This window comes from Caenibius sp. WL (assembly GCF_019803445.1).
Lineage (GTDB): Bacteria > Pseudomonadota > Alphaproteobacteria > Sphingomonadales > Sphingomonadaceae > Caenibius.
The window spans coordinates 222,294-279,964 of sequence record NZ_CP081844.1; the positions used below are offsets into that span (position 1 = coordinate 222,294).

The following is a 57,671-nucleotide window of genomic DNA, read 5'->3' on the forward strand; positions in this document are numbered from 1 at the left end:
ACGGTGAAAGCGGTCAGGTTGATGCCGCTGGTCCAGTATTTCTCGTCGGTGATGTTCTTGCCCCAGACGGAGAATTCCAGTTCCGCATCGCCGGTCAGCCTGACCCCGGCCAGCGTGATCCGCGCATCGACCAGGCCATAGGCCTTGCGGCGGCTGAGCACGTCGGGCGTGATCGTGCCCCATTGCGAACTGCGCCAGGAATAGTTGACGCTGGAGATCAACTGGAGATCGCCGCCGAGCGCGAGGCGATGCTCCGCCCCCAACAGCACGTTGTGCTTGGGCGCCAGCGGGATCTGGTAGGTGTGCGTCACATCGTCCCCGTTGGGGAGGACGAAGTCCTTGTACCGGGCGTGGAGATAGCCGTAGCCGAAATTCAGCGTCAGCCCATCGACCGGGCGCAGCTGTCCTTCCAGCTCGAACCCGGTGAATTCGGCCTTGCCCGCGTTGATGATGTTGGTCGTCACGAATTCGGGCACGAACACGCCCGCCTGAAAGTCCTTGTAAATGCTGTGATAAACAGCCATGTTCAGGCTCAGGCGGCGGTCGAAGAAAGTGCCTTTGGTGCCCAGTTCGAACGACAGCAGCTTTTCCGGATCATACGGTGTGTTGAACGCGGCGTTGTTTGCCGCCGTGTCGTTGAAACCGCCGCTCTTGTAGCCGGTGGCGACGCGGCCGTAGATGTTCCAGCTCGGATTGACTTTGAAGGTGATGTTCAGTTCGGGGTTGAACTGCGACCACGATTTCTTGTTCCGCAGCGGGATGAGATCGGTCGGCCCGATGCCCCCGTTGCCCGGAATCACGCCCGAAACCGGCCCGCCGCTGGCGGTGATCGGCACCCCGCCCGGCCCGCGTTCGAACACCCCGCTGTTCAGATTCGAAGGATTGGCGGCGAACGTGGAATAGGCGAAGAAGCGTTCCCACACATCGCGCGTGTCCTTGGTCCAGCGCAGGCCCACCGCGATATCCAGCTTGTCGTCCGCGACCGGCGGGGTCCAGGTGAACTGGCCATAGCCGGCGATCGAATGGTTGTTCGCCCCGCGCTGGCTGAGATCGTACTTGTTGCCGCCCAACTGGAAATTCCAGCGCGGGTTGTGCACGTTGTAGCGGTCGCGCATGTAGAACGCGCCGATGGTGTATTTCACCCGCCCGGCATCGCCGATAACCTGGAATTCCTGGCTGAACTGGTTGTAATTGTTATCCAGCCGGAAACGCAGCAGATCGAGCGGCGTGCCATCGAAATCGCTGTGGCTGCGGGTCTGCATCTTGCGCCAGGCGGTGATCGATTTCAGCGTCACATCGCCCAGAGCGCCCGATCCCGCATCGTATTCCAGCGTCACCGCATGGCCCGACACCCGGAAATTGTTTTCGTGGACATTGTCCGCGCTGATCGATTTGGGCCGCTTGGTATGCAGATTGGGAAGGATCGCGTTGTACAGCGCGCTGCCCGGCGGGAACAGCGAACCCATCGCGCTGATCGCCAGCATTGAGCCGGTGCCCTTGCTGTTGGTGATGTCATAGACATAGCGGGCGCTGAAGCGGTCGTTCAGTTCCCACAGTACATCCGCCCGCGCCGAATGGAGCCGCTGGCGGCCGAAATCGCGCGAAGGGCCGGTGTTCTTGTAGAACCCGTCAAACTGGCGGCCGGAATAGGAAAACTTGGTCTTGATCGCGCCGAAACCTTCGTTTTCCGTGCCCATGGTCGGCAGGTCGAGCGTGATCCGTTCGTTGTAGAGATCGTGTTCGCCGATGCCGAACATGATCGAACCGCCGAATTCGCCCGAAGGCTTGCGGGTGACGAGGTTGACCGCCCCGCCGATGGTGTTCTTGCCATAGAGCGTGCCCTGCGGCCCGCGCAGCACTTCCACCCGTTCCAGATCGGCGATTTCGAACGCCGCCCCGGTCGATTTGGCGATCGGCACCCCATCGACATAGAGGCCGACAGGCTGATCGCGGCCGAGGCTGGTGTCGGCCGACGGGGCGAGACCGCGAATGGAGATCAGCGGGCCGAAGGTGTTGCCCACCGTCTGGTTGATCTGCACGTTGGGCATGTAAGTGCCGATATTGGAAACGTTGGTCGCCCCGGCGCGCTCCAGCGCCTCGCTCCCCATGGCGGAAACCGAAATCGGCACGTCGATCAGGCGTTCTGCGCGCCGCTGCGCGGTGACCACGATATCCTCGTTGCCCACGGCACTGGTGCCCGCAGGCTCCTGGGCATGGGCGCCTACGCCCCACGTGGCCGTGGCCGCAACAGTCGTCAGCAAGATAAAGCGCGCGCGATTCATCACAATCCTCCTCCCGATCGGCGGGGATCACGACAAGCCAAGCCTGCGCGAGTGTTGCTCCCCTGCCCGGTGCTGCGGTTTCCGCAGTCGTTTGAATATCTCTTGTCCCCGGGCCGAACGGCGTGCCTGCCGCCTCCAGAGGTGATGCGCCAATCCTTGCCGAACGGACTGGCTTCATCAAGGGCACAACAAAGATCAGACTGTTTCCGTGGAGCAACAAAAGGCCGCCACTCCCGGCGCCGATCCGCCTCTTCGCGGGATGGCCTGTTCATTCAACAAGACGAAAGCTTGAACCGTGTAGCGGGGCGGATAAAATAACCGGCACCATATCCGGCGGGCTTTGCCATGCCGCCGTCCAGGAAGGCCAGATTGCGGAAACTTTTCGGTCGGAACCACGAAACCGACATCCCCACCCCCGCGCCGGACGCCGCCCTGCCCGACAGCGCGGCGCCGCTGGAAGCGCCTGCCCGCACCGGGCGCAACTGGCGCAAGCGGGCGGTGCGCATCACCACCGTTGTCCTGTTCCTGTTCATTCTGCTGGTCGGGTGGCTGGCGGTTACCGCGCCGCTGTCCAAATCGTTGAAGCCGGTATCTCCGCCGCAAATCACGCTGCTCGCCGCCGACGGCACGCCGATCGCGCGCAACGGGGCGATTGTCGAACAGCCGGTGCATGTCGCCACGCTGCCGCCGCATGTCGTCCGCGCGTTCCTGGCGATCGAGGACCGGCGGTTCTATTCCCACTGGGGGATCGATCCGCGCGGCATGGCCCGCGCAACATGGAACAACATGACCCGCGGCAGCACCCAAGGCGGCAGCACGATCACCCAGCAGCTCGCCAAATTCACGTTCCTGACTCCGGAGCGCAGCCTGACCCGCAAAGCGCGCGAAGTGCTGATCGCCTTCTGGCTCGAAGCCTGGCTGTCCAAGGACGAGATTCTCGAACGCTATCTCTCGAACGCCTATTTCGGCGACAACACCTATGGCCTGCGCGCCGCTTCGCTGCATTACTTCCATCGCCAGCCCGAAAAGCTGACCGAAGGGCAGGCCGCGATGCTGGCCGGGCTGATGCAGGCGCCTTCGCGCTATGCCCCGTCCCGGCATTTCGAACGCGCCAGCAAGCGGATGCGGGTGGTGCTGCAGGCGATGGTCGATGCCGGTTACATGACTTCGGCCCAGGCCAAGGCGGTGGCGACCCCGCGCCTTGACGTGCGCAGCAGGAACGATCTCCCCACCGGCACCTATTTCGCCGACTGGGCGCTGCCCGAAGCGCGCAAGCTGGGCGATGGCGGCTATGCCCGCGAAACTCTGACCACCACGCTGGATTCCCGCCTGCAGGCGATTGCCCGGCGTGTCACCAGCCGGGCGCAGGTGCACGGCGCGCAAGTGGCGCTGGTGGCCATGCGGCCCAACGGTGAAGTGGTCGCCATGATCGGCGGCAAGGATTATGCCGCGTCCCCGTTCAACCGCGCCACCCAATCGCGGCGCCAGCCGGGATCGACCTTCAAGCTGTTCACCTATGTCGCTGCGCTGAAGCAGGGCTGGACGCCGGATGACATCATCGCCAACACCGCGATCGAGAGCGGCACTTACCGGCCGCAGAATGCCGGCGGCCGCTATTCGCCGTCGATCACGCTGGAAGACGCGTTCGCCACGTCGAGCAACGTCGCCGCATTGCGCCTGTTCAACGAAGTGGGTGACAAGGCGGTGATCGATACCGCGCGCGATTTCGGCGTTACGGCCGCGCTGCCGCGCGGGGATTCCAGCCTCGCGCTGGGCACGGCGAGCATGAGCCTGCTGGAGCTGACCGCCGCCTATGCCGGTATCGCCAGCAATCGCTATCCGGTGGTGCCACGTGCGTTCAAGGCCGAAGAAGCGGGCTGGTTCGATTGGCTGTTCAACGGGCCGCGCAGTCTGTCCGCCAACAATCACGACGCGATCCAGCGGATGTTGCGCCGGGTGGTGACCGACGGCACCGGGCGCGCAGCGCGCCTCGGCGTGCCCAGCTATGGCAAGACCGGCACCAGCCAAGACAATCGCGACGCGCTGTTTGTCGGCTATACGAAGGATCTGGTCGTCGGCGTGTGGGTGGGCAATGACGACAACACGCCCCTGCGCGGTATTTCCGGCGGCGGCGCACCGGCGCGCATCTGGCGCGATTTCATGCAGCAGGCCACGGGCAAAAGCGCGCCGCCAGCCAGGAAGCGGGTCGATCCGGAAGGGCCGGTCCAGCCGCTCGACCTGCCCGGCGCAGCGGAAATCCCCCTGGGCCAGAGCAGCAGCATCCGCCTGGAGGATGGGCAGGCGGTCATTTCCACCGACATCAGCGGCATTCCCATCGATGTGCATGTCGACCGCGATACCATCCGCGTCAACACCGACGCCCTGCCCGGTGGGGGCGGTTCCATCCGCACGCCGCGTGTCGAGGATATACCGCGCCCCGGCGGTGCTCCGCCGCCGCCCGCCGAGACGCCCGCCACCCGTGGCAGCGGCGCCGGCGGCCCGTGATCGCACCCTATCCGGGGTGGCGCAGCAGCCCCCCTTCGGCGCGCAGGGCCGCGCCATTCGTGGCGGAGGCCTGCGGCGAACAGGCATAGACGATCATGCTGGCCACCTCATCCACCGTGGCGAAACGGCGCAGCAGCGATGTCGGCCGGATCGCCTGCAACAGGTGGCTTTCCGCCTCTTCCACCGGCAGTCCGTTCTGCGCGGCATAATCGGCGAAGAAGGCATCGGCATTGCTGGATGCGGTGGGCCCGGGCAACACGCTGTTGACGGTCACCCCGGTGCCCGCCGTCAGTTCGGCAAGGCCCCGGGCCAGCGCGATCTGCGCCGCTTTGCTGACGCCGTAATGAATCATGTCGGCCGGAATGTTCAGCCCCGATTCCGACGCCACCAGCACGATCCGGCCCCAGTTACGCTCCAGCATGCCCTGCATGAACTGGCGCGCCAGGCGCACGCCCGACATCACGTTGATTTCGAAATGGCGCTGCCAGTCGGCATCCTGCGTATCGAAGAACGCCGTCCAGTCGAACGTCGCCGCGTTGCAGACGAGGATATCGAGCGCACGTTCCCGCCGCGCCGCCTGCGCCGCCCCGTCCGCGCTGGCGATATCGGCGACGAGGCCGCGAAACGCGCCCGCCGGAACATCGCGCCGCAGCGTAGCCAGCGCATCGTCCACCGCTTCCTGCGTGCGGCCGTTGACGATCACTTCCGCCCCCGCATCGCCCAACATCCTCGCGGTGGCATAACCGATCCCCCGGGTCGATCCCGTGATCAATGCGGTGCGGCCGTCCAGCCTGATATGCATCCTCATATCCCGTCAGTGTATGTGTGTGTGACTGTTCTCCCGCCACGCTCGCACATGTCGCGGCGGGCCGCAATTCCCGGCCGGTCCACCTAACGGACGTTGAGCCCCAGTTCGCGCAGCAATTGCCCGGCCTGCCCGGCGGAGATGGTGGCCCCGCGAAACAGTGTGGCATCGGCCAGCTGGAAGCCGCCGAGATCGGCGCCTCTAAGATCGGCCGCTTCGAACCGCGCGCCCGCGACCAGCGCATCGCGCAAGCTGCAATCGTCGAACACCGTTTCGCGGAAATCGCATTTGCGCACATCGGCCAGCGCGAAATCCACTTTCACCAGCCGCTGCCTGCGGAACGACAGGCCCGCCAGGCGGGCATTCACCAGCAGCGTTTCCTCGAACCGCAGGTCGAACGTCTTGGCGTCGGAAAAATCGGCCCCGGTCAGCTTGGATTGCGCGAAGACCGCCGATGACAGCACGGCATAGCGGAAGTTGCCGTTGTTGAAATCGCAGGCCGTGACGGTCGCTTCCGCCAGATCGCAACGGCTGAAATTGGCGAACGGGCCGCGGCAGGATTGCCAGCGGCTGCCTTCCAGTTTGGCGGCGGTGAAATCGGCGCGGCGGAACTGGCACCGTTCGAACACCCAGCCGCTCAGCACCAGATGGCTGCAATCCACCCCGTCCAGATCGCAATCGGCAAGGCGCGCCGGGCCTGGGCCTGCCGCAAGCCGTTCGATATCGGCGCGCGTCAAAGTCTGCCCGCTGAGCGTGCGGTCGGGGGAAGGATCGGTTTGTACCATCCCCGCGCTCTACCCCGCCCTGCCGGACAGGCCAAGCCACGGTATCGTTCAGGCGGCCATCAGCACGCGGCCGAACGGGTGCGCCTGTTCGGCATAACGGTGCGCGGCGGCGGCTTCGGACAGGGGAAACACCCGGTCGATCGGCATGCGGATTGCGCCCGCCGCCATCTGCCGCAGCAGATCTTCGACAATCGCCTGCCCACGCGGCGTGCCCATTTCACGGCCGAACAGCGTGCCATGGCAGGTGAGGCTCTTGGTCACCATGTCGGTGAAATCGAGACAGGTGCTTTCGCCGCTGGCGATCCCGACCATGAGATAGCGCCCCCGGTAACGGATCGCGCGCATCAGTTCGGCCATGGCCCGCCCGCCGGCGATATCCATCACCATGTCGACGCCCTTGCCATCGGTCAGCGCCAGACAGCGTTCGGCGATGCTTTCCGCCGCATGATCGATCGTTTCCGCCGCGCCATATTCGGCCAGCCGCGCGCTGCGCCCGGCCCCCGAAGCGGTGGCGATCACCCGCGCCCCAGCCTGCGCGGCCAGCTGCACGGCGGCAATCCCCACGCCGCCCGCCGCGCCCTGCACCAGCACGGTTTCCCCCGGTTGCAGCCCGGCGAATTCGAACAGCGCATCATGCGCGGTGCCGAATGTCGTCGGCACGGTGGAGGCCATGGCCATATCGATCCCGTCGGGCAGCGGGAAAGCATGGCGCTGGTCCACCGCGAACAGTTCCGCATGGCTGCCGAACCAATGGAAAGCGCAGACTTTCTGGCCAACGGCCACGCGCGTGACCTGTTCGCCAATCGCAACCACCGTGCCCGCGGCCTGATAGCCCACCACATGCGGGCCGTTCGCGGGCGGGGTCATCCGGCGGCTGATCAGATCGCCGCCTTCGATCGAAACATACGCAACTTTGACCAGCACCCCGGTGGGGCCGATGGCCGGATCGGACACTGTGCCCCAGGTCAGAACGTCGGGATCGCCGTTCCGGGTGTAGATGGCGGCTTGCACGGATCATTTCCCCCAAAGACAGCCGCACAGGCGGCATTCGGCCCCATTCAATCGAACAGCCCCGGATTTGGCAAGCTGCCCATTCGCGCAGGTGGTGGCGACTATCCGCCACGCATGCCTATTCCCGCAGCAGGCCGATGGCGTGATCGACCAGTTGCGCGATCTGCGCATCGCCCGGCGCCGCGCGACGGACGGCGACATGAAAGACGATGCTGCCGACCAGCGTGTGGAACGCGAAATCGCGCTTTTCAGAGGCGATCCCTTCGGGAAACAGGCGGTCGAATTCGCGGAAGTAATAAGCCTGTTCCCGCTGCTGATGGCGCTGCAACGCGGCGGCCAGTTCCGGATGGTGCGGCATGCTCACCATGATGCTCAGCATCGCGGGCCCGCGCGGCGCGGCCATATAGGCGCGCAGCGCCGTGGCATGGGCGATCAGCGCATCGCGCGGGGCCATGCCTTCGCCCGTCACCGGTTCGAACAGGCGGGCCGTCGCGCCCAGCGCCGCTTCGACCAGCTCCGCCTTGTTGGCAAAGCGGCGATACAGCGTCGACCGGCTGCACCCGGCACAATCGGCGACCGCTTCGAATGTGAAAGCTTCGTAGCCCTTTTCCGCCAGAATCCGCCACGCCGCCTCGCGGATGGCTGCGTCCTTTTCCGCATCGCGCGGGCGCCCGCGCCCCCGCGCCTGTTGCTCTGCGTTCACCCCGGTCATCGCCTCTCGCCGCTTGCCGCACGGTCACATAAATCTGTCACATAATATCGATACACGCCCGTCCCGTAAATCACCATCGTATTGAGGGACTCACTCGTGAACAAGAATCTCCTGCTGCTTTCCAGCGCGCTGTCGTTCGTCTCCGTTCCCGCTTTCGCGGCGCAGGACACGGCAAGCGACACCGCAGCCGATGCCAGCGGTAACGCGGCCGATATCGTCGTGACCGCGCAAAAACGCGAACAGCGCATCACCGATGTGCCGATTTCGATCAGCGCCTACAACGGCGCGTTCCTGGAACAGATCGGCGGCACCGAGCTGAACAAGGTTTCGGCGATCACGCCGGGCTTCGTGATCCAGTTGCAGGACAAGTTCGCCCCCGGCTTTTCGGTGCGCGGCATCACGTCGAACGACTTTTCGCCCCAGTCCGAACAGCGCGTCGCCGTGTTTCAGGATGGCGTGGCGGTGACGCAGACCGCATCGGCCTATGGCGAACTGTTCGATATCGACCGGATCGAAGTGGAAAAGGGCCCGCAATCGACCTTGCACGGCCGCTCCGCGCTGAACGGCGGGGTGTCGATCTTCCAGAAGCGGCCGACCGACGATTTCTCGGTCGAGGTAAAAGGCGGGATCGGCAATTACGATTACTTCAGCGCGCAGGGCGTGGTGAACCTGCCGATCGGCGACACGCTGGGCATCCGTTTCGGCGCGCTGAAGCGCAAGCGCGACGGATTCGTGAAAGACAGCGACGGCAGCGGCACGTACAACGCGGTCAATGCCGAGGCCTATCGTTTCGCGGGCAAGTGGGAACCGTCGGAGGCGTTCAGCTTCAATCTGATCGCCACTTACGATGTCGATCACACGAAGGGCGGCGTGCCGTTCAAGTCGCGTACGTTCCTGCCGCTCGACCAGAAAACCGGGACGGTGGCCGGCGACATGAAATTCTGGACGCCGACCCATCTCGACACGTTCGGCACGCTGCCCGATCCCTACTTCAAGCGGAAAATCCTCGGGATCAGCGGCACGGCCGACTGGCGCCTGAACGACACGCTGAGCCTGACCTCGATCACCGGCTATCGCTGGTACGACGCCTGCCAGTCGGGCGACAACGACGGCACGCCGACCAATCTCATCGCCTATCACCAGTGCAACGACGGCAAGCAGATTTCCGAGGAACTGCGGCTCAATTTCTCCGATCTGGGCATTTTCGAAGGCTTCGTCGGCGGCAGCGTGTTCCACGCCAGCAACGGCATGAGCATGGAAATGGGCTATGACGAACGCGCCATGGCCCTGTTGCTGAGCGGGACGCTGCAACAATTCGCGCCCAAGGGCCTGACCAACGCCCAGATCAACGCTCTGCTCGGCCCGGCCGCCGGCACGTTCAAGGCCTTCCATCTCGATCAGCAACTGACCGGCGCGAAAATCACCACGTTCGATCTCTTCGCCGATGTCACCGCGCATCTGACCGACCGGCTCGAACTGTTCGCGGGCGGGCGGGTGACCTGGGACAGAAAGAAGCTCACCCTGCAAGGGCTCACCCCGCTCGGCCCGTCCTCGCTGACCGGCGGCGGGCTGTTGCTCAAGCCCACACCCGATGGCGCGGTGCTGCGCGGCAGCAATTCCTCCAGCATCGTCACCGGCCGCGCGGGCCTGCGGTTCACACTTTCGCCCAACGTCAATCTCTACGCCGTCTATGGCATCGGCAAGCGGCCGGAAGTGCTGCAGCTCAACCCCACCACCCCGTCGCAACTGATCCCGGCCGAAACGCTGAAATCGGGCGAAGCGGGGATCAAGTTCCGCCTGCTGGGCGGCAGGCTCGTGGGCGATGCCTCGGTGTTCTACTACAAGTACAGCAATTTCCAGACGCTGGGCCTGAGGAACGGCATCGTCGCCACTGTCAACGCGGGCAAGGCCGATGCCTATGGTTTCGAAACACAGCTCAGTTATGAAATCACGCCGGGCATTTCGATCTTCGGCAGCTACGGCTTCAATCACGGCCGCTTCCGTGCCGGGCTGTATGACGGCAACCGGTTCCGCAACAGCCCGGATCACAAGTTCGCCATCGGCGGCAATTTCGAAGCTCCGCTGGCGGGCGGCACGATCGGTTTCGCCCCGACGTATAGCTGGCAATCGAAGATGTTCTTCTTCGAAGACAACGACCGGCTCGATCTCCAGCAGCGCGTGCCCGCCGCCTATTCCGACCGCGTGGTGGACGAATATCAGAACGGATTCGGCCAGCTGAGCGCCCGGATCACGTTCGCGCCCGAAAACAAACGCTGGTCAGTTGCGCTGATTGGCGACAATCTGACCGACAAGAAGCATCTGGTCGATGCGGGCAACACGGGGGACTATTTCGGCATTCCGACTTTCATTGCCGGCTCGCGGCGCACCGTGCGCGCCGAATTCGGGCTCGCATTCTGACACAACACAACACGACAAGGAGAGATTTGATGAGTTCGTTTATGCAGTTCACGCGCCGCGCGATGATGGCCTGCGCGCTGTCCGCCGTCGCGATCGCCGCGATCCCGCTGCCGGCCTTCGCCGCGGATGACAGCTTTACCATTGCCGTGATTCCCGACACGCAGAATTACATGGATTACATGCATCAGAAGGCGGAAGGCTTCCCCTTCGATGCCAACGAACAGTTCTTCGCCCAGATGGCCTATATCGCCGCCAACGTGGAAAGCGCGGGCGGCGATATCGCCTTCGTCACTTCGCTGGGCGACGTGTGGCAGCACCAGACGCTGCTGATCGATCCGGCCCATGAAAAACGCGGGTTCAAGCGGGCGGTCAATCCCTTCCTGGACAATCATTTCGCCCCCACCGAAAAGGTCAAGACGGTGGAAATGCCCGCCGCGCGCAAGGGCTTCGAAATGATCGCGGGCAAAGTGCCGTTCTCGGTCGTGCCGGGCAATCACGATTATGACGCGATGTGGACCGATTCCAACCATCCGCCCGCCAAGGAACTGAAAAGCATGAACGATATCGGCATGCTGCACGCGGGCGGGCTCAACAATTTCAAATCGGTCTTTTCCAACAAGTCGGACTTCTTCAAAGGCAAGAGCTGGTACGTCGCCAGCCATGACGACGGCGCCGACAGCGCGCAGATCTTCACCGCGGGCGGCTATCGCTTCCTCCACATCGGGCTCCAGTTCGATGCGCCCAACGCCTCGCTCGCCTGGGCGGCGGAAGTGATCAAGAAGTATCCCGGCCTGCCGACGATCGTATCGACGCACGATTATCTCGACACCAGCGGGCAGCGCCTCGCCAATCCGATTATCGACAACGCCGCGATCGATCCGGAAGACAACAACCCGCAGATGGTGTGGGACAAGTTCATCAGCCAGCACGACCAGATTTTCATGGTGCTGTGCGGCCACGAACATGCGCAGGCTTTCCGCGTGGACGACAACCGCTTCGGCAACAAGGTCTATCAGATCCTTTCGGACTATCAGGCGCGCGGGCAGACCGCCAAGGACGCCGGGGTCAAGCTGCAATATGGCGAAGGGATCGGCGATGGCTGGCTGCGGCTGATGACGTTCGACATGGCGCCCGCCACGCCTTCGGTGCAGATTCGCACCTATTCCAGCCATTACAAGCAGCTCAGCAGCGAAACGCCGCAATACGTTTCGTGGTACAAGGCGGAAGAAAAGCCGCACCTGAGCGACGAGGACTATCTCAAGGGCGACGAGTTCAAGATCGATCTCACCGATTTCCGCGCCCGTTTCGACAAGACGGCACGCGTGGCGAAAGCGGCGCAATAAACCCCACCGCTTAGAACAGGGTGCGATCATCGGCCATGATCGCACCCTTTTTGTTGGGGTACGGAATTATTTATCGGGCGGCAGACGGCAAAGCCTGCACGCAGCCACACACGCCCCTCTTGTACTTGGCCGCCAGTCGCGTAGTCCTTGCCGCCAAACCATAAACAACGCCGACGCACCGATGGCGGCGAACGACAGGAGAGTGCAAGCACATGGAAGGCATCAAGGACAAGGCGGTTATCGTCACCGGCGGCGGCTCGGGGATCGGCGCGGCGATCGCCGAACATTTCCACGCGGCGGGCGCGCAGGTGGTGATCGCCGGGCGCGACGTGGCCAGGCTGGAAGCGCAAGCCGCGAAAATGGCCGATCCCGCGCGGGTGCGCCACACCCAGGCCGATGTCGGCCGGATCGAGGATATGGAAGCGCTGATCGCCTTCTGCCTGGAACAGTTCGGGCGGCTGGATGTGCTGGTCAACAATGCCGGTTCGGGGATGCTCGGGCCGATTGCCGATATCGATCCCGCGGTGTGGCGCCATGTCATCGCCACCGATCTCGATTCCGTGTTCTACGGCGCAAAATTCGCGATTCCCCATCTGCTGAAAACGGGCGGATCGATCGTCAACATCTCCTCCATCTGCGGCGTGGCGGGCGATCCGGGGTTTGCCGCCTACAACGCGGCCAAGGCGGGCGTGATCAATTTCACCCGCTCGCTGGCGCTGGAAATGGCCGACAAGGGCGTGCGCGCCAACACCATCAGCCCCGGCCTGATCCGCACCCCGTCGACCGAACAGGTGCCGCCGCCCTCTTTCGCCGGGTGGGAATCGCTGATCCCGATGGGCCGCGCGGGCACGGTGGACGAAATCGCGAGCATGGCGGTGTTCCTCGCCAGCGATGGGGCGAGCTATATCACCGGGCAGAATTTCGTGGTCGACGGCGGCATCACCGCCCACACCGGCCAGCCGCATTTCCTGCGCTATCACGCGATGGGATAAGCCCGCCGCGCGCCATCGGCCCCCTGCCCGCTCTTGACACCGCCCCCATGCGGAATCACGGTTCGCAGGGCAGGCCGCATGGCGCCAGCCGGGCAAGAGGCCAACCGTGAAAGGGGATAATCCATGACAGGCCAGTTTGGCGCGAAATCGACAACCGACGAGGTGCTGGATGGCATCGCCCTGGGCGGCAAGCGCGCTCTGATCACCGGCGTTTCGGCCGGGCTGGGCGTGGAAACCGCGCGGGCCCTGGCGGCGCGCGGCGCCGCCGTGGTGGGCGCGGCGCGCGATCTCGCCAAAGCGGAAGAGGCGACCGGCGGAGTCCGCGCGGCGGCGGCGGCCGGTGGCGGCACCTTCACGCTCGTCGAACTCGATCTCGCTTCGCTCGCCAGTGTGCGGGCCTGCTCCGACCGGCTGCAGGCCGATGGCCGCCCGTTCGATATCGTGATCGCCAACGCCGGGGTCATGGCGACGCCGTTCGGCCACACGCAAGACGGGTTCGAAACCCAGTTCGGCACCAACCATCTCGGCCATTTCCTGCTGATCAACCGGATCGCCCCGCTGATCGCCGATGGCGGGCGGGTGGTGATCCTGTCGTCGGGCGGCCACCAGATCAGCGATGTCGATCTGGCCGATCCCCATTTCGCCAGCACGCCTTACGATCCGTGGGTCGCCTATGGCCGGGCGAAAACGGCCAACGCGCTGTTCGCGGTGGGGCTGGACAAGCGGCTGCGCCAGCGCGGCATTCGCGCCTGCTCTGTGATGCCAGGCGCGATCCACACCGATCTGGGCCGCTACATGACGCCGGAAACGGTCGCCGCGCTGCTGGAAAGCGTCAAGACATCGGGTTCGGGCAAGCTGGAATACAAGACCGTGCCGCAAGGCGCGGCGACATCCGTCTGGGCCGCCGCAGTGGCCGATGGCGATGCGGTCGGCGGGCGCTATTGCGAGGATTGCCAGATCGCGGAAACGGCCTCGGCCAGCATCACCGGCGGCGGTGTGCAGCCCTATGCGCTCGATCCCGAAAACGCCGAACAACTCTGGGCAAAGAGCGAGGAACTGGTCGGCGAACGGTTCTGACCACGCCTGCCGTTTCATCCAATCTTACCGTGCGGCGGCGCATGCGAGTTGACGCAGAACAGCCCGAAAGTGCGCCGCCCCTACCCCTTGGCGGGGAGGCCGCAAACGGCGCGGCCCATAACATAGCATCCTGAAAAACAAGGGTATCTTACCGAGACCAAGGCAGTGACGGAATATCCCGCACACACACGCGCCATACATGGTGTGTGACTTTTCGCGCCGGTATCCTGATACCGTCCGGGTGGCACATGGCGGCTTGGAGCATAGTCTGCTCCGCCTCGTAATCACGCCGGGGGAATCGGAATGAGCGGGATGTCTGCGCTGGGTCATCGCACAGGATAAGCCACGTTTCGCGCGTGTAGGAAAGGTCAGTCTATCGCGGCCCCCGCGAAGGGCCGATAGACCTGCCCCGCTTCCGAAGTTGCGCAGGCATTCCGCCCGTTGAGCGCATATTTGCACACGACACGATCGCCCAAAGAAAAAGGGGCGCAGCCCGCGCCCCTTTCCCCAGTCCTGACAGGCCGGATCAGATCGCGGTCTGGCCGCCGTCGATCGTCAGGATCGTGCCGGTGGCATTGACCGCCGCATCCGATGCGAGGAACGCGATCGCCGCCGCCATTTCGGAGGGATCGGAACCCTTCTGCGTCAACGGCGAGAGGCGGCTCATCAGTTCGAGATCGACATCCGGCCCGAAATTGCCACCATCCTTGGTCATCGGGGTCAGCACATGGCCGGGGCAGATCGCGTTCACGCGCACGCCGCGCCGCGAATATTCCGCCGCCATCGATTTGGTCAGCCCGACAACGCCGGATTTGGACGCGCTGTAGGCCGCGCCATAAGGGATACCCACGAGGCCCGCCGTCGAAGCGACATTGACGATGCAGCCGCCGGTTTCCAGCAGGTGCGGAATGGCGCGCTTGCTGATGAAGAACGGCCCGTTGAGATTGACTGACAGGACTTTCAGCCACAGTTCGTCAGGAAACTGTTCGGTCGGCCCGTTGCCGAGCACGCCCGCGATGTTGCACACCACATCCAGCTTGCCCAACGCTTTCACGCTCTCATCGATAAGGCGGGTGCAGCTATCCGGGTCCGAGGTATCGCAGGCCACGGGCACGACTTTGCCCTTGGCCCCGCCGGCCAGCTTCTGTGCCGCGGCGTTCAGACCCTGTTCGTTGAGATCGGCGATCACGATATCCGCGCCCGAACGGGAAAACAGCTCTGCCGTGGCATAGCCGATGCCCGATGCGCCGCCCGTGATCAAAACGGCCTTACCAGTAAAATCCATCCACAATTCCCATCTTCTTGGTTGTTATCCGCGCGGGTGACCGGCACCCCGCAACCCGTTCCGGCATATCCTATCAGCCCGGCATGTAAAGCTGCACGGCCTTTCCGCCGTCCACCGGCAAAGCGGCGCCGGTGATATAGCTGGCCGCGTTCGACAACATGAAAACGATCGCTTCGGCCAGTTCCTCCGGCTCCCCGCCACGCCCCATCGGGATGGCATCGGCCGTGCGTTCCGCCATGTCCGGGGCGCGGCTGGCGAATTCCTCCGTCGCCGCCGTCTGCACCTGCCCGGGAATGATGGCGTTGACGCGAATGGCATCGCGCGCACCCTCCATCGCGGCGGCGGCGGTGAAATGGATCAGCGCCGCCTTGGACGCGGAATAGCTGGCCATGTTGGCCGCGGCGCGAATGCCGCAGGTGGAGGAGATGTTGACGATGGCCCCGCGCTGGCGATCATGCAGCGGCTGCCCGGCCATCACTTTCATCGCGGCCTTGGTGCCGACGAACACCGCATCGGCGTTGACGGCGAAATCCTTGCGCCAGTGATCCAGCTTGAGCTGGGCGATCGGCGCATAGTGCACCGACATCGCATTGTTCACCATCATGTCCAACCGGCCGTATTTCGCCGCCACATCCTCCACCAGCGCGATGAAGGCATCGGTGTCCGACACGTCGAGCTGGCGCGCTTCCACTTCGCCGACAGCGGCGATTTCCGCGCGGGCGCTTTCCAGCTTTTCGGGGCGGCGGGCGCAGATCACCACCCGCGCGCCGCGCCGGGCGAGCAATTTGGCGGTGGCGAGACCGATCCCGTCGCTCCCCCCGGTGACAATGGCAACCTGCCCGACAAGATCCTGAGACACGCTTTCCCCTCTTCCTGACCAAAAGCCCGCCTCTTGCAAGGCGTGGCCTGACAATCCGGCACCCGTTTTCAGCACCAGAAGTATTGGACTACAGTCCACGAATAGCGGCAAGATTGTCGTTCCGCCATGGAAAATGTCAGCCCCATGGCGCGCGGCTGTGCTAGACACGCCGCCCCGGCACACGAAGGAGAGCGCTGCCATGCCTATCACCCGCATCATCGACAAACGCGCCCGCGATCTGGGCGGCGGCTTCATCGTCGGGCGCGTATTGCCTTTCCATGCCCGGCGCATGGTCGGCCCGTTCATCTTCTTCGATCATCTGGGGCCGCTCGATCTGGCGCCCGGAATCCCGCGCGAACTCGATGTCCGCCCCCACCCGCATATCGGGCTGTCCACCGTGACCTACCTCTATTCCGGCGCAATCACCCACCGGGACAGCCTCGGCTTCCATCAGGATATCCGCCCCGGCGAAGTCAACTGGATGACGGCGGGCAGCGGCATCACGCACAGCGAACGGCTGGAATACGCGCGCGCAAACGGGGCTCATATGCACGGTATCCAGGCATGGGTCGCGCTGCCCGAAGCCGACGAGGAAAGCACCCCCACTTTCCATCATCACGAAGGCGCGGATCTGCCCGAATGGGATGAAGACGGGGTCAGGGGCCGCCTGATCGCCGGCGCGGCGGATGGGATGAAAGCCGCCGTGCGCACGCATTCCCCGCTGTTCTATCAACATTGGGAAATGGCGGCGGGCGCGCGCCGCAGCATCACCAACGCTTTTCCCGAACGCGCGGTCTATTGCGCCGTGGGCGAGATCGAACTGGCCGGAACCGTGCTGCGCGAAGGGCAGATGGCGGTGCTCGACGGGGGCGGTGCGGTGGATATCGTGGCCCGCCGGCCTTCCACGATCATGGTTCTGGGCGGCGAACCGATCGGGGAGCGGTTCCTGCTGTGGAACTTCGTCTCCTCCTCCCAGGAACGGCTGGAGCAGGCGGCGGAAGACTGGCGTCAGGGGCGGATGACGCTGCCGGTGGGCGACGATCAGGAATATATCCCCTTCCCCGAAAAACAGGCCTGACGCTGCCCGCAAGAGTGCCGCAACGGCAGAAGGAGAACACGGCATGGCCGAAATCACGATCACCAAGGAAGACGGGGCCGAAAGCGGCGGCAGCGCACGCCGCGGTCGCTATGTCGCCCGTGTCGCGGGCCACGATGGCGAGGCGGAACTGACTTACACCCATCGCGGGCCCGGCCTGATCAGCGCCGACCACACCGGCGCGCCCGACAGTCTCAAAGGCACCGGAGCCGCCGCCGCATTGGTGGATTACCTGATCGCCGATGCGCGCGGCAACGGCTTCCGGATCATCCCGCTGTGCCCCTATGTCCGCGCCCGGTATGAAAAACACCCCGACTGGCGCGATGTCATGACTGTCGGCCCCGGCGAGAAACCGCGCATCGCCGGCCACTGACCGGAAGCCCTCGGCGGCGGCGCTTGGTTATCCCTCCGCCTCACCCGCTGCCTGTTCCAGCCCGAAAGCGGCGGCAAGCCGGGTGTAGGAACGGTTGCGGTCCTCGGGGTTGGCGATCATGCTCTGGACGATCAGTTCGTCGGCCCCGCTTTGGGCGATCATTTCCGCGCACGTCGCCCGCACCGCTTCGGGGCTGCCCGCCACGAAGCGCGGCCAGCGGGTGCCGACGATGGCGGTGGGCTCGGCGCGTTCGGTTTCGCCCAGTTCCTGCTCCGCCTCCGCAATCGTGGGAACGAAGGACTTGAATTTCCCCTGCCGCAGGCGGTTGTAATAGCCTTTCACCGACAGCACCAGCCGCGCGGCTTCCTCCGCCGTCTCGCCGACGCTGGCATTGATGCCCAGCATCGCGCGCGGGTGGCCGGGGCCGAACGGCGTGGGCACGAATTGGGCGCGATATGTGCGCAGCGCCGCCGCCGCGCCCTGCGGATTGATGAACCCCGCGAAAGTGTAGCCGATCCCCAGGCGCGCGGCGATATAGGCGCTGCTTTCGCCCGACCCCAGCAGCCATATGTCCGGGGTGGAGGCGACTGTGGGAATCAGCGGATTGCCGGCGAACGGATGGCCATCGGGAAAGGCGTGATGCAGCCAGGCCACGGTTTCGGGCACTTGCGCGGCGTGATCGTCCACCGGGCGCGCCTGCCGGTCGCGGCGCAGCGCCATGTCGATCACCGGCCCCGCCGTCGCCCGGCCCAGCCCCAGATCGATACGGCCGGGAAACATCGCTTCCAGCTGCTTGAACATCTCGGCCACTTTGAACGGGCTGTAGTGGTTCAGCAGCACCGCCCCCGATCCCAGCCGGATGCGCCGCGTGGCCATGCCCGCCGCCGCGATCAGCAGCTCGGGATGATGGGATGCCTGTGCCGGGGCCATGTGATGTTCGGCAAACCATATCCGGTGATAGCCCAGCCGGTCGGCCAGCCGGGCCGTGTCCAGCGATTGGGCCAGCGCATCGGTCGCCGTTTCGCCGGGCTGGATGGTCGCAAGATCGACGATCGAAAGCTTCATCGAGGTCTGCCTGTTTCCCGCGCGCTTATTGGGGCCCATTCCCGTCGCTGCGGGCGTAGATATCCTGGTAACGGATGATATCGTCTTCCCCGAGATAGGTGCCCGTCTGCACTTCGATCAGCACGACGGGCAGCTTGCCGGGGTTTTCCAGCCGGTGAACCGCGCCGACGGGGATATAGACCGACTGGTTTTCCGTCACCAGCCGAACGGTTTCGTCGATCGTCACCCGCGCGGTGCCTTCCACCACGATCCAGTGTTCGGCGCGGTGATGGTGGCTTTGCAGGCTGAGCGAGGCGCCGGGGCGGACCACGATCCGCTTCACCTGGAAACGTTCCCCCGCGACCAGCCGTTCGAACCAGCCCCACGGCCGGTGATCCAGCGGGAAGGTCTCCGCCTGCGGGATATCCTGCGCCTTGAGCCGCTCCACCGCCAGTTTCACATCCTGCGCGCGGCTCTTGTCGGCGATCAGCACCGCATCGGGCATCGCCACCGCCACCAGATTGTCGAGCCCGATGCCCACCAGTTGCAGGCCCGGCGCTTCCGAACGCATCAGCGTGTCCCGGCAATCGATCGCCGTCACCGCCCCTTGGGCCACCACCCCCGCGCCATCGGGCTGCCCGTCGCGCCAGACGGCTTCCCAGCCGCCGAGATCGGACCACACCCCGCCATACGGCACCACGGCGAGATTGGCGGCCTTTTCCATGACCGCATAATCGATGGAAATATCGCGCAGGCCGGCCCACGGTTCCGCCGCGAGCCGGGTGAAGCTGAGATCGGTTTCCGCCCCGGCCAAGGCCGCCTGCACCCCTGTGAGAATATCGGGCGCATGGGCGGCGAAAGCCTGCACCAGCGTCTCGGCCGAAAAGAGGAAAATGCCCGCGTTCCACAGATGCCGCCCATCCGCCAGCATCGCGGCGGCGGCGGCGCTGTCGGGCTTTTCGACGAAGCGTTGCAGCTTTTGCGGCACCGGGGAAAAGTCCGCATCGGCCGCTTCGCTCAGTTGGAGCCAGCCATACCCCGTTTCCGCCCGGTCCGGCCGGATACCGAATGTGACCAATTGCCCATCGCGCGCCGCGCGTTCGCCCGCCAGCACCGCATCGCGGAACCGCGCATCATCGGGAATGACGTGATCCGAGGGCATCACCAGCATCAGCGCGTTCGGATCGCGCGCGTGGAGGACCAGCGCCGCCGCCAGCACGGCCGGGGCGGTGTTGCGGGCGGACGGTTCGATCAGGATCGCCGAAGGCGCGATTTCGATCGCGGCCAGTTGCTCGGTCACCACGAAGCGGAAATCCGCCCCGGTGACGATCATCGGCGCGGCAAAGCCGCTGCCGGACACACGGCCCGCCGTGGCCTGGAACAGGCTGCTGTCTCCGGTCAGTTCGGTGAACTGCTTGGGATAGCTCTTGCGTGACAGGGGCCACAAGCGGGTGCCCGATCCGCCGCAGAGTAGAACAGGCGTAATCATCCAATCATTCTCCATAGGGCGGACAGGCGCGGCCCGGCGGAACGGCCCGATGCCATCAGGCCAGTTCCCCACGCAGCAGATCCAGCCCGGTGGCCAGCAGCGACCCCGCCATATCGGCGGATGGCGCCTCCGCATAGATGCGCAGTTCAGGCGCATTGCCCGAAGGGCGCAAATGCACGATGCGCCCGCGATCGAGATGCAGCCGCACGCCATCCGTCGTGTCGGCCCGGTCCAGCCGCGCATCGAACGCCGCCAGGAAGGCATCGCGCGCGGCGGCCTCCCCTTGCAAGCGGGCGATCAGGGCCAGCGCACGGGCGGGCGCGATATCCTGCAACCGGTCGGATGCGGTGAACCGGGGCGGCTGGGCCGCCACCAGCGCCGCCAGCCCCGCACCGCCCGCCTGCACCAGCGGCGCGATCAGGGGCAGCAGGCTGTCCCGCGTCATCAGGGCATCCAGCGTGCCGCCGGGCGTCATCGCATCGAAACCGAGCAGGAACCCGCCGTTCGCCTCGTATCCCGCGATCCGGGGCGGCGCGGCGCCGCCCGCGTCCCGTGCGTCCTCCATCGCGGCGATCACGAAGGGCGAACCGATCCGGGTGCGGATCACTTGCGCGAAACGGCCCGATGCCTCGACCCCGGTGTTCGACGAAACCGGCGTGACGACGATCTGCGCCCCCAATGCCGCGGCGGTGATCTGGCCCAGGATATCGCCGGGGATTATCCGCCCCGTCTCGTCCGTCATCAATGGCCGGTCGCCGTCGCCATCGGTCGAAACGATGGCGTCGAGCCCGCCATCGGCCGCCCATCCGCGCAACAGCGCGCGCGTTTGTTCCGAAACGGCTTCGGTATCGACCGGGACAAACTGGGCGGACCTGCCGAATTCGACCGTTTCGGCGCCCAATCCGGCCAAAATCCCGGCCAGCAGATCGCGCGCGACCGAACTGTGGGCATAGATTCCGATCCGGCGGCCGGAAAGCGCGGCAGGGCCCCAGGCCCTGTGATACCGCTCGCGATAGGGCGTGCCGGCATCATGGGTTGCGATCGTTCCCGATGGCCCCCGGCTGGCTGCCACCCCGCCCGAAAGCGCGCCGAGAATCGCGGCTTCGCCCGCTTTGGTCAGTTCCCCTTGCGGAGTGTAGAATTTGAGCCCGTTGCGATCCGCGGGAATATGGCTGCCTGTCACCATGATTGCCGCCGCCCCGGCGCGCATCGCGGCAAGCGCGAGGGCCGGTGTCGGCACCGCACCGCAATCGGTCACCGAAACGCCGCGCTCCGCGGCGGCGGACGCCACGATCCGGGCCAACGCGGGCGACGATTCCCTGAGATCGCGGCCGATGAAGATGCCGTTCCCGATCGGGCAGACGGCGATGAACGCGTGGACATGGGCGGATACCAGATCCGGTGTCATCTCCGCGACCAGACCGCGCAACCCGCTTGTGCCGAAACTTGGTGCCATGCCGCACTCTAGCTAGCCCGGCCTCTCTTTAGAATAGGTTATGACAGCGTCCGCTTAACCATCGCTGGGCATCGGGCGTCACAGCCCGCCCAGCGCGTTGATGGTGAATGCCAGAATGCCCATGTTGAACAGAAACGCGGCCAGCGACTGGCCCAGCACCACGCGGCGGATATGCCCGGCGGTGATCGCCACGTCGGAAGTCTGGAATGTCATCCCCAGCGTGAAGCTGAAATAGAGGAAATCCCAGTAATCTGGGACGTTGGCATGGGGAATGTCGAGCCCGCCGCGATCCCCGCCGCCGTGGGGCAGATAGTAGAGATGGGCATAGTGCAACGCATAGACGGTGTTGCCGAACAGCCATGTCAGCCCCAGCGTCGCCACGATCAGGCCGATGCTTGTGGGCGGCAAGGTCTGCCTGTCCGCGATCAGCGTGCCGATGGCGAACAGGATGACGGTGGACAGCAGGACCGTGATCGCCAGCAGCGCGGCCCGGTTGGCGTCGTTGGCCCGGGCCGTGGCGCGCATCGTGGCCGTGTCGTGCCGCAGGATCGGGATCACCCCGGCGAAGAACACCAGCGCCGCCACATCGAAAGCGACCAGCAGCACGATCCGCCGGTCATCCAGGCTCAACCCCGCGACCATTGCCGCCAGCACGAACGCCGCCGCGAACAGGAGGAAGATCGGCGGGGCGATACGGCGGCCGAGCAGGGCCCGCATGCGGCCCGTCACGCGGGCCATTCCCTGTTGGCGCTTTTGCTTCGTTCCATCAGCGGTTGCCCCCTTCCGCTTTACGTCAGCCCCAGCATGGCCGGTGTTTCCAGCAGTTGCCTGATCGCGGCGACGAACTGCGCCGCCACCTGGCCATCGATGATCCGGTGATCGCAACTGATCGAAAGGTTCATCATCTTGCGCGGTTCGGCCGCGCCGTCGATCCACCGGCAGCGCTCGATGATCCGGTGCGGGGCGAGAATGGCGACTTCGGGCCGGTTGATGATCGGGGTCGCCGCGATCCCGCCCAGCTTGCCCAGCGAAGTGACGGTGATCGTCGATCCCGCCAGTTCGTCGCGGGTGATCGTGCCCGATCGCGCCCGCGCCGCCAGATCGGCGATGGCCCGGCCGATCTGCCAGATATCCAGCCGGTCTGCGTCGCGCAGCACCGGCACCATCAGCCCCTTGTCCGTCTGCGTCGCGATGCCCGCATGCACAGCTCCGAACTGCGTGATCATATCCCGCCGGTCATCGAAATGCGCGTTGAGTTGCGGGACATCCTCCAGCGCGCGGCACATCGCGAAAACCAGCAGGGGCAGCGGATGGAGCTGTTCATCCCGCCCGCGCCCCGCATTGAGCGTTTCGCGCAGCAGTTCCAGCTCGGTCACATCCAGTTCCTCCACATAGGTGAAGTGCGGGATATGCCGGGCGGCTTCTTCCATGCGGCGGGCGATCTGGCGGCGCAGGCCGGTCAGCGGAATCGCGGTGCCGCCCGCCGCGCCGCTGGCCCCGCCCGTGCGCGGGCCCCGCTGGGCCAGGAGATAGCGGTCGAGATCTTCGTGGCGCACCCTGTCCGCGCTGGTGGGCACGGCGGCAAGATCGATGCCCAGATCGGCGGCCCGGCGTCTGACGGCGGGCGCGGCCAAGACCGGATGGCCCGCTGCGCGCGGCGTTGCCGGGGCCGCCGGTTCCGGCGCAGCGGCAGAGGACATTTCCGGCGCAGCAACGGCCAGCCCACTGCCGGCGGCGGAATCGGCCGGGGCCGCCACGCTTTCGCCCGGTGCAACCTCGCCTGCGGTTTCCATCACGAACAGGACAGCGCCGATAGGCAGCATCGCCCCGGCCTGCGCCCCGCGTTCGACGATCCGGCCATCGGCCGGCGCCTCGATCTCGACTGTGGCCTTGTCGGTCATCACCGAGGCGACGACTTGCCCTTCGGCCACCGCCTCACCGACAGCGGCGTGCCATTCGACCACTTCCGCTTCGGCGATCCCTTCGCCGATATCGGGCAGTTTGAATTCGAGCCGCGCCATCGCCTCAATCCCGCATCAACCGGTCCAGCGCCTCTCCGATACGGATCGGGCCGGGGAAATAGGACCATTCGAGCGAATGGGGATAAGGCGTATCGAAGCCGGTGACCCGCTCGATCGGCGCTTCCAGATGATAGAAGCACCGTTCCTGCACCAACGCGGACAGTTCGGCGCCGAACCCGCTGGTCCGGGTGGCTTCATGCACGATCAGGCAGCGCCCGGTCTTGCGCACGGAGGCCTCGATGGTTTCGATGTCGAGCGGGACCAGCGTGCGCAGGTCGATCAGTTCGCCATCCACGCCGTGTTCCGCCATCACCTGCCGCGCCACGTGGACCATGGTGCCATAGGCCAGCACGGTAAGATCGCCCCCTTCCTCCACCACCCGCGCCTGCCCCAGGGGGATGCGATAGTATCCTTCATCCACTTCCGCGTCGGGATGGTTGGCCCAGCTCTTGGCGGGCCGGTCGTAATACCCGTCGAACGGGCCGTTATAACAGCGCTTGGGCTCCATGAAGATCACCGGGTCGTTGTCTTCCATCGCGGCGATCAGCAGCCCCTTGGCATCGCGGGGGTTCGAAGGAACCACCGTCTTGATCCCGCTGATATGGGTGAACAGGCTTTCGGGCGACTGGCTGTGCGTCTGCCCGCCGAATATCCCGCCGCCGAACGGCACTCGGATCGTGATCGGGCAGGTGAAATCCGCCGCCGAGCGATAGCGGATACGCGCCGCCTCGCTGATGATCTGATCCAGCCCCGGATAGATGTAATCGGCAAACTGGATTTCCGGCACCGGCCGCAGGCCATAGGCCGCCATGCCGATGGACGCACCGATGATCCCGCATTCCGAAATCGGCGTGTCGAAGCAGCGCTCTTTGCCGAACTTTTCCTGCAAGCCCGCCGTCACCCGGAAAACCCCGCCGAAATAGCCGACATCCTCGCCCAGCACGACCACGCTCCCGTCGCGCGCCATCATCACGTCCAGCGCGCTGTTGATCGCCTGTATCATGCTCATTCGGGCCATTTGATTTTCCTTTCCCGAATGGCCTGGGCGCACTGTTCCCTGAGATGCCACGGCATGTCCTCGTACACGTCCTGGAACATCGTCTGATCGGGCTGATGCAGACCATGGCCGAGAATGCCGTTCTTCTCCGCTTCCTTCTGCGCCGCCTGCACTTCCTGCGCCACTTCCAGATCCATCGCGGCGTGCCGTTCCATATCCCAGATACCGCGCGCGATGCAGTGGCGTTTCAGCCGGGTGATCGGATCGCCCAGCGGCCATTCCTGCCGTTCCTGCGCGCTGCGATAGACGGAGGGATCGTCCGACGTGCTGTGCGCTTCGGCGCGATAGGTGAACAGTTCGATCAGGGTCGGGCCGAGATTGAGCCGCGCCCGGTTCGCCGCCCACTGCGTCGCCGCATAGACCGCCAGGATATCGTTCCCGTCCACCCGCAATCCGGGAATGCCGTATCCGATGGCGCGGGCGGCAAAGGTGGTCCGCTCGCTCCCGGCGAAGCCGGAATAGCTGGAAATCGCGTACTGGTTGTTCACCACGTTGAAAATGCACGGCGCGTTGTACACCGCGCCGAACGTCAGCCCGTTGTGGAAATCGCCTTCCGAAGTCGACCCTTCGCCGCACCACACCGCGGCGATCCGGCTGTCGCCTTTCGATGCGCTGGCCATCGCCCAGCCCACCGCTTGCGGATACTGGGTCGTCAGATTGCCCGACAGCGTGAAGAAGCCATAATCGCGCGCCGAATACATCACCGGCAACTGGCGGCCGAACAGCGGATCGAGCCGGTTCGAATAGATCTGGTTGATCATCTGCAGCAGCGGATACTGCCGCGCGAACAGGATGCCCTGCTGGCGATAGCTGGGAAAGCACATGTCTTCCCGATCGAGCGCGAAAGCCGCGCCGATGGCCACCGCTTCCTCACCCGTGGCTTTCATGTAGAAGCTGGTCTTGCCCTGCCGCTGCGCGCGGAACATCCGGTCGTCGAACGCGCGCTGCAACGCCATTGTGCGCAGCATGCGCAGCAGATGCGCATCGTCCAGACGCGGCGCCCAGCTTCCCACCGCCTGATTCCCGTCATCGAGCACCCGCACCAGCCCGTAGGCAAGCCCATGCAGATCCGCCGCTGGGGCCGTCTCGTCCGGGCGGGGGATCATGTCGGGTGGGGGCACATCGAGATAGCTGTAATCGACCGCATCGCCCGGACGGAAAGGCGGTTCGGGCACATGCAGCGTCAAACCCGGCCGATTGCGGCCGCCGCCCGTCTCGATCTCGCGCTCGTCGCTCATGGCACACCGCCCTTCCGCCACTGCTTCATAACGCAAACGGCTGAAAGAGGGAAAATTTCCTGCCGCGCGGCTTCGGACCGGGGTGGCGAACACAGGATACCCGCACGCGCCACCGTTGCCGCCGCGCAACAGATTCCCGCCCTCCGGCGATAGCGCGCACGGCCATCGTTCGTTAAGGCGCTATCGTTGCTACAACAGCGGCATGATATTCTGCCCGAACCGCACGGCCGCGCCCCGGCCCGCCACCCGCCGCGCCTGACTAAGGAACCTGCTGTGTCCCGTCTCCTGCTCGCGGAAGATGATCCGGTGCTCGGCCAGGCGATCAAGCGCGCGCTGGGGCTGGAAGGCCACACCATCGATCTGGTGACGCGGGGCGACGACGTGCTGGCGGCGGTGAGCGTGCAGGATTATTCGGTCATCCTGCTCGATCTCGGCCTGCCGCAGATGGCCGGGCTCGACGCCTTGCGCCAGCTCCGCGCCGAAGGGCATTCCACGCCGGTCATCATCATCACCGCGCTCGACCGGACGAAGCATCGCGTGGCCGGGCTCGATGCCGGGGCGGACGACTATGTGGTGAAACCTCTCGATATCGAGGAACTGGCCGCGCGCATCCGGGCGCAGGTGCGGCGCAAGGACAAGCTCGCCAGCAATCTCATCACGGTGGGCGAAGTGACGCTCGACCTGTCGGGCAATGTGGTCAGCAAGCAGGACATGCCGGTGAGCCTGACACCGAAGGAACTCAAAGTCGTCACGCTGCTGATGCGCCGGTCCGGGCGGTTCGTCAGCAAATCCGATCTGGAAACCGCGCTCTACGATCAGGAACAATGGGTGGAAAGCAACACGGTCGAAGTGGCGATTTCGGCGCTGCGGCGCAAGCTGGGCCGCGATTTCATCGTCACCGCCCGCGGGCTCGGCTACATGGTCGGGGCGCGCACCGCGTGAAACGGCGCTCTCTCGCCGCCGCGCTCTATCGCCGGATTCTCCTCCTGCTGGCGATTGCCGGGCTCGCCATGGCCGGAATCCTCTATGTCGTGGCGGTGCGCGAAGTGCGCCTGGCGGCCGATCACCAGCTTATCAACGCATCCCGCATGCTGTTCGTCCTGATGCGCGAGGAACTGGACGAGGAACGCCGCGAACCGGACAGCAGCACACCGCCCGACACCACGCCCCCGCTGCTCAGCGCGGAAGACCGGGAAGCGTTCCGCACCAATCCCGATTGGGGCATGTTCGTGGTGTTCCGCCGGGGCGTTCCGATCGCGCAATCGCAGGACCATGGCGAAACGCGGCTCATCCCGATGCGCGCGGGTTTCCAGAATTTCGAGGCGGGCGGCACATCCTGGCGCAGCTATGGGCTGCCGGTGCCCGAATACGATGTGCTGGTCGTCGTGGCCGAACGCAGCGCCGCGCACGATCTCGCGTTCATGCCCATCGCGCGCAGGCTGGCGCTGCCGCTGGTGGTGCTGGTGATCGGCAGCGCCGGGCTGCTGTGGCTGGCGCTGCGCCGCAGCCTGTCGGAAATCCGCCGCCTGGGGGCCGATCTGCGGGCGCGGGGCTTTGCCGATCTCGCGCCGCTCAAGCGCGAGGAATGGCCGGACGACCTCGCCCCGGTGGTGCTGTCGCTGAACCGGCTGTTCGCGCGCCTCGACCATGCGTTCGAACTCGAACAGGCGTTTACCGACGATGTCGCGCACCAGCTCCGCACGCCGCTGGCCGCCATTCGCGTGCAGGCGCAGCTTCTGCGCAAGATGGCGGCGCCGGACCTGCGCCCCGAAGCCGAACAGCTCATGGCGGCGGTGGATCGGGCGAACGATCTGGTCAGCGGCATGCTGACGCTGGCCCGGCTGGATGCCACCGCGATCGAGCGCGTGCCCACCGATGTCTGCGCGCTGGTGGCCGATCTGGTGGCCGAACAGGTGCTGCAACTGCCCGCGCAGTCCGTGGCCTTTTCGGTTTCCCCCGATGGCCCGGTGGTGTTCGAGACCGATCCGGCGCTGCTCAAGATCATCCTCTCCGCGCTGATCGAGAACGCGGTGCGCCATGCCGGCGGCGGCGGGCAGATCGCCATCGCCATCACCGATCACGGCACCGATCTGCACATCGCGGTGGCCGACCGGGGGCCGGGCATCCCGCCGGAAGATCGCGAACGGTTGCTGCGCCGGTTCGAACGCGGATCGCCCCATGCGCCGGGCAGCGGGCTGGGCCTGTCCATCGCCGCGCGGGCGGCCACGATCCTGGGCGGGGCGATGGGGCTGGACGGGCGCGGCGATGGGCCCGGTCTGGTGGCGGCAGTCAGGATTCCGGCAAAAGCCTGAACCGTCATCAGCTTGGCATCAGCTTCGCGTAGTACAGCCCCGTTTCCGACGAGTGAGAATGGTGCCCGCGCCGTGGCCGATGCGCATCGGCGCGAGCGCGTGGCAGCATTTCGGCGTCGGCCATGCGCAGGGCCCCATGCGCGGGTTTTCGCGCAGGTTCCAGGCGGGCCCGGCGCCATGGCGCACCGGATAGCCGGCGCCCGGAACCGTATTTGCAGGACCGCGACGCAGCGGCGGCACAGCACGACAGGAACAGCAGCCGCAACGATGACCACCGAAACCACCATCAGCTTTCCCGATTTCGCCACCGGCCCCTGGCGCGGTGAAGAGGCCGCCCCGCAGCCCGATCCCGCCCCCGCCCCGCCGCGCGTGGCCCCGCGGCCGCTGCGGGTGGCGCTGTTTTCGGGCAATTACAACTGCATCCGCGATGGCGCCAACCAGGCGCTCAACCGCCTGGTCGCGTTTCTGCTGCAAAAGCCGCAGGTCGACGTGCGCATCTATTCCCCCACTGTGCGCAGCCCCGCTTTCCCCCCGGTCGGCACATTGGTCTCGGTGCCTTCGCTGCCGATTCCGGGGCGGGGCGAATATCGCGTGGCGCTCGGCCTGCTGCCCTCGGTGCGCAGGGATCTGGCGCATTTCCGGCCCGATATCATCCACCTTTCGGCGCCCGATCTGCTCGGCCGCATGGCGCAGAAATACGCCCGCAGGCGCGGCATACCGGTGATCGCCAGCCTCCACACCCGCTTCGAAACCTATTTCGACTACTACGGGCTCGGCTTTCTGAAACACACGATCGAGCGCTATCTCGACCGGTTCTACCGCGATTGCCAGCATGTGCTGGTGCCCAACCGGGCGATTGCGGGCGAATTCGCGGAACGGGGAATGCGCCGGTCGGTGGGCATCTGGGGGCGCGGGGTGGACCGGGACATTTTCACCCCGGCCCGCCGGGATGCGCACTGGCGCGCCTCGCTCGGCTATCGCCCGGATGAAACCGTGGTGCTGTTCTTCGGCCGGCTGGTGCGGGAAAAGGGCACCGGGATGTTCTGCCGGGTGATCGAGGAAGCGCAGGCCCGGGGCCATGCCCTGCGCCCGCTGATCGTGGGCGACGGCCCCGAACGCAAAGCGATGGAACAACGCCTGCCGCAGGCCCGGTTCACCGGGCATCTGGCCGGGGCCGATCTCGGCCGGGCGGTGGCCAGCGCGGATATCTTCCTCAACCCCAGCCTGACGGAGGCGTTCGGCAATGTCACGCTGGAAGCGATGGCGGCGGGCGTGCCGATCGTTTCGGCGGCGGCGGCGAGCGCGCAGGCGCTGGTGGACGATGGCCGTTCCGCCCTGCTCGTCCCGCCCACCGATCCGCGGGCCTATGCCGATGCGCTGGAACGGCTGATCGCCGACCGCGCCCTGCGCCAGCGCCTGGCCCAGGCGGCGCAGGCCGACGCGCAGGCGCACAGTTGGGAAGCGACGCTGGAACCGGTGTTCGCGCTCTATCAGGCCTGCCTGCAACCGGCCGCGACACCGCTCCCCGCCGCCCGCCCCGGCGGACAGGCCCCCGCACCGCTGCGCTCGCTCAATTCGGCGCGGCAGTAAGCGGCCTTCGGCGCGTCGGGCCTAGGGTCGCTCGCAAGGCACGAAAGTGTAATCGCGGACTATCTTTTCTCTGGCAGGCAGTCGCGATTGAGCGAAACAAGCTGGACTGGCGAAACGCCTTCCCGCTGCATTTTCGTTCTTATAGGGGACGAGACGGATACGGTGCAGTTAGGGGTTAAGTAAACTGTCACCGTAATTCCAACCTAAAATCGACATCAAGCCGCCTTGCTCAACTCGAACAGCCTGTCATTGCTTTCGCCCGGGTATCGGCTTTCCACCCTACGGATCGCACCATTGGACAGACATTCTGCCAGCGCAGCTTCTACGGCATCTCGCGCTTGGTATGCTGGATATCGCTCGGGATATTGCTCAGCATAGAGCCACAAGCGCCACGCGTCGAAGCCCACTTCATGCTGGTTCGCAAAATCAAAATCGACGTCATGATCCGCATATTCAACCGCACAGCCAACACCGTGCATCTGATATTCGACGCCACCGGGGAGTTCACCTTGTTGAGGAATCGCTCCCTCCCGCCACGCTCGGATTAAGTCTCTGCGACCAAATTTCTGATCAAAAAGGTCAAGACATTCCTCAACCGCTGTCAGGTAGTCCGTTATGAGATTCAACATCAACGTCACCACTTTCTACCGGGCTTGTTAAGACGGTTTGACCCCGCTGTTTGCGCCGATTGGATCACTTCTTCAATCGATTGCCAACCGCCCGAACCCATCGGGAAGGCCTCCGGACCAACAACCTCCACATTGACAGGCGTATTCGTCATTCTCGCAGCAGCAGTTCTATGATGACCATCAACGATGATCATGCGTCCATCGCTTTGAATTACGCGAATTGGGTCACCAATGTAACCATCGACGCGCATACTGTCGGCTATTTTTCCGACCCGCTTGATTGAACTGCTGCCGCCAATCGAATGCCCTCTGACGAGAGTGCTCGCATCGACGCCTTCGATGATCCGAGGAGCAGCACTTTCTGCAGCAGCTATTCCACGCAAGCCTCCAGCAGGCCCTGTAGCAAGCAACTCAATCGCAAGGCCTCTTGCCCCATTCAGTTGAGAATGTGTCGGTGTCCGCTGCAAGAAGGGTGTGGAGGCGTTCTGCCGAGCAATATAGGCCTGCGTTCCCAGAGTGGAATTATCCGGGTACAGGTAATCGACACCACCTCTGATAAAGCCAGAAAGTGCCGCTCCAGCTTTCAAGATATCGCGGCTTCCCAAAACATTCAGGGGAAGATCTACCGCCATGTTGTTCTTGAACCCGTACTGCGCGCTTCTCCAAGCATGCCCAAGGAAGTTATCCGGCGCAGCGGCGGACAGCGCGAACCCATGAGAAATGTTCGTGCCCATCTTCAGCGACTGGATAAGCGGGGTATCGTAGGATTGGATGCCTCCGACATAGACCGAAGGGGGGGAGTAGCTCAGCGCTTTCCAGGCCGAGACCTCGTTATAAACGGTATCACCCGCCAAGCTCCGGTAATATTGGTACTGGCCACCGTTCATGGCCCACAGCATGTCGCGCTGATGCGGATCGGCATTGACGATGATCGGGGCATCGATCGCCATGGGCGCGTAAGATGCCGCGCCCGAGCCCGAGGCGGCGATATGCGCCGCATGTTGGCCCACCGACACCCCGCTGCGCGCAACCGGGCTGGCGGCAATCGCATCGTTCAACGCCATGATATTGGCGACCGCTGCCGAACCATCGAGTTGCCGCGTGATTTCGGCGGTCACTCCGGGATCGATGCGGATGCCGCCGCCCATGCTGCCGCCACTGCCGCCGCCAATTGCCCCTGTCAGGGCCCGGCCCAGTGTCTGGCCGATAGCATCCGGGAGCGCCTGCGCCAGATTGGCGCCAAAGCTGGACCCTTCGATGGCGGAGCGTGTCGCCGCACTGCCTATGGCCGAGGCCGTGGTGGAGGCGAAGTCGTTGCCGAATCGCGTGCCCAGGAAGCCGATATTCGGCAGGCCACGCGCAACGGCCCCGCCAACGCCCGCTCCGACCGCGGCGGCGGCCACACCGGCAAAGTCGAACTTGGACTGCAATCCAGTGGCGACCCCGATGCCCTGAGTGACTATACTTCCCAGCGCCCCACGGGCTATATCACCAAGACCAGGCACATCGATACCGGCATTAACGCCTGCCGAAATAGCCGACATGGCGACACCCTTCCAGCTGGGAATTACGGTGACAGTTTACTTAACCCCTAAATATCTTTCGGTTTTGGCCCACGTTTTTTCGGCCTGAGAGTCAGGCCAGTTCGCGTTTCCATATCTTCCAGCCATTCGGGCGATCCAACGGGTCGGCCGATGCTTTCCGCCTTGCGCAAGGCGGCATAGGTGAAGGCTTCATCGAACGCCTCATCCAGAAAGGTGGTGAAATCGCCCGTGCGCTCCAGCACGGGCGCGACTGTGACCACGTTATCGTCACAAGCGCCGCATAGGGCTCGGCTGCTCGACCATCGCCAATCGGCAGCCCGGTTCACGAGCCGGGCCCGCACCGGATTGAGCGCGACATAGCGAAAGGCCGCCATCAGATGCGCCTCGTCCATCGCGACCGAACTGAATCGCCCCTGCCAGAGGTGGCCGGTGGTGCGCATGCGGGCATTGATATAGCCCGTGTAGCGCCGATGCAGATCGCCGAACGTCCGCCGCAAGCCGTCCTCGTCCTGCGGCACCAGGACGACGTGAACGTGATTGGGCATCAGGCAATAGGACCAGATTTCGGTGTGCGCCCGCTTCGCGGCATCGGCGAGCAAGTCGAGATACAGCGCGTAATCCCCGTCTTCGAAGAAGGTTCTCTCACGCCGATTGCCGCGCTGCGTCACATGGTGCGGAATACCGGGCAGAACAAAGCGCGGAAGACGAGCCATAATCCGCGTTTATGAGAGTTTAGGGGTTAAGTAAACTGTCACCGTAATTGAGTAAACTGTCACCGTAATTGCGTAATTGCGTAATTGCGTAATTGTAATTCTATCTTTATCTTGGCTTCGCAAAATCGGCCCGAAGCTTCAGCAAACGATCCGCAAATCTCTCGACACCTTCCCGGTCTCCTGGCATCCCGATCTGTTCGGTTTCAAGCCACCAAAGGTAATCGACTATTTCATCGCGATGCTTATCCCCTACCACCAGATTGTAGATCGATGGAGCGTAAGTATCGTATTCGCCGTGAGCTTCGGGCACATGACCTACACCAATTGGGTCCCACTCACTCCAAAGAGCCTCACGAATAATACGCTGCCTTTCAGCCACAAGGTCGGAGGTCTGCATCACGGTTTCCATTTATGATCATTATTGTGGCTCTGACTGGTATTTCTCACGATATTGATTCAGGCTAAGATCATTAGCTCCTCCTGAATAATCAGGATTATCGCGCTGCACTGGATCATCTTCCCATCCGCAGACATCACATATCTCATATACTCCGATTTCAGCCAGAACCTTGGATGCACAACAGGGGCATGGGAAAAGAGATTCATTGGAATTTTCGATCATTGTTTGCTCCAATAGTCGGGGCCATTCCTGGGCTTGAACATTGTCCTTGGTGCACCGTCCGGAGCCTGTACGCCGAACGTGTTTGTATTCGGGTTATAGAAAATTCGATCACCATTTGGACGGGTCTTTGTCAATGTTCCCACCGGAGGGGTGTCGAAGAATCTCTTAGCTCCCTCCACATATTGTTTTGAGTTAACAAATTCCGGAAACTCGCTGCCGTGCTTTTGCCAATGCCCGAATGCGTTTTCCACCGAGGATTTCTTGGCTGTCTGCGACCAGATTGGCGTGCTCTTTGCAGCCCTTCCGATAGCCCCCAAGGCCTTGCCAACAGGCACAATGCCGCCAACCGCGAGATAATCACGAAGACCACCGTTGCCGGTGAGAATGTTATAGCCGCCCGCTGCGATATCAAACGGAGCCAGGCCCGCCCGGAGAAGTTCAGTGTCGAACTCGGCAAGGGCGGTTTGCGACCGCTCCATCACAGCCGTGTTCTCGACCCACTTGGCCGCCGTCATATTTTGATCGGTGAATTCCAAATGGCCAAAGCTTGTCATTCCGCGGTTCCAGTGGTCGCCGGTTCCGATGACAGCATCGCTGATCCCGCCATACCCGCCACCACTCAACGCCACATTCTTCACCAATTCTCCAAGCCGCGAGGCGCTTGCAGATGCCTGTTCAAGCGTTGGCCCGAACCCCTCCATCAACATCACGCGCGCGCGCTGGATATCTCCGCCCGCCGCAGTCAGCATGACCTGAGCATCCAACCGCGATTGCAGATCGATAGTGATGTCATTGATACCCAGACCGCTTCCGACGGAATAACCACTTTCGCCGTTAATCGGCTGATCGGCTCCGGCATCGCCTATCGCAGCGATCCGGCCATGCCCGTCCCCTGCGATAGCTCCAGCCAGAGCATTCCCAACGGTGTTCCCGATGGCATCGGGAAGCGCGCGCATAAGGTTATTGCCGAAGCTTTCGCCATTGATCGCGCTGCGTGTAGCGGCGTTGGCAATGGCGTTCGCCGTTCCGGTAAGTGTGTGACCCGCAATATTGCTGAATGACAGGTCGGCACCTCCACCATTCAACGGTTGCAGGTTCAGCTTGCTGCCGAGCGTGTGCCTGAGCCCGGCACCCACTCCCGCCGCCGCGACGCCAGCGAAATCGAACTTGCTCTGCAAGCCTGTCGCGACCGCGATTCCTTGCGTGGCGGCACTGCCTGCCAGCCCGCGAAGCCCGGCCTGCAACGCACCGTTCTTGATGCCCCCGAACAGGCCGCTGGAACCGATGCCTCCGCTGACACCGCCGGAGAGGGCCGACAGGGCAACGCCCTTGAAGCTGAACTTATCCTGCAACCCGGTCGCCAGCCCGACCATCTGGGAAGCAACCGATCCAGCGGCAGCGGCAAGCCCGCCACCGACAATCGCGGCACCGGTGCTACCCAAAGCTGCGGTCAAGCCGGTTGCTGCCGTCCCCGTAGTCAGGTTTGCCGCAACGCCGATGAGTTCTGGCGCCACGATTGCCGTCACCGCAATCGCCACCACCGAGAGCAGGATAGCCCCCAGCCCGCCGCAGCCCTTGGCCTTCTTCGGCGGGGCGGCCATGGTCGGCGAAAGGTCGCCGATGGCCTCCGCCGGGTTGTAGGGGTTCGGCGAACACGATCGTGGTCGTGCCGCCATGCACATCGCTGGACGCCACCAGGCGGCCGAGCCCGTCATAGACGAACGTTTCGGCCTGCTCGCCATCCCTGTGGCGGGAAAGCAGCTGGCCCGACTGGTCATAGGTGTAGAAAATCCGGCTGACGCCTTCGGCGCTCGACACCCCGCCCGTGCTGGTCGCGGTGCCATAGCGGGCTTCCTGCGTCAGATTGCCACGCGCATCATACGTGTATTCGACGATTTGCAAGCTGCTCAGATCGGGCAGGCTGTCGCGCAACGCCACGATATCGGCATAGACGATCGCCGCCGCCGTGATCGGGTAGGTATATTCGGGATAAACGCGCTTGTGCGTCAGTCGCCCGGCCGCATCGTAAAGGTATTCCGTCATCTGCCCGGCGGCATTCACCGCATAGGACAGATGCCCTTCCGCATCGTAGGCGTATTGGGTGTAGTGGGCCGCGCTCGCCCCCGACTTGTCCGAACCATAGGCCAGTTCCGTAATCAGCCGGTTGGCGCTGTCGTACGTGCGTTCCGTCACATTGCCGTTGGCATCGGTGACTTTCGTCACATTGCCGTTGGCATCGTGTTCGTAAGCCGTGACTTTGCCGCGCGGATCGGTCACGCTGATGAGATTGCCCGCCGTATCGTATGCGAACTGCGTGAGTTGCGGCGTCGCCCCGGCAGTCGCGGGCGGCGCTGTGATCGCGGTCAATTGCCCGGCCGCGTCATAGGTCAACCGGGTCACCTGCCCATCGGGCCCGGTCACTTCGGTATAGCCCGTGGCATAGGCAAGGCTCGTCACGCGCGTCACGCCCGTGGCGACAGCCTGTGTCAGCGTCTGCACGCGCCCTTGCGCATCATAGGCGATCGTCAGCAACGAACCGTCGCTCTGCGCGATCGAGGCGATGCGGTTGCTCGCCCCATCATAAGTATATGTGACGACATAGGTCTTGCCGTCGACCACGCTGTTGTCTTCCGGCGAAAGGTCGGTGGTGACCGAAGAAAGCCGGTCCGCCGCATCATAGGCATAGAGCGTGCGTGTCAGGGTCTTGGCGCTCGATGTCGCCAGGTCGGTGTAGCCTGTTTCGATGGCAGTGATATGGCTGCCCGACCAGATATAGCGGGTCCATGCTCCATCGGCCGTGGTCACCGTATCCAACTTGTCGCCGGTGTAGCTCCAGGTCAGGCTGTTGCCGTCCACGTCGCTTGCCGAAACGATCCGCCAGCTGTCCGCGCCATGGGCGGCATAGTTTTCGGTGGCCTGCGTATCGCCATCGCGCCAGGTCCACACCCCGCCGGCGAAAGTCAGCGTGTCGAACGCACCGCTGCCCGCGCTGGTGACATAGGCGCTGCGCCCCGCATCCCAACTGTAGACGATCACCGAACCATCCGCGCCCAGCCGGCTGATCGTGCTGCCCGCCGTGTTCGCCGTGCCCGTCAGGCCGAAGACCTGCCGCGTCGTGCTCTGCTGCCAGTTGTCCGCGTTGTCGCCGTCGCCCGCATCGGCAAGGCTGTTGTACGTGCGCGAAATGCCGATGTCCGGGCCCTGCCCGATCAGGAATTCGTCCTGCCGGGACACCACCAGATTGCCCGTCGCCGCGTTGACCGAAACGCCTTCGCCGCCCCGGCCCAGAAGGCCGCTGCCCAATTGCCCCGCGCCGCCCAGCACATTGCCCGAACCCCGAACAAGACCAGCACCCAGACCCGTAAATATCGCTACCATCTGCCCCTCGCATCCATCGCGATCAAAGGAGGGCCAAACACCCTCCAAGCAGACAGTTCCTCCGTCCGGATCGGGCGGAGTTTAGGCCTTGGGCAAAATTTTTATCGGGCGGCTTCCGTGGGCGGCGCATTTCGCGATTCGGAATCCGCCTTGCTGCGCACCGATGTTTCGAAGCGGCGCAGGCGGATGGTGAAGCAGGCGCCGCCGTTACGTTTTTCATACGTCGCCTTGCCGCCATGGGCATGTGCGATGGCAGCCACCACAGCGAGCCCGAGGCCGCTGCCGCGCACTTCGGAACCTTCCACCCGGTGGCAGCGAAACGGCAGGAACGCGTCGCCAACGAAGGAATCGGGCAGGCCCGGCCCTTCATCGGCGACAGTGATCGCCACATGCGCCGCTTCGATCCGAAGCCCGAGATGCACGCGCGCAGGGACGGCATAACGCAGCGCGTTGTCGAACAGAGCGATCACCGCCTGCCGGACCCGCGCCGCATCGACATCGCACAGCCCTCGATCGAGCGATGCATCGAGCGTGAACCCCGCTTCGGCCAGCAACGGTTCCATCAGGCTGGCCACCGTTTCCAGTTCGGTGCTGAGTTCCACCCGGTGCAGGACCAGATGGAGATGCCCGGTATCGACTAGGCTGACAGTGCGCAGATCGTCCACCAGCCGGGCCAGGCCATCCACTTGTGTCAGCAACGAGCGGAACAGGTCCGGTTCCGGCTGGAACACGCCATCAGCCAGCCCTTGTAGCCGCCCGCTGAGAATAGTGACGGGCGTGCGCAATTCGTGCGCGATCATCGCGTTCCAGTGGGCGATATTGGCCGAAGCAGCTTCCAGGTTGCTGGCCATGCGATTGAAATCGTCCACCAGCAAGGCCGCTTCGCCCAGCGAACGGTCGTTGACGGCGGCGCGCGCCGAAAGATCGCCCCGGGCGATCCGCCGCGCGCTGCCCGCCACCGACGACAAGGGCGCCAGAATGCGCCGTGTCAGCCGGATCGCCGCGCGGAACGCCAGCCACGCCCCGACCGCGGAAACCGCCGCCATCGCCAGCCATTCGATCCCGCTCGGCAAGCGCATTTCATCGTGCGACAGCGCGCGCGGCAGCAGTTGCGGCGCGACTTCCATCACCACGCTGTAGAACAGATACATCCCGATAATCGACACGGCGACCGCGCTGAGCGAGGCCGCCACCATCGACAGCACGATCTGGCGGCCAAGGCCCTGGACCAGCTTCATGCCGCGGCCAGCCTGTAGCCCACGCTGCGGACATTGTTGATGAACCCGGATGCCCCGGCGTCTTCCAGCTTGCGCCGCAGTTTGCTGAGGTGGCTGTCCACCGTGCGTTCCAGCGCATCCCCTCCGGGCAGGCAGGCATCGATCAGATCGCCCCGGCTGAACACCCGCATCGGCGCGCGCGCCATATGCGCCAGAATGCGGAATTCGGTCAACGTCAGCGTCAGTGGCACGGGTTCCCCATCCGCGAGGACAGACGCCAGATGCCCTTCGACATCCACTTCCAGCGGGCCGACCCGCAGCACCCGGTTGTTGCTGGCCCCGGCGCGGCGCAGGACCGCCCGTGCGCGCGCGGCGACTTCCACCGCGTTGAACGGTTTCACCACGTAATCGTCCGCACCGATCCGCAGCGCCTGCAACTTGTCGAGATCCTGATCGAGCGCGGTGAGCATGATCACCGGCGTATCCCCCCGCCGCCGCAGTTCGGAAAGCACCTGCCAGCCATCCAGTTTCGGCATCATGACATCGAGCATGACCAGATCGGGCTTGAGCAGGGCATGGAGGTCGAGCGCTGTGCGCCCGTCGGCCGCCCGGACCGTGCGCATCCCTTCCCGCTCCAGATAAGCCGCGATAATGTCCGCGATGTCGGCCTCGTCCTCCGCGATCAGGACAAGGGGATTGGTTATCTCCACTGCCTACCTCTTGTTGTGTTATACGGCGAAATTACGCCTGTTTGCGGCGAGCCTCCACCATCATCCACACAACCTACACAAATGCTCCACACTTTCCCAACCGCGCCAGGCCATATAAGGGGCCGATTGCAAAATCACTCAGAGCGATAGAATTCTATGCGTAGCTACTTTTCGGGCCCCTTTCTGCTTGCCTCGGCGCTGGCGCTGTCCGCCTGCGGCGGCCAGCAGGATCAGCAAACCCCGCCACCGGCAGAAGTCTCGGTGATGCAGGTCACACCCGTTTCCGTGGCGATCGCTGACGAATTGCCCGGCCGCGTGGTGGCTTTCCGCGTGGCCGAAATCCGCGCGCAGGTGGGCGGGATCATCCAACGGCGGATGTTCGAACAGGGCAGCGAAGTGCGCGCGGGCCAGCCGCTGTTCCAGATCAACCCGTCGACATTCCAGGCTGAAGCCAACAGCGCGGCCGCCAATCTGAACCGCTCCCAGGCCACCTACAACCGCGCCCAGGTACAGGCCAATCGCCTGAAACCGCTGGTCGAAGCCGACGCCATCAGCCGCCAGTCCTATGACGATGCGGTGGCCGCGCGCAACGAAGCTGCGGCCGATGTGGCGCAGAATCGCGCCGCGCTGGAACGGCGGCGGATCGATCTCGGCTATGCCACCGTCCGTTCCCCGATTTCCGGGCGGATCGATCAGGCGAACATGACCGAAGGCGCGCTGGCGACAGCCGGCGATGCGGCCCCGCTGGCCACTGTGCAGCAGATCGACAAGGTCTATGTCGACGTGCGCCAGCCTGCGGCGCGCCTCGAAATGCTGCGCAGGATCGCCCAGGCGGGGCAAGGCAACGAGGGCGCCCCAGTGACGATCCTCGGCGCCGACGGCCAGCCTTACCCGGTGCAGGGCCGCCTGCTGTTTTCGGGCATCAGCGTCGATCCCGGCACGGGCGAAGTGGTGGCGCGGGTGGAAGTGCCCAATCCCCAACGCACGCTGCTGCCCGGGATGTTCGTGCGCGCCAAGCTGCCGCGCGAAGCCCGCAGCAACGCGCTGACCGTGCCGCTCCAGGCGGTGCAGCACGGCGCACGCGGCCAGGCGACGGTGACGATTGTCGATGCCAAGGGCCAGCCGGTGCAGAGGCCCGTCACCACGGGCGCGGAAATCGATGGCCGGGTGGTCATCGAAAGCGGTCTCAAAGCCGGAGACAGAGTGATCGTCGAAGGGCTGGACCGCCTGCGCCCCGGCGTGAAGATCAAGTCCGTGCCATGGCGCGATCCCGCCGCCGCCCCCAAACGCTGAGCGATCGAGACTTTTCATGCCCCGTTTTTTCATCGATCGCCCCGTCTTTGCCTGGGTTATCGCGATCATCATCATTCTGGCCGGTCTGATTTCGATCCCGCGGCTGGCGACCGAGCGCTTCCCCACGATCGCGCCGCCCAGCGTCAGCATCTATGCGACCTATCCCGGCGCGACGCCGGAAACGCTGAACGATAGCGTGGTCAGCCTGATCGAACGCGAACTCTCGGGCGTGAAGCATCTGCTGTATTTCGAAAGCACGTCCGACACCTCGGGCGCGGCCCAGATCACCGCGACATTCAAGCCCGGAACCGATCCGGACATGGCGCAGGTCGATGTGCAGAACCGCCTGAAAGCGGTGGAACCGCGTCTGCCGCAAACCGTCCGCCAGACCGGCCTGTTCGTGGAATCCTCGTCCTCGGGCTTCATGAAGCTGGTCAATATCGAATCCCCCGATGGCAAATTCGATGCCGAGGATCTGGGCGATTACGCGATCCGCAACGTGGCCGAGGAACTGAAGCGCATCGAAGGCGTCGGCCGCGTGCAACAGCTTGCGTCCGAACGGGCGATGCGGGTGTGGATCGATCCGGCGCTGCTGGTGTCCTACAAGCTGACAATGGCCGATGTCACCCAGGCCATTTCCGAACAGAACGCCCAGATCGCCCCCGGCGCGGTCGGTTCGGAACCGACGACCAACGGCCAGCGCGTCACCATTCCCCTCACGGTCGAAGGCCAGTTGCAGACGCCGGAACAGTTCCGCCAGATCGTGCTGCGGGCCAATGCCGATGGCTCCTCCGTCACGCTGGGCGATGTCGCGCGGGTCGAACTGGGCGCGCAAAGCTACGCCATCACCGCGCGTTCGCTGGGCAAGCCGGTGGCGACGCTGGGTATCCAGCTCGCCCCGGGCGCCAATGCGCTCAAGACCTCGTCGCTGGTGGATCAGCGGATGACCGAACTGGCCCAGTCGATGCCCGCGGGCATGACCTGGTCCGTGCCGCATGACACCGCGCCGTTCGTCCGTGTCTCCATCGAAAAGGTGGTCACCACGCTGGTCGAGGCGATGATTCTCGTCTTCCTCGTGATGTTCGTGTTCCTGCACAAGATCCGTTACACGCTGATCCCGGCGATCGTCGCCCCGATCGCTTTGCTCGGCACGTTCTCGGTGATGCTGCTGACCGGGTTCTCGATCAACGTGCTGACGATGTTCGGCATGGTGCTGGCAATTGGCATCATCGTCGACGACGCCATCGTGGTGGTCGAAAACGTCGAACGGATCATGGCCGAAGAAGGGCTTTCGCCCAAGGAAGCCACGCGCAAGGCGATGGACGAAATCACCGGCGCCGTGATCGGCATCACGCTGGTCCTCTCCGCCGTGTTCATTCCGATGGCCTTTTCCAGCGGCTCGGTCGGGGCGATCTACCGGCAGTTCTCGCTGTCGATGGCGGTTTCGATCCTGTTCTCGGCCTTCCTTGCGCTCACCCTCACCCCGGCGCTGTGCGCCACGCTGCTCAAGCCGGTGGATGGCACGGAAGACAAGAAGGGCTTCTTCGCCTGGTTCGACCGCACGTTCGACCGCATGAGCCACGGCTATCAGGGCTGGGTCGGCAAAGTGGTGAAGCGTTCGGGCCGGATGATGGCCGCTTTCGTCGTGATCGTCGGCCTCCTGGGCATCGCTTTCGCCAATCTGCCTTCGTCGTTCCTCCCGGACGAGGATCAGGGCTTCTTCATCACCTCTCTCCAGCTTCCGGCCGATGCGACGATGACGCGCACGACCGAAGCGGTGAAGCTGATCGAGAAGCACAACGCCACCCGCCCCGGGATCAAGCACACGCAGGCGGTGATCGGGTTCGGCTTTTCCGGCGCCGGTCCCAACTCCGCGATCATTTTCACCATCCTCAACGACTGGGGCAAGCGCGAAGGCGTGACCGCTGCCAGCGAACTGGCCGAAACCAACAAGGCCACTGCCGCGATCCGCGAAGGCATGGTGATCAGCGTCCTGCCGCCGTCGATTGACGGGCTGGGCGTGACCTCGGGCTTCTCGATGCGTCTCGAAGATCGTGCCGGCAGGGGATACGATGCCTTGGTCGCCGCGCAGAACCAGTTGCTCGGCCTTGCCGCGCAGAGCAAAGTGGTGGCGGGCGTCTATCCCGAAGGCCTGCCTGCGGGCAGCAGCGTCAAACTGGCGATCGACCGGGAAAAGGCCAAGATCATGGGCGTTTCCTTCACCGATATCGCCAGCACGCTGACCAGCGCCATGGGTTCGACCTATGTCAACGATTTCCCCAACGACGGGCGCTTGCAGCAGGTGATCGTGCAGGCGGAATCGGCCTCGCGGATGAAGATCGAGGACGTGCTCAAGCTCTATGTCCGCAACACGGCGGGCGATCCGGTGCCGCTGGCCGAACTGGTGACGCCGCAATGGGAAATGTCCCCGCTGCAGATGATCCGTTACAACGGCTATCCGGCAATGCGCATTTCGGGCGCGGCAGCGCCCGGCTATTCCAGCGGCGATGCGCAGAAGGAAATGGCGCGTCTGGCCGAACAACTGCCGCACGGTTATGCCATCGAATGGACCGGGCAATCGCTGCAGGAACAGCAGGCCGGTTCGCAAACGCCGCTGCTGCTGGCGCTGTCGATGCTGGTCGTGTTCTTGGTGCTCGCCGCGCTGTATGAAAGCTGGTCGATCCCGCTGTCGGTCATTCTCGTGGTCCCGCTGGGGATGATCGGCGCCGCCGCCGCCATATTCCTGCGTGGCATGGCCAACGACGTGTTTTTCCAGGTGGGGTTGATCACGATCATCGGCCTCAGCGCGAAGAACGCGATTCTGATCGTCGAATTCGCCAAAGCCGCCCGCGACGAAGGCAAATCGACGCTCGACGCCATTCTCGAAGCAGCCAGGCTGCGCCTGCGCCCGATCATCATGACCAGTCTGGCGTTCACGCTGGGCGTGGTGCCGTTGATGCTGGCCGGCGGGGCGACCAAGGAAACCCAGCAAGCGCTCGGCACCGGCGTGTTCGGCGGGATGCTCAGCGCCACGTTCCTTGCGATCTTTTTCGTGCCGGTGTTCTTCGTGGTCGTGCTCGGCCTTGTCGAACGGTGGCAGGAACGCCGCAAGCGCCCCGGCAGCACCCAGACGGTGGAGTAAGCATGATGATCCGCAAACTGCTGGTGGCCGCGCTGCTCGCCTCGACCGCGGCCTGTTCGATGAACCCCCGGCTGGATAAGCCTGCCCCGCCCGTCGCCCCCGCCTTTGCCGGGGCCGACGCCAGCGAGGAAGCGAGTGCGGCGGCGATCGACTGGCGCGACATGTTCCGCGATGCGCGCTTGCAGCGGCTGATCGAACTGGCGCTGGACAACAACCGCGATTTGCGCGTGACCGCGCTCAACGTCGAGGCGGCGCGGGCGCAGTTCCGGATCGCCCGTGGGGCGCAACTGCCGCAGATCGATGCCAATGGCAGCTATACCCGCCAGCGCACGCCCGGTTCGGCGCTGACGGTGCCCAATGCAAACGGCGGGGGCGTGGAATTCGGCCAGTTCAGCGCCAATGCCGCGCTGACCAGTTTTGAAATCGACCTGTTCGGGCGGCTCCGTTCGCAGAGCGAGGCGGCATTCGAGCGCTATCTCGCATCCGATGAGGGACGCCGCTCCGCCCGGATCGCGCTGATCAGCAGCGTGGTCGATGCCTATCTGGCGGAACGCCTGGCCGAAGAGCAACTGGCGCTGACCGAACGCACGCTCGCCACCTGGCAGCAATCGCTGGAGATCACCCGCAAGCTGCACGCAGGCGGCCAGAGCAGCGGGCTGGAACTGGCGCAGGCCGAAGGGCAGGTGCGGCAGGCCGAAGCCGACCGCGAGGCCCGCACCCGCGCGCTGGCCCAGACCCGCAATCTGATCCAGTTGCTGACCGGCGCACCGCTGCCCGCCGATCTGCCTGCCCCGACCCCGCTGATGCAGCAGCCGATCCTGACCGAGCTGCCCGCCGGGTTGCCGTCCGATCTGCTGGCCAACCGGCCCGATATCCGGCAGGCGGAACACGAACTGGTGGCCGCCAATGCCAATGTCGGCGCGGCGCGCGCGGCCTTTTTCCCGCGTCTTTCGCTGACCGGGCTGCTCGGCATGATCAGCCCGGCTTTCAGCGGTCTGTTCAAGGGCGACAATCACACCTGGTCGTTCACGCCGCAGATTTCGCAGCCGATTTTCCATGGCGGCTCATTGCGCGGCGAACTGCGCCTGTCCGAAGTGCGCAAGTCGATTGCCGTCGCGCAGTACGAACTGGCGATCCAGAGCGCGTTTCGCGAAGTGTCGGACGGCCTTGCCGGGCGGGCGACTTATGCCCGGCAGGTCAGCGCGCAGCAGGCCGCCACCGATGCGGCGGCCAAGCGGGTGCGGCTGGCCGACCTGCGCTATCGCGCCGGGGTCGATGGGCGGCTCGAACTGCTCGATGCGCAGCGCAGCGAGTATGCCGCGCAGCAGGCGCTGCTCGATCTCAAGCGGGACGAGCTTTCCAGCGCCAGCGGCCTCTATCGCGCACTGGGCGGCGGCGATCGCGAATAGGGCGATCGCGCGCCGCCCCGTTACTGCGTCAACCGGCGCTGATAGCTCGCCAGCCGCTCCGCCTGCTGGCTTTTCCGCTGCGCGGGGGTAACGAACACCGTCTCCTGCGGCAGCGCCTGCTTCAATTTCGCCAGCGGCACGACTTTCCCTTCGCGAATGGCGTTTTCGGGCCTGGCCCCTGCGGGCAGCGATTGCCAGCGGATCGCCAGCATACCGGCGGGCTGATTTTCGGGATCGAGCCAGTTGTACACGCCGGGATCGCGCTGCGAGACCACCAACGTATAGGTCCCGTCCGCATTGGGCCTGGCCTGCCTGCTGTTGAGGCTGCTGGTGCGCGCCGCATATTCATAGGCCACGCCCCACGGATCGCTCAGTTGCACACCCAGCGAAACCGCACCCAGCGGATCGAGCGTGATGACCCAGGCCTCATCCGGTTTGAGCGCGAAATGCCCGCTGCCCGACATACCGCGCCCGCCGGGCCGCACGCGCGCCTGCCCCAGCGTGTTCGCCGGACGAGAATAGATGAACGTGTTGTCGTACTGCACCCAGAACGGCGCGATCTTCGCCAGCAGCTCCGCCGCGCGCCGGGCCAGCGCCGCTTCATCGGGGGGCGGCGCGACCGGCGGCCCGCCCACGCGCCGCACGTCCAGCGCCACCGGGTTCTGTGTCGCCCAATCGGTGAACAGATCGCGCACGATAATCAGATATTTGCCCTGTTCCGGCGTCTGCAGGTGGTTCGTGCGCCCGTTGGCGGGCTGGTTGTCGACCGTGATCGTGAAGCGCCCCTCGCTATCCATCACGATCTGGTCGCTGCGCAGCGTGGAAAGCTGCTTGCCCCCTTCCGCCGCCATGACAGTGGTGCCGGGGATGGCGTCGCGCATTTCGAAATGGAGTTCCGCCGGGGCGGGCTGCTTGATCCGCCCATGGATTTCATACCGCGCCGCCGCATCCACCATGATATTGCGATAGACATTGTCAGGATTGTCGATGCCATAGCCGGAACGCGGCACTTTCAGGCCGAACCAGTCGTGCGGCGCGTTCACCGTCCAGAACGCCCCCGGACGGTCCGTATCCTCACCCACGGCATATTGCGTGGCGGCCACGGCGATCGAATGGGCGGCACGGCGGATCGTGGCCTTGCCCACAGCCGTTTTTCCTTGCGGATCGGCGGCATAGAGCGCTTCGACCCGGGCGATTTCAGCGCGCATCGGCGCGCTTTCCAGAACGCGCAGGACCTTGCGTTCGCTTTCAAGCTGATAAGGAATGGCCAGTGTCGATGCCGCATCCTGCGCCGCGGGAACGGGCGCTGCGGCTTGTCCCACACCGCCGACCAGCCCCGCCATGCCGAGCGCCAGCGCCCCTGCCGCCGCCGTGACGATCCCTTTCGCTTGTACCATGATCGGCTGTCCTCTCCTTGTTCGCGGATCGCCCGCTTTTTCCTCTTCCCGTCCAAGCTGGATTAAAAATAACTTATCAGCAAGTAGAAAATTCATCCTGACGGCTTTTGATAAAAGGCTTATGCGGCTTGTATACTGCTGGCCCGCGCAAACAAGTGACCAGTCATTCAATTTGACGCCCGCCGCGTGGGCTGGCATGGGTCCGCTATGGACACGGACAGCGATATCGCCACCGCCCAGCGCAAAGTCACCAAAGGGGAACTGACGCGCCGCAACATCCTCAAGGCCGCCGAGGCGAGCTTTGCGGAACTGGGGTACGACGCCGCGCGGCTTGAAACCATCGCCAGCGACGTGGGCATCAAGCAGGCCGCGATCTTCTATTATTTCCCCAGCAAGCGGCACCTCTTCGACGAACTGGCGCTGGATATCCACGGCAGTCTCGTCAGCCTGACCCAGACCCGGCTTTCCGGCGTGGAAGACGCGTGGGAACGGCTTATGCTGCTGGTCGAAACGTGGCTCGATTTCATGGTGGCCCGGCCCACCGCCGCCCGCATTATCCTGCGCAATTGCGCCACCCCGGTGGCGGATGGGGAACCGGCGGAAGCCTACGCCACCGACGCCCTGCAATTGCTGCGCGGGATCATCCGCGACGGGATCGCCGTCGGCCGCTTCGCCGAAGTCAACGCGATGTATCTCGTCAATCTGCTCAGCGGCAGCATTCTGCACTACGTCTGCAATCCCGAGCAACTGGGCAGCGAACGCCCCTACCGGCCCGAAGATCCGACCGAGATCGCCATTTTCAAGAACGTGTTGCGCAAGACGGCGCGCGCCGTGCTCGACGTGCGCTGACGGATCGGTTCGGTGGGGCCGGTTCAGTCCGCCCTGTCGCAGGTCAGCAGCGCGCCCCGCAATTCGTAGCCGGTGATCAGCGCATTCCAGCCCACATCAGGCGCCCGTTCGAGCCGCAACCCCGGAACCTTGAACAGCGCTTCCAGGAAAATCGCTGTCTCATGCATCGCCACCTGTGCTCCGGGGCAGCGATGCTCCCCATCGCCGAACGCCATGACCGCATGGCCGTATTTCGCTTCGATGCCGCGCTCCGGATCGACCGCGTAGGGGCACGCCCCGGCCACGCTTTCATCCGCATTGGCAGCCCGCACATCGATGCCCAGCACGCCTTCCCGCCCGGGCAGCCGCCGATAGATCATCCCGACCACCGGCTCCACCCGGAGGATTTCCTCCAGCAGCACGATCCTGTCCGCATCGTCCGCGGCCATGAACCGCGCCCGCAAGGCCGGCTCTTCCATCATCCGCCAGCCGGCCATGGTGATGAATTCGCGCGTGGTGATCATCCCAGCCGCGCCATACGTGAGGCATTCGACGAGGATTTCCTGATCGTTGTAGCCTTCGGCGATCAGGTGGGAAATCACATCGTCGCGCGGGGCCGCTTTGCGCGCGGCGATGGCGGGTCGCACATCCTCGCGCAGGAAATGGCGCACCTGCCACTGGCGGCGCATCATCATCACCAGTTTCATGATCGCCCAACGCGGCCGGTCGCCACCGCCGGTGATCGTTTCCAGCCGCCCCGCCATGGCGACGGGATCGCTTTCCGTCAGACCGACGATTTCCGCCGCCACCGTCACCGCCAGATCGAGCGACAGCGCATCGAGTGCGGCCGAACCGTTGCGGCGCAGGCGGGCGATCAACCGTTCCGTCTCCGCGCGGATCAGATCGCGATAGCGGCCGGTCACCACTTTGGGCGCGAAGAACCGCGCGGTAGCCTTGCGCTGGCGCCGATGCTCTTCGCCCGAGAGAAACAGGATCGGCTGCTTCATCCGGCTGTAGCGGCGGGCAAGATCGGACAGGAAACCGGCCTGCTCCGCTTCGCCCGAGCGCAACACCGCGCGGGCATCGGCAAATTCGGTGATCCTCACCGGATCGCGCACCAATCCGCCGCGCTGCGCGATTCGCGCGGTCTTGCGGGCATCTTCCTGCGCAAACGGGCATTGTGGCCCTGTTCCGGCGCGGCTAGCCATAGGGATCGACTCCGGCTTATTATGATATACTATGGATCATAAATCCTCCAAACCCGCCCAAAGATCAAGAGACAATGATGCACGGGTGGTCCGCACGCGGGCGGCGCTGCATCATGCGTTGCTGATTCTGGCCGAGCGCATGCCTTTCGCCGACATCACCGTGCGGGCCATCGCGGAACTGGCGGGAATCGGCTATGCCACATTCTTCCGGCACTATCCGGACAAGCAGAGCCTGCTGGCCGCCATCGCCGCCGAACTGGTCGATGAACTGGTTGCGGAAATGGGCGTGTCGGCGATCACCGACCCGGAACTGGGCGGCAGGAAACTGGCGCAATTCGTGGAGGAACGGCGCGGCATCTGCCATGCCCTGCTGGTGGGGGCAGGCAACGAAATCCGCCGCGCCATCACCGGGCGCGCAATCGAGGCCGCCCGGGCACAGGCCCTGCCCCACCCCGCCGGGTTCCCCGAAGAACTGATCGTCAGCCACACCGTCGCGGCTTCGCTGACACTGATGGCCTGGTGGTTGGAACACCCCGGCGCCATGGATCGCGACCGGCTGGCCGAAGCGCTCAATCGCCTCGCTCTCGCGCCCACCGCCGCCCTGCGCACGGGGGCGCCGCCGTCAGCGGCCCGATCAGACCAGTAGCAGCCGCTTTTCCCGCCCCGCGTCGGTGATCGTCGGCTCCGGCACACGAAACAGGCTGCGCTGCGAAGACCGCCGCGCGCCCCGGGTGCTGGCCGTGCGCGCCACCAGCCATGGCGCGGTCAGCAGGCCGATAGTCAGCGGGGAAAGCCATGCGGCGGTGATCGGATCGATCAGCGCGACCGCCGCGAAGATCAGCCCCAGCGCGATATGTTCCTTGAGACTGGGTAGCACGTCACGCACGCGCAGTTCCTTGGCCTCGCGCGCCTGCGTCTGCCACCCGGATTCCTTGCCCACCAGCATGCCCACCAGCGCCCGTGTCTGGTTGACCATCGTCACCGGTGCCATCAGCATCGCCAGCGGCACTTCCGCCGCCACGCTTTTCAGCACGGTGCGCGTGCCGCCGAACGCACGCCGCCGTTCGCGGTCGGTGAGAATCCAGATCACCCCCAGTATCTTCGCCCCGAACAGCAGCGCGATAGTCAGCCACAACACCCCCGGCGGCGTCATCTCCGCCACCGGCTGCGGGGTGCCGATACAAGCCTGCACGATGCTGATCACGATCAGCAGCAGCCATGCAGGCGATGTCAGGAAGGCCGAGGCCCCGATCAGCAGATGCAGGCGGCTGGCCCAGTGCAGGCCCGGCGCCGCCAGAAGGCGCAAGTGCTGCAGATTGCCCTGCATCCAGCGCCGGTCGCGAATCGCGAAATCGACGATGGTCGGCGGAAATTCCTCGTAACTGCCTTGGATCATGACCATGTGCACTGCCCAGCCACGGCGGCGCAGCAGCGCGGATTCGACCATGTCGTGGCTCAGGATATGGCCGCCGAACGGGGGCCTGCCGCCCAGTTCGGGCAGACCGCAGCTTTCGGCGAAAGCACGCACGCGCACGATCGCGTTGTGCCCCCAGAAATTGGCTTCCGCCCCCGACCACCACAGCAACCCGGCCGAAGCGATCGGGCTATAGGCGTAACCGGCGAACTGCTGCCAGCGCTGGAACAGTGTCTGCGCGTTGATCATCATCGGCACCGTCTGCAACAGACCGATGGACGGGCGCTGTTCCATGATCGACGTGAGACCGAGGATCGAATCCCCGCTCATCAGACTGTCGGCATCGAGAATGACCATATATTCGTACGCCGCGCCGAACCGTTGCAGCCATTCGGCGATGTTGCCCGGCTTGCGGGCGATGTTCTGTTCGCGCCGTCGGTAATAGACCGGGATCGGCGCGGCCCGCGCCACCCTGTCCCATGCCGCCAGCTCTTCATCCCCATGGTCGGGGCGGGAATCGCTGAGCACGAAGAAATCGACCAGATCCGCCATCCCGGCCTTGCCGATGGACGCGGCCATCGCCTCCACCCGCGCGAACACCGCCGAGACATCCTCATTATAGACCGGCATCAGCACGGCCGTGCGGCGGGTGACGGTCTGCGGCAGTCCGGTGATAGCGGTGAAGCCGGGATGCCTCCCGCTCATCAGCATCAGAAAGCCGATACACGAACTGACGAAGCCGAACGCGATCCAGCTCAGCAGCGGCACGAACAGCATCAGAAACAGAATTTCGAGCCAGTCGAGACCGTCGTTCGACAGCGCAAGCCGCTGCGCCGTGGACCCGGCCATGCCCAGCAATGCCGTCGCCACGATCAGCAACATCCGCTTGGCCAGCAGATCGCGCGGGGCGGTGGTGACTTCGATCGAACCGGGCGGATTGCCTTCCAGCCGCTGCACGCTCATTTCCAGCGGTGCCTCGTCGGGCAACCGGCGCGGCGCATCCGGAGGGCTGGCGGAATGGTGCTGTGTGCTCATCGGTTGACCGGCTGTATCACCGTTTCCGTCAACGCATCGTTCGCCCGGGCGAGAGAGATGCGGAATTCGGATTGGCGGGTCTTGTCCTCCTTCACATCCAGCATGGCCCGCCAGAGCTTGTCCTGGCCCACCACCGGATAGGCGGCGGAACGGATGATCGCTTCATCCGGCAGATCGGTAACGATGGTTACGCCGCTTTCCCGTGTCAATCCGGCCAGGCTTTCGCCCCGGAAATCGAACACATACTTGTGCGCTCCCGCCACCGGCGGCAGACCGGGAATCCCCGCCGGACCGATGAACCCGTCGACCATCCGGGCAATCACCGAACCATCGGGTTCGCCCCCTATCCAGCGCAGGCGATAAGCCCCTTCCCACGCCTGCCCCTTGCGCACGGGCCGGTCGCCAACCCAGAACGCACCGATATTGTCCACCGTTTCGCTGTCGGTGGGCATTTCGTACAGCATGACCGAGCCCGGCCCCCAGTCCCCTTCGGGTTCGATCCAGAGATTGGGCCGCTTGTCGTAAAACGCGCCATCATCCTGATAGCTGACGAACCTGCGGTCGCGCTGCAACAGGCCGAAACCGCGAACGCCCTGCGCCTGAAAAGCGTTCACTTGCGCGCGCTGCGGATTGATCAGCGGCCGCCAGATCCGTTCGCCATTGGCCATGGCGACGAGCAGGCCATCGGAATCGTGGATTTCGGGGCGCCAGTCGGTCGGCCGCCCGTCGGCGGTCTGATCGTACCAGAACATGCTGGTGATCGGCGCGATACCCAGCCGGGCGATGTCGCGCCGCATGAACAGCGCCAGCCGGGCCTGCTGATCGACCCCACCTTCGTGCAGGCGGCTGTCGATCGCGAACGCGCCAGCCAAGCTCGGCCCGTCCAGCAGGGCATGGATACGATAATGGTTTCCGCCCAGCTGCTCGATCCAGAACTGCGTGAAAGCGGGGAATTCCTCCGCATGCGACAGGCCGATATCGACCGCGATGGCACGGGCGGACAGGCCATACTGGCCCAGCGCGCCCGACGAACGGAAATAGGTTCCACCCAGGAAAGCCAGCCAGTCGGTCTGCGCGCCTTCCTCCATGATGCGGAAACCTGCGGGGTCGGCCTTGCCATCGCCCACGAACAGGCCCGCGGTATCCATGATCGCCCGCGCCCTGCCATTTTCCACGATATGGATGGTGACAGCATGTTCCGCCACCAGCCGGGTGGTCGGAAACAGGCGGACATTCCCGGCGATGCGGCCCGCTTCGCCGTAAGTCAGCTTCACCGATGCATCGTAATCCGCCGCCGCGTTGGTGGATTTGGCAGGCGCGCGATAGGGCCGGGCGGCAAGGGCGCGTGCCTGGCGTTTCAGCCAATCCCACGAGAACGCACGCGCAGGGCCCAACTGGCCCGGGGCCGCGCCCAGAACCGGGGCGAAAGGCGCCAAAGCCGCCACCGAAGCGAGCAGACCGCAGGCCGCCCGCCGGGACATAAGATCGAAATCGGTCAGTGTTCCGGTCCTCCAACACAATCGCGGCGCGAACCGGCCGCGCCTGTCATCATTCCGCGGGATCGCGATCGCCCGCAGAAGAACCGCGCCACCCGACGACAACCGGATCGCCCGCTTTCAGCCCATCGGAATGAACTTCGGTCCGCGTTCCATCGGTCGAGCCCGCCGATACGGCCACCGGCACGATCCCTCCCTCGTCATTTAACACGTAAATCGTTTCGCGCCCGTCGTTCCGCTCAGACGGCGCACGTTTCGTCGCGGGTTCGAAATGAAACGCCGCATTGGGGATCAGCAGCACATCGCGGCGCGGGGGAAGACGGATATCCACACTGGCCCGCATCCCCCGGCGCAGCATCCCTTCGCGATTGGCCACGGTCAGCGTGACCCGGAAAGCCGGGGGCGCCCCTGTGGCGGTGCTGGCAATATCCGTAACCCAGGCTTCGAACCGCTCATCCGGAAGCGAACTGACCGTCACCCGCGCCCGCGCGCCGCGCTTGATATCGCCGATCATCGCCTGCGGCACGAGCACGTCGATCCGCATCCGGTTGATATCGGGCGACAGCGTGAACAGCGGGGCGTTGGCATCGGTTTCCAGCGCGCCGGGGCGGGCGTTGTTGACCAGCACATAGCCGCTGATCGGAGCGCGGATCACGCTGCGGACGATGTGCCGCTGCGCTTCGGCCAGCCGCGCTTCGGCTTCCTGCAGATGGGCCTTGGCGGAATCGAGTTCGGCATTGCCCGCCCGCGCGGTGGCCCGCGCTTCTTCGAGTTCGCGGCGGGAAGGCACCCGTCCGCCCGATCGGCGATAGACATCCTCGATCCGGGCAAGACGTGCCGCCGCCTGATCGCGCACCGCCGATGCGCTTTCGATCGCGGCCCGGGCGCTTTGCACCCCGGCCTGCGTTTCCGCCATGGCCAGACGGGCATCGGCGGGATCGATCCGCGCAAGCTGTTGCCCGGCGGCGACTTTCGTCCCTTCCCGCACATAGACTTCGGCAATCGTGCCCGCAAACGGCATGCCGACATCGGTTTCGCGCGTCGGGTAGAGCACGCCGCCGATGGACAGGCGCGGTTCGAGATTGCCGCGCACCGCGGGCTGCGAAATATAGGACGTGTCGTGCCCGACCAGGAAACGCACAGTCAGCACCGCCAGCGCGATCAGCGCCATGAACACCACGATCCAGATGATCCGGCGCTGCCGGGTGCTGGCCGGCCTGCCCGAGATGAGATCGTCGAGCGGCGTATGCCCCGCCGGTTTACTCATCCCGCGCGCCGGTTTCATTCCTGGCCGGGGCGGGCGTGCCGGAGCGGGGCTGTTCGATCCGCCAGCCGCCGCCCAGTGCGGTGAAATAGCGGATCAAGGCTTCCATATGGGTGCGTTGCGCGGCAACGATCGCCTGGCGCACTTCGAATAGTGCGTTTTCCGCGACATAAACCGATACGAACCGGTCCAGCCCGCTGTTGTAGGCCATCCGGGTATCGCCCAACGCCACGCGTGCGCTTTCGACCGCACGTTCCAGAGTGGCGACCCGCTTTTGCGCAGCGTTGGCCGTTTCCAGTGCCACGGCGACATCGGCCCGTGCGCCGCTGAGCCGGTCTTCGTAAGAGGCGAGCGCCTCGGCCACATCATCGGATGGCGCGGCGACCTGCCCCGCCATGGCCGCGTCGATATCCGCCTGGGCCACCCCGTCGCGCATCAGCCGCGCCGACAGCCGCTGTTCGAGCGCGAGCAGATCCGCCCGGCGCAGGGCGACGATCCCGCTCTGATCCTCCGGCGGCAGAGGCGGCGCGGCCAGCGTGGGAACGTGCGTTCCGAATGCTTCGCGCAGCGGTTGCGCATCGATCCGGGTCAATTCGGCCAGACGGGCGATATCACGCTGGAATTCCGCTTCCACTTCACCCAACGCGGCCGCTGTGGTCGCGCTTTGCGTGCGGGCGAAATTGGCATCGTAAGCCGGTGCCAGCCCGGCGCGGAACCGCAGGCTGGCGACTTTGATATTCTCCTGCTGGCTTTCCAGGCTTTCCCGCGCCACGGCCATATGCTGCTGGGTCGCGCGCACTTTGAAATAAGCGCGGGCAATACGTTCGGCCTTTTCGGCCTGTTTCTGCGCGCGTTCGTAAAGCGCGGCATGACGTTCCGCCTCGTCAGCCCGGCCCGAACGCTTGCGCCCGCCCAGCTTACGCCCACTGCCGCCCCGCGCCGCCTGCTCGGTCGGCAGGGCCAATTCCGGATCGGCGGCAACCCCGGTTTCGACCAGCCGCGTCAGCAGCGGATCGTCGAATGCGGTCCACCAATGGCTCAGCCATGGATCGCCCTGCGTGCTGGCCTGCTGTTCGGCTGCCTGCGGCCGCAACCGCAAGGCCGGATCGCCATCCTGCGCATGAAGCGGCACACCGCTGCCGCATGCCAATGCGAAAGCACCCAAGGCCGTACGCCAGCCCGGTCGAATAAAAGCCACAATCGCCACGCACGCCCGATAGCAAGGTCCCACCATTAGCCAATACGGCATTTCACGATAAGACCCCGTTCACGATGGCCGGGGGCGTCACCTCGTCGCAGATATAAGCCATTACGTCCGAAAGCCTTTCACCACTCGCCATCCCCATAACGCGGGAATGGCGAAAAGGTGGCAGGGGTGCCGGCTTGCTGAGCGCGACGCGTCTTTTTAGCTGCCGCCGCCGAGCAAAGCCTGCACCGCCGCGGAATCGAAATAGTCGCGCCAGGCGGCGATCTTCCCGTCGCGCACTTCAAACACGCCCATCACCGGCAAATCGCACCAGCCATGGGGCATGAGCAGACGATCGTTGCGTTCGTTCATGACCAGATCGACCCCATTTGAAACCGATTTGTGCGTGATCCAGTCCACTTGCTGGGCCATGTCCAGAAACGGCCCCAAGGTCTTGCGGACGCCTTCCCGTCCGGTCACCGGCTCCATCGGAATGTTGTGATAGACCACATCCTCGTGGAAACAGGCCAGTGCGGCTTCGATATCCTTGCGGTTGCAGGCATCGATCATGGCGTTGACCACGTCTTCCGCTTTGCTCATCTTTTTTCTCTCCCTTTTCTTGTGGTTGTGCTTCAGCCGCTCAGGACCGTGTGCGCCCTCCGTTCCATGAGTTGCCACCGTTTGGCAAGTGCGCAAGGCGATCAGCCGGGCTTGCGGAAAGTGAGATTGTAGCGAAACCCACCCGTCGCGGGGTGATGCCCGTGCCTGAGCGGGGCCACCCCGTGGAACACCATGCGCGATGGCCCGCCCCAGACCACCACATCGCCATGCCGCACCGGAATGCGCCGGACCCGCGCCCCGCGTTCCAACCCACCCCACAGGAACGTTGCGGGCAGACCCAGCGAGACCGAGACGATAGGGGCGATCCTGTCGCCCTCGTCCCGGTCCTGATGCAGGCCGAGCCGAGCCCCGGGCGCATAACGGTTGACGAGGCAGGCGGCGGGACGGAAATCGGCGAAGTCCAAAGCTGCTGCCGCTTCCGCCGCCAGCCGTGCGAACAACGGGGGCAACGCGGGCCAAGGCGCGCCGGTCAACGGATCGTGCGGGGTATAGCGATAACCGGAGCGATCGCTGACCCATCCCATCGCACCGCAATTGGTCAGCGCCGCCGACATGCGCCCGCTGCGCGTTTCCATATGACGGAAGGGGGAGACGGCGGACAGAGCATGGATTTGCGCGATCAGCGCATCCGCCCGGTCCAGCGCGAACCCGCCCAGCAGCGCCGCGCCGGGGCCGAGCGGTTCCACCCACCGCTCCCCCGCGAACAGATCACCGCCATGCGGATCAGGCGGCATCGTGGAAAATGATCCCCAGCGTATGGCGGTGGCCTGCATGCACCCGGCTGACCCCGTGGCGCATGGTCACACGGTAATCGCCGCGCGTGCCACGCTGCGGACGCTGGTTGACCGCGAACACCACCGCATCGCCCCTGGCCAACGGTACGACCATCGCGCGCGATTGCATCCGGGGGCGTTGCTCGGTCAGCACGAATTCGCCGCCGGTAAAATCCGCGCCCGGCGCAGACAGCAGCGCCGCGATCTGCAGCGGAAAGACATGTTCGCCATAGAGATCCTGATGCAGACAGTTGTAGTCACCCGGCCCGTAAGCCAGCAGCAGGGGCGTGGGCCGCAGCTGCCCCGCCGCGTGGCAGCGCGCCAGAAATGCGGCATGATCGGCGGGGAAGCGGGCGGGCAGCCCCATCCGTTCATGCCAGCCGTTGGCGATAGGGGCGAGACGGGGATAGAGCGCGCATCGCAACCCTTCCACCAGCGGCGGCAGAGGATAGGCGAAATAGCGGTATTCCCCCTGCCCGAACCCATACCGCGCCATACGGACATGGCTGCGGAATGCTGCGCTGGGCCCATACATCCCGGCCAGCGCATCGCACGCGGCATCGTCGAGCAGGCGGGTCAGGACAGACCAGCCCTCCCGGTCGAGTTCGGCGGCGATCCGCGCCCAGTCCTGCGCCGCGACCCGCGCGTGCACGGCGTTCATGCCGCACTTTCCCGTTCAAGCAGGCGCTGTTTGCGTTCCACCCCCCACCGATAGCCGGAAAGCGCGCCATTGCGGCGCACAACGCGGTGGCAAGGGATCGCCACGGCCAGAGCATTGGCCGCACAGGCCCCCGCCACCGCGCGAACCGCGCGTGGCGCGCCGATCCGCCGGGCGATCTCGGCATAGGACACGGTTTCCCCGGCCGGAATCGCGCGCAAGGCCTGCCATACGCGCTGCTGGAAAGCGGTGCCCCGGATATCGAGCGGCAGATCGAGACCCCGCGCCGGTTCCTCCACGAAGCCGACGACGTGCGCCACCAGCCGCTCATATGCGTGGTCGCCCCCCACCAGCGCGGCCCGCGGAAACTGATCCTGCAAATCGCGCAGCAGGCGTTCGGGATCGTCCCCCAGCATGATCGCCGCCACCCCGCTGGCGCTGGACGCCACCAGAATCGCGCCGAGCGCGGATTGCCCCACGGCAAAGCGCAGCTCCTCCTCCGCCCCGCCCCGGCGGTAACGCCCGGGCGCCATGCCGAGAATGGCGTCCGCCCGTTCGTAGAAACGGCTGCTGGAGTTGAACCCGGCGGCGTAGATCGCCTCTGTCATGCTGCTCCCGGCGGCGAGATGGCCGCGCACCTGCCTGGCCCGGTGCGCCTGCGCATAGGCTTTGGGCGTCACTCCGGTCTGGGCCTTGAACAGGCGGTGGAAATAGGCGGGGCTCAGTTCCACCGCCGCAGCCAGATCGGCCAGCGGCACCGGCTGTTCGGCCGCTTCGATCATCCGACACGCCTGTTCGATCAACGCCGCGTTTTCCTCGGCGAACGACGATCCTTCGGGGTTGCACCGCTTGCAGGGGCGGCAACCGGATTGGCGCGCGCTTTCCAGCGTATCGTGCAAAGTCACATTGCGGGGATTGGCCGTGCGCGAAGCGCAGGACGGACGGCAATAGACGCCCGTCGTCGCCACCGAATACCAGAACCGGCCATCGGCGCTCTTGTCCCGCGCCACGACTTGCGCCCAGCGCGGATCATCGGTGGTGGCCAGCGATGCGGACAGGGATGGTTCCTTTCTCATGACCCGGTTCTAGCGCGCCGCCATGGGCCGCGCGCTCCATTTCCTGCTGTCGAATCCCACGACGCCATCGGATATAGGGTGCCTGCGTCCATCGTGCGACCCGGCCTGTCGCACCAGGATGGCACACGGGCGGTGTTCCGAACCGCCGGGGGTTGCGCAGCAGCATCGCGGCTTGCCATGAGGGCGGATATGATCCGGACCATCCCCACCCATCCGTTCGACGGCCAGAAACCCGGCACTTCCGGCTTGCGGAAACCGGTCAAAGTCTTCCAGCAGCCGAATTATACGGAAAACTTCATCCAGGCCGT

Annotated in this window: 49 protein-coding genes (2 of these 49 cut by a window edge); 16 read left to right on the forward strand and 33 right to left on the reverse strand. The window is 64.9% G+C overall.

Features of this window, described 5'->3' with window-relative positions; translation table 11 throughout:
• Positions 1-2,282, reverse strand: partial view of a TonB-dependent receptor gene (locus K5X80_RS01160; protein WP_222559052.1) — the 5' portion only. It extends 55 nt beyond the left edge of the window; the window shows 2,282 of its 2,337 coding nt (coding positions 1-2,282); its start codon is at positions 2,280-2,282; its stop codon lies off the left edge, out of view.
• Between the two features lie 369 nt (positions 2,283-2,651).
• Here K5X80_RS01160 and K5X80_RS01165 point away from each other — a divergent pair, with 369 nt between their 5' ends.
• Positions 2,652-4,787, forward strand: coding sequence for a transglycosylase domain-containing protein (locus K5X80_RS01165; protein ID WP_222559053.1), 2,136 nt, complete (start codon positions 2,652-2,654; stop codon positions 4,785-4,787).
• A 7-nt stretch (positions 4,788-4,794) separates the two neighbouring features.
• Here K5X80_RS01165 and K5X80_RS01170 read toward each other — a convergent pair whose 3' ends face one another.
• The 4 genes from K5X80_RS01170 to K5X80_RS01185 all read right to left on the reverse strand — a co-directional run bounded on the left by K5X80_RS01170 (position 4,795) and on the right by K5X80_RS01185 (position 8,100).
• Positions 4,795-5,589: an SDR family NAD(P)-dependent oxidoreductase gene (locus K5X80_RS01170; protein WP_222559054.1), complete on the reverse strand. Its 795-nt coding sequence runs from the start codon at positions 5,587-5,589 to the stop codon at positions 4,795-4,797.
• A gap of 89 nt (positions 5,590-5,678) precedes the next feature.
• Positions 5,679-6,377 (reverse strand): pentapeptide repeat-containing protein, encoded by a 699-nt coding sequence (locus tag K5X80_RS01175; RefSeq protein ID WP_222559055.1) that lies wholly within the window; start codon positions 6,375-6,377, stop codon positions 5,679-5,681.
• Between the two features lie 48 nt (positions 6,378-6,425).
• Positions 6,426-7,388 carry a quinone oxidoreductase family protein gene (locus K5X80_RS01180; protein WP_222559056.1) on the reverse strand — a complete coding sequence of 321 codons (963 nt, stop codon included), beginning with the start codon at positions 7,386-7,388 and terminating at the stop codon, positions 6,426-6,428.
• A 118-nt stretch (positions 7,389-7,506) separates the two neighbouring features.
• Positions 7,507-8,100 carry a TetR/AcrR family transcriptional regulator gene (locus tag K5X80_RS01185; RefSeq protein WP_222559057.1) on the reverse strand — a complete coding sequence of 198 codons (594 nt, stop codon included), beginning with the start codon at positions 8,098-8,100 and terminating at the stop codon, positions 7,507-7,509.
• Between the two features lie 96 nt (positions 8,101-8,196).
• Here K5X80_RS01185 and K5X80_RS01190 point away from each other — a divergent pair, with 96 nt between their 5' ends.
• From K5X80_RS01190 to K5X80_RS01205, 4 genes are all read left to right on the forward strand, one after another.
• Positions 8,197-10,518, forward strand: a complete 2,322-nt coding sequence (locus K5X80_RS01190) for a TonB-dependent receptor (protein WP_222559058.1) — start codon at positions 8,197-8,199, stop codon at positions 10,516-10,518.
• Between the two features lie 29 nt (positions 10,519-10,547).
• A complete protein-coding gene (locus K5X80_RS01195) occupies positions 10,548-11,861 on the forward strand; it encodes a metallophosphoesterase (RefSeq protein WP_222559059.1) in 1,314 nt (437 codons plus the stop codon).
• A gap of 212 nt (positions 11,862-12,073) precedes the next feature.
• Positions 12,074-12,853, forward strand: a complete 780-nt coding sequence (gene budC / locus K5X80_RS01200; protein ID WP_222559060.1) for a meso-2,3-butanediol dehydrogenase — start codon at positions 12,074-12,076, stop codon at positions 12,851-12,853.
• A 123-nt stretch (positions 12,854-12,976) separates the two neighbouring features.
• Positions 12,977-13,930: an SDR family NAD(P)-dependent oxidoreductase gene (locus tag K5X80_RS01205; RefSeq protein WP_222559061.1), complete on the forward strand. Its 954-nt coding sequence runs from the start codon at positions 12,977-12,979 to the stop codon at positions 13,928-13,930.
• A gap of 526 nt (positions 13,931-14,456) precedes the next feature.
• On the opposite strand, the gene K5X80_RS01210 is transcribed toward K5X80_RS01205, so the two are convergent.
• Complete coding sequence (locus K5X80_RS01210) at positions 14,457-15,215, reverse strand: SDR family NAD(P)-dependent oxidoreductase (RefSeq protein WP_222559062.1); 759 nt, start codon at positions 15,213-15,215, stop codon at positions 14,457-14,459.
• 73 nt (positions 15,216-15,288) lie between these two features.
• The gene (locus K5X80_RS01215) at positions 15,289-16,074 is read right to left on the reverse strand and encodes an SDR family NAD(P)-dependent oxidoreductase (protein WP_222559063.1); all 786 of its coding nucleotides are present in this window, start codon (positions 16,072-16,074) and stop codon (positions 15,289-15,291) included.
• Positions 16,075-16,273: 199 nt separating this feature from the next.
• On the opposite strand from K5X80_RS01215, the gene K5X80_RS01220 reads away from it, so the two are divergent.
• Positions 16,274-17,152, forward strand: coding sequence for a pirin family protein (locus K5X80_RS01220; RefSeq protein WP_222559064.1), 879 nt, complete (start codon positions 16,274-16,276; stop codon positions 17,150-17,152).
• A gap of 43 nt (positions 17,153-17,195) precedes the next feature.
• Positions 17,196-17,543, forward strand: a complete 348-nt coding sequence (locus K5X80_RS01225; protein ID WP_222559065.1) for a GNAT family N-acetyltransferase — start codon at positions 17,196-17,198, stop codon at positions 17,541-17,543.
• A 27-nt stretch (positions 17,544-17,570) separates the two neighbouring features.
• Here the strand turns inward: K5X80_RS01225 and K5X80_RS01230 are convergent, their stop codons facing one another.
• The 7 genes from K5X80_RS01230 to K5X80_RS01260 all read right to left on the reverse strand — a co-directional run bounded on the left by K5X80_RS01230 (position 17,571) and on the right by K5X80_RS01260 (position 25,848).
• The gene (locus K5X80_RS01230) at positions 17,571-18,608 is read right to left on the reverse strand and encodes an LLM class flavin-dependent oxidoreductase (RefSeq protein ID WP_222559066.1); all 1,038 of its coding nucleotides are present in this window, start codon (positions 18,606-18,608) and stop codon (positions 17,571-17,573) included.
• A gap of 25 nt (positions 18,609-18,633) precedes the next feature.
• Positions 18,634-20,076, reverse strand: a complete 1,443-nt coding sequence (locus K5X80_RS01235) for a mannose-1-phosphate guanylyltransferase/mannose-6-phosphate isomerase (RefSeq protein ID WP_222559067.1) — start codon at positions 20,074-20,076, stop codon at positions 18,634-18,636.
• Between the two features lie 55 nt (positions 20,077-20,131).
• Complete coding sequence (locus K5X80_RS01240) at positions 20,132-21,484, reverse strand: phosphohexomutase domain-containing protein (protein WP_283249203.1); 1,353 nt, start codon at positions 21,482-21,484, stop codon at positions 20,132-20,134.
• 126 nt (positions 21,485-21,610) lie between these two features.
• Positions 21,611-22,261, reverse strand: a complete 651-nt coding sequence (locus K5X80_RS01245) for a DUF1345 domain-containing protein (RefSeq protein ID WP_222559069.1) — start codon at positions 22,259-22,261, stop codon at positions 21,611-21,613.
• A 59-nt stretch (positions 22,262-22,320) separates the two neighbouring features.
• Positions 22,321-23,553, reverse strand: coding sequence for a dihydrolipoamide acetyltransferase family protein (locus K5X80_RS01250; RefSeq protein WP_222559070.1), 1,233 nt, complete (start codon positions 23,551-23,553; stop codon positions 22,321-22,323).
• 4 nt (positions 23,554-23,557) lie between these two features.
• On the reverse strand, positions 23,558-24,562 hold the full coding sequence (locus tag K5X80_RS01255; protein WP_283249256.1) for an alpha-ketoacid dehydrogenase subunit beta: 1,005 nt from the start codon (positions 24,560-24,562) through the stop codon (positions 23,558-23,560).
• Positions 24,559-25,848: a thiamine pyrophosphate-dependent enzyme gene (locus K5X80_RS01260; RefSeq protein ID WP_222559072.1), complete on the reverse strand. Its 1,290-nt coding sequence runs from the start codon at positions 25,846-25,848 to the stop codon at positions 24,559-24,561. The genes K5X80_RS01255 and K5X80_RS01260 overlap by 4 nt, the downstream gene beginning before the upstream one ends.
• A 273-nt stretch (positions 25,849-26,121) precedes the next feature.
• On the opposite strand from K5X80_RS01260, the gene K5X80_RS01265 reads away from it, so the two are divergent.
• From K5X80_RS01265 to K5X80_RS01275, 3 genes are all read left to right on the forward strand, one after another.
• Positions 26,122-26,790, forward strand: a complete 669-nt coding sequence (locus K5X80_RS01265) for a response regulator transcription factor (RefSeq protein WP_222559073.1) — start codon at positions 26,122-26,124, stop codon at positions 26,788-26,790.
• Positions 26,787-28,160 carry a sensor histidine kinase gene (locus K5X80_RS01270; protein WP_222559074.1) on the forward strand — a complete coding sequence of 458 codons (1,374 nt, stop codon included), beginning with the start codon at positions 26,787-26,789 and terminating at the stop codon, positions 28,158-28,160. Before K5X80_RS01265 ends, K5X80_RS01270 begins: the two co-directional genes overlap by 4 nt.
• Positions 28,161-28,427: 267 nt before the next feature.
• The gene (locus K5X80_RS01275; RefSeq protein WP_222559075.1) at positions 28,428-29,750 is read left to right on the forward strand and encodes a glycosyltransferase family 4 protein; all 1,323 of its coding nucleotides are present in this window, start codon (positions 28,428-28,430) and stop codon (positions 29,748-29,750) included.
• Between the two features lie 215 nt (positions 29,751-29,965).
• Here the strand turns inward: K5X80_RS01275 and K5X80_RS01280 are convergent, their stop codons facing one another.
• The 9 genes from K5X80_RS01280 to K5X80_RS01320 all read right to left on the reverse strand — a co-directional run bounded on the left by K5X80_RS01280 (position 29,966) and on the right by K5X80_RS01320 (position 38,563).
• Positions 29,966-30,379, reverse strand: a complete 414-nt coding sequence (locus tag K5X80_RS01280) for a DUF6896 domain-containing protein (RefSeq protein WP_222559076.1) — start codon at positions 30,377-30,379, stop codon at positions 29,966-29,968.
• Positions 30,380-30,384: 5 nt separating this feature from the next.
• A complete protein-coding gene (locus K5X80_RS01285) occupies positions 30,385-31,923 on the reverse strand; it encodes a ParB/RepB/Spo0J family partition protein (RefSeq protein ID WP_222559077.1) in 1,539 nt (512 codons plus the stop codon).
• A 47-nt stretch (positions 31,924-31,970) separates the two neighbouring features.
• Positions 31,971-32,636 carry a transposase gene (locus tag K5X80_RS01290; protein ID WP_222559078.1) on the reverse strand — a complete coding sequence of 222 codons (666 nt, stop codon included), beginning with the start codon at positions 32,634-32,636 and terminating at the stop codon, positions 31,971-31,973.
• A gap of 106 nt (positions 32,637-32,742) precedes the next feature.
• The gene (locus K5X80_RS01295) at positions 32,743-33,045 is read right to left on the reverse strand and encodes a hypothetical protein (RefSeq protein WP_222559079.1); all 303 of its coding nucleotides are present in this window, start codon (positions 33,043-33,045) and stop codon (positions 32,743-32,745) included.
• Between the two features lie 9 nt (positions 33,046-33,054).
• The gene (locus tag K5X80_RS01300) at positions 33,055-33,258 is read right to left on the reverse strand and encodes a CPCC family cysteine-rich protein (RefSeq protein ID WP_222559080.1); all 204 of its coding nucleotides are present in this window, start codon (positions 33,256-33,258) and stop codon (positions 33,055-33,057) included.
• Entirely contained in the window at positions 33,255-34,700 is a 1,446-nt protein-coding gene (locus K5X80_RS01305; protein WP_222559081.1) for a hypothetical protein, read from the reverse strand. Before K5X80_RS01305 ends, K5X80_RS01300 begins: the two co-directional genes overlap by 4 nt.
• Positions 34,693-36,636, reverse strand: a complete 1,944-nt coding sequence (locus K5X80_RS01310; protein WP_222559082.1) for an RHS repeat domain-containing protein — start codon at positions 36,634-36,636, stop codon at positions 34,693-34,695. Before K5X80_RS01310 ends, K5X80_RS01305 begins: the two co-directional genes overlap by 8 nt.
• Positions 36,637-36,737: 101 nt before the next feature.
• Positions 36,738-37,874 carry an ATP-binding protein gene (locus K5X80_RS01315; RefSeq protein WP_222559083.1) on the reverse strand — a complete coding sequence of 379 codons (1,137 nt, stop codon included), beginning with the start codon at positions 37,872-37,874 and terminating at the stop codon, positions 36,738-36,740.
• Positions 37,871-38,563, reverse strand: coding sequence for a response regulator (locus K5X80_RS01320; protein WP_283249205.1), 693 nt, complete (start codon positions 38,561-38,563; stop codon positions 37,871-37,873). The genes K5X80_RS01315 and K5X80_RS01320 overlap by 4 nt, the downstream gene beginning before the upstream one ends.
• A 156-nt stretch (positions 38,564-38,719) precedes the next feature.
• Between K5X80_RS01320 and K5X80_RS01325 the strand changes: the two genes are divergently transcribed.
• The 3 genes from K5X80_RS01325 to K5X80_RS01335 are packed head-to-tail and all read left to right on the forward strand — an operon-like array spanning position 38,720 to position 44,407.
• Positions 38,720-39,856 carry an efflux RND transporter periplasmic adaptor subunit gene (locus tag K5X80_RS01325; protein WP_222559084.1) on the forward strand — a complete coding sequence of 379 codons (1,137 nt, stop codon included), beginning with the start codon at positions 38,720-38,722 and terminating at the stop codon, positions 39,854-39,856.
• Positions 39,857-39,872: 16 nt separating this feature from the next.
• A complete protein-coding gene (locus K5X80_RS01330) occupies positions 39,873-42,998 on the forward strand; it encodes a multidrug efflux RND transporter permease subunit (RefSeq protein WP_222559085.1) in 3,126 nt (1,041 codons plus the stop codon).
• A 2-nt stretch (positions 42,999-43,000) separates the two neighbouring features.
• Entirely contained in the window at positions 43,001-44,407 is a 1,407-nt protein-coding gene (locus K5X80_RS01335) for an efflux transporter outer membrane subunit (protein WP_222559086.1), read from the forward strand.
• Positions 44,408-44,427: 20 nt separating this feature from the next.
• Here the strand turns inward: K5X80_RS01335 and K5X80_RS01340 are convergent, their stop codons facing one another.
• Positions 44,428-45,804, reverse strand: coding sequence for a DUF1214 domain-containing protein (locus K5X80_RS01340; RefSeq protein ID WP_222559087.1), 1,377 nt, complete (start codon positions 45,802-45,804; stop codon positions 44,428-44,430).
• Positions 45,805-46,011: 207 nt separating this feature from the next.
• Between K5X80_RS01340 and K5X80_RS01345 the strand changes: the two genes are divergently transcribed.
• A complete protein-coding gene (locus K5X80_RS01345) occupies positions 46,012-46,653 on the forward strand; it encodes a TetR/AcrR family transcriptional regulator (RefSeq protein ID WP_222559088.1) in 642 nt (213 codons plus the stop codon).
• A gap of 23 nt (positions 46,654-46,676) precedes the next feature.
• Here K5X80_RS01345 and K5X80_RS01350 read toward each other — a convergent pair whose 3' ends face one another.
• Complete coding sequence (locus tag K5X80_RS01350) at positions 46,677-47,840, reverse strand: cytochrome P450 (protein WP_261390586.1); 1,164 nt, start codon at positions 47,838-47,840, stop codon at positions 46,677-46,679.
• 31 nt (positions 47,841-47,871) lie between these two features.
• On the opposite strand from K5X80_RS01350, the gene K5X80_RS01355 reads away from it, so the two are divergent.
• Complete coding sequence (locus tag K5X80_RS01355; protein ID WP_222559089.1) at positions 47,872-48,486, forward strand: TetR/AcrR family transcriptional regulator; 615 nt, start codon at positions 47,872-47,874, stop codon at positions 48,484-48,486.
• Here K5X80_RS01355 and mdoH read toward each other — a convergent pair.
• The 8 genes from mdoH to ada form a co-directional block, all read right to left on the reverse strand.
• The gene (gene mdoH, locus K5X80_RS01360; protein WP_222559090.1) at positions 48,475-50,289 is read right to left on the reverse strand and encodes a glucans biosynthesis glucosyltransferase MdoH; all 1,815 of its coding nucleotides are present in this window, start codon (positions 50,287-50,289) and stop codon (positions 48,475-48,477) included. The genes K5X80_RS01355 and mdoH overlap by 12 nt on opposite strands.
• Positions 50,286-51,770, reverse strand: a complete 1,485-nt coding sequence (locus K5X80_RS01365; protein ID WP_222559091.1) for an OpgD/OpgG family glucan biosynthesis protein — start codon at positions 51,768-51,770, stop codon at positions 50,286-50,288. Before K5X80_RS01365 ends, mdoH begins: the two co-directional genes overlap by 4 nt.
• Positions 51,771-51,837: 67 nt before the next feature.
• Positions 51,838-53,052, reverse strand: a complete 1,215-nt coding sequence (locus K5X80_RS01370; protein ID WP_222559092.1) for an efflux RND transporter periplasmic adaptor subunit — start codon at positions 53,050-53,052, stop codon at positions 51,838-51,840.
• A complete protein-coding gene (locus K5X80_RS01375; protein ID WP_222559093.1) occupies positions 53,045-54,247 on the reverse strand; it encodes a TolC family protein in 1,203 nt (400 codons plus the stop codon). The genes K5X80_RS01370 and K5X80_RS01375 overlap by 8 nt, the downstream gene beginning before the upstream one ends.
• A gap of 207 nt (positions 54,248-54,454) precedes the next feature.
• The gene (locus K5X80_RS01380; protein WP_222559094.1) at positions 54,455-54,835 is read right to left on the reverse strand and encodes a limonene-1,2-epoxide hydrolase family protein; all 381 of its coding nucleotides are present in this window, start codon (positions 54,833-54,835) and stop codon (positions 54,455-54,457) included.
• A 101-nt stretch (positions 54,836-54,936) separates the two neighbouring features.
• Positions 54,937-55,590 carry a DNA oxidative demethylase AlkB gene (gene alkB, locus K5X80_RS01385; protein WP_222559095.1) on the reverse strand — a complete coding sequence of 218 codons (654 nt, stop codon included), beginning with the start codon at positions 55,588-55,590 and terminating at the stop codon, positions 54,937-54,939.
• Positions 55,580-56,290 carry a 2OG-Fe(II) oxygenase gene (locus K5X80_RS01390; protein ID WP_222559096.1) on the reverse strand — a complete coding sequence of 237 codons (711 nt, stop codon included), beginning with the start codon at positions 56,288-56,290 and terminating at the stop codon, positions 55,580-55,582. The genes alkB and K5X80_RS01390 overlap by 11 nt, the downstream gene beginning before the upstream one ends.
• Positions 56,287-57,363: a bifunctional DNA-binding transcriptional regulator/O6-methylguanine-DNA methyltransferase Ada gene (gene ada / locus K5X80_RS01395; protein WP_222559097.1), complete on the reverse strand. Its 1,077-nt coding sequence runs from the start codon at positions 57,361-57,363 to the stop codon at positions 56,287-56,289. Before ada ends, K5X80_RS01390 begins: the two co-directional genes overlap by 4 nt.
• Positions 57,364-57,552: 189 nt before the next feature.
• Between ada and K5X80_RS01400 the strand changes: the two genes are divergently transcribed.
• On the forward strand, positions 57,553-57,671 hold the 5' end (the start) of the coding sequence (locus K5X80_RS01400) for an alpha-D-glucose phosphate-specific phosphoglucomutase (protein ID WP_222559098.1). The gene runs 1,510 nt beyond the window's last position; 119 of the gene's 1,629 nt are visible here — the first part of the coding sequence; it begins with the start codon at positions 57,553-57,555; its stop codon lies beyond the right edge, outside the window.

What these genes read in the sequence shown, in the direction of transcription:
- K5X80_RS01330 (WP_222559085.1), top strand. Translation starts at nt 39,873, where the DNA reads ATGCCCCGTTTTTTCATCGATCGCCCCGTCTTTGCCTGGGTTATCGCG.
- K5X80_RS01205 (WP_222559061.1), top strand. Translation starts at nt 12,977, where the DNA reads ATGACAGGCCAGTTTGGCGCGAAATCGACAACCGACGAGGTGCTGGAT.
- K5X80_RS01255 (WP_283249256.1), bottom strand. Translation starts at nt 24,562, where the DNA reads ATGAGCATGATACAGGCGATCAACAGCGCGCTGGACGTGATGATGGCG.
- K5X80_RS01350 (WP_261390586.1), bottom strand. Translation starts at nt 47,840, where the DNA reads ATGGCTAGCCGCGCCGGAACAGGGCCACAATGCCCGTTTGCGCAGGAA.
- K5X80_RS01280 (WP_222559076.1), bottom strand. Translation starts at nt 30,379, where the DNA reads ATGTTGAATCTCATAACGGACTACCTGACAGCGGTTGAGGAATGTCTT.
- K5X80_RS01220 (WP_222559064.1), top strand. Translation starts at nt 16,274, where the DNA reads ATGCCTATCACCCGCATCATCGACAAACGCGCCCGCGATCTGGGCGGC.
- alkB (WP_222559095.1), bottom strand. Translation starts at nt 55,590, where the DNA reads ATGCCGCCTGATCCGCATGGCGGTGATCTGTTCGCGGGGGAGCGGTGG.
- K5X80_RS01295 (WP_222559079.1), bottom strand. Translation starts at nt 33,045, where the DNA reads ATGGAAACCGTGATGCAGACCTCCGACCTTGTGGCTGAAAGGCAGCGT.
- K5X80_RS01230 (WP_222559066.1), bottom strand. Translation starts at nt 18,608, where the DNA reads ATGAAGCTTTCGATCGTCGATCTTGCGACCATCCAGCCCGGCGAAACG.
- K5X80_RS01380 (WP_222559094.1), bottom strand. Translation starts at nt 54,835, where the DNA reads ATGAGCAAAGCGGAAGACGTGGTCAACGCCATGATCGATGCCTGCAAC.
- K5X80_RS01250 (WP_222559070.1), bottom strand. Translation starts at nt 23,553, where the DNA reads ATGGCGCGGCTCGAATTCAAACTGCCCGATATCGGCGAAGGGATCGCC.
- K5X80_RS01275 (WP_222559075.1), top strand. Translation starts at nt 28,428, where the DNA reads ATGACCACCGAAACCACCATCAGCTTTCCCGATTTCGCCACCGGCCCC.
- K5X80_RS01185 (WP_222559057.1), bottom strand. Translation starts at nt 8,100, where the DNA reads ATGACCGGGGTGAACGCAGAGCAACAGGCGCGGGGGCGCGGGCGCCCG.
- budC (WP_222559060.1), top strand. Translation starts at nt 12,074, where the DNA reads ATGGAAGGCATCAAGGACAAGGCGGTTATCGTCACCGGCGGCGGCTCG.
- K5X80_RS01235 (WP_222559067.1), bottom strand. Translation starts at nt 20,076, where the DNA reads ATGATTACGCCTGTTCTACTCTGCGGCGGATCGGGCACCCGCTTGTGG.
- K5X80_RS01290 (WP_222559078.1), bottom strand. Translation starts at nt 32,636, where the DNA reads ATGGCTCGTCTTCCGCGCTTTGTTCTGCCCGGTATTCCGCACCATGTG.
- K5X80_RS01310 (WP_222559082.1), bottom strand. Translation starts at nt 36,636, where the DNA reads ATGGTAGCGATATTTACGGGTCTGGGTGCTGGTCTTGTTCGGGGTTCG.
- K5X80_RS01365 (WP_222559091.1), bottom strand. Translation starts at nt 51,770, where the DNA reads ATGTCCCGGCGGGCGGCCTGCGGTCTGCTCGCTTCGGTGGCGGCTTTG.
- K5X80_RS01355 (WP_222559089.1), top strand. Translation starts at nt 47,872, where the DNA reads ATGGATCATAAATCCTCCAAACCCGCCCAAAGATCAAGAGACAATGAT.
- ada (WP_222559097.1), bottom strand. Translation starts at nt 57,363, where the DNA reads ATGAGAAAGGAACCATCCCTGTCCGCATCGCTGGCCACCACCGATGAT.
- K5X80_RS01210 (WP_222559062.1), bottom strand. Translation starts at nt 15,215, where the DNA reads ATGGATTTTACTGGTAAGGCCGTTTTGATCACGGGCGGCGCATCGGGC.
- K5X80_RS01315 (WP_222559083.1), bottom strand. Translation starts at nt 37,874, where the DNA reads ATGAAGCTGGTCCAGGGCCTTGGCCGCCAGATCGTGCTGTCGATGGTG.
- K5X80_RS01240 (WP_283249203.1), bottom strand. Translation starts at nt 21,484, where the DNA reads ATGACACCGGATCTGGTATCCGCCCATGTCCACGCGTTCATCGCCGTC.
- K5X80_RS01325 (WP_222559084.1), top strand. Translation starts at nt 38,720, where the DNA reads ATGCGTAGCTACTTTTCGGGCCCCTTTCTGCTTGCCTCGGCGCTGGCG.
- K5X80_RS01370 (WP_222559092.1), bottom strand. Translation starts at nt 53,052, where the DNA reads ATGAGTAAACCGGCGGGGCATACGCCGCTCGACGATCTCATCTCGGGC.
- K5X80_RS01195 (WP_222559059.1), top strand. Translation starts at nt 10,548, where the DNA reads ATGAGTTCGTTTATGCAGTTCACGCGCCGCGCGATGATGGCCTGCGCG.
- K5X80_RS01260 (WP_222559072.1), bottom strand. Translation starts at nt 25,848, where the DNA reads ATGAGCGACGAGCGCGAGATCGAGACGGGCGGCGGCCGCAATCGGCCG.
- K5X80_RS01300 (WP_222559080.1), bottom strand. Translation starts at nt 33,258, where the DNA reads ATGATCGAAAATTCCAATGAATCTCTTTTCCCATGCCCCTGTTGTGCA.
- K5X80_RS01285 (WP_222559077.1), bottom strand. Translation starts at nt 31,923, where the DNA reads ATGTCGGCTATTTCGGCAGGCGTTAATGCCGGTATCGATGTGCCTGGT.
- K5X80_RS01340 (WP_222559087.1), bottom strand. Translation starts at nt 45,804, where the DNA reads ATGGTACAAGCGAAAGGGATCGTCACGGCGGCGGCAGGGGCGCTGGCG.
- mdoH (WP_222559090.1), bottom strand. Translation starts at nt 50,289, where the DNA reads ATGAGCACACAGCACCATTCCGCCAGCCCTCCGGATGCGCCGCGCCGG.
- K5X80_RS01335 (WP_222559086.1), top strand. Translation starts at nt 43,001, where the DNA reads ATGATGATCCGCAAACTGCTGGTGGCCGCGCTGCTCGCCTCGACCGCG.
- K5X80_RS01225 (WP_222559065.1), top strand. Translation starts at nt 17,196, where the DNA reads ATGGCCGAAATCACGATCACCAAGGAAGACGGGGCCGAAAGCGGCGGC.
- K5X80_RS01345 (WP_222559088.1), top strand. Translation starts at nt 46,012, where the DNA reads ATGGACACGGACAGCGATATCGCCACCGCCCAGCGCAAAGTCACCAAA.
- K5X80_RS01175 (WP_222559055.1), bottom strand. Translation starts at nt 6,377, where the DNA reads ATGGTACAAACCGATCCTTCCCCCGACCGCACGCTCAGCGGGCAGACT.
- K5X80_RS01390 (WP_222559096.1), bottom strand. Translation starts at nt 56,290, where the DNA reads ATGAACGCCGTGCACGCGCGGGTCGCGGCGCAGGACTGGGCGCGGATC.
- K5X80_RS01170 (WP_222559054.1), bottom strand. Translation starts at nt 5,589, where the DNA reads ATGCATATCAGGCTGGACGGCCGCACCGCATTGATCACGGGATCGACC.